Here is a 57,671-nt window from a genome sequence, read left to right as displayed (position 1 = left end):
ATCGTCGTCGGCGCGTCGCAGCCGGTCGGGCAGCGGTGGTTCCATAACGCTGGCGGTATGCCACCGTTCGATCTGACGCCACTTTCGGGGCGCTACCTGTCGTTTCGTGAGCGCGAGGAGATCGCGTTGCTGCGGGTCCAAGGCGCTGGGGTGCGCCAGATCGCTCGGACGATTGGTCGAGATCCCTCCGCGGTCTCGCGTGAGCTGCGCCGCAACGCTGCCACGCGCGGATACACCTCCGAGTACCGCGCGTCGGTTGCGCAGTGGAAGGCCGAGCTGACGGCCAAGCGCCCGAAGCTTGCCAAGCTGGTCACCAATCCGAGGCTGCATTCCTATGTCCAACAACGGTTGTCGGGTCAGATCAGCAGACACGACGGTTCGGTAGCGGCAGGGCCGCAACCGCCTCGGTGGACCGGCAACAACAAGCCGCACCGCAAAGACCGAGCCTGGGTGCAGGCCTGGAGCCCCGAGCAGATCGTCAACCGGATCAAACTCGATTTCCCCGATGATGAGTCCATGCGTATCAGCCACGAGGCGACCTATCAGTCGCTCTACATTGAAGGCCGCGGTGCGCTCAAGCGCGAGCTGCTCTGGTGTCTTCTCACCGGGCGAGCTCTACGCGCGCCACGGGAGTGATCGCGGCGCAAGGCCTGGGCGCACGTCACACCGGAGACGCTGATCAGCGAACGCCCCGCAGAAGTCGAGGATCGCGCGGTTCCTGGGCACTGGGAAGGCGATCTCCTGATCGGACTGGAGTGCTCAGCCATCGGCACCGTCGTCGAACGCACAACGCGATTCATGATGCTCGTCCATCTGCCCCGCGAGCAAGGTTACCGACACAAGCACACGATCAAGAACGGCCCAGCCCTGGCTGGCTACGGCGCGATCACCATGAAAGACGCACTCGCCGAGACGATGTCGACTCTGCCCGATCAGCTGACTCGATCCCTGACCTGGGACCGCGGCAAGGAGATGTCCGCGCACGCCCAGTTCAAAGTCGAGACCGGCATCCCTGTCTTCTTCGCCGACCCACAATCACCATGGCAACGCGGCACCAACGAGAACACCAATGGGCTTTTACGGCAGTACTTCCCGAAGGAAACTGACCTGTCCCGATGGACCACAGAAGACATCGAAGCCGTCGCTCACGCCCTCAACACCAGACCACGCAAGACGCTCGGCTGGAAGACCCCGGCTGAGGCCTTCAACGACCAGCTAGTCTTGCTCCAACAAGCCGGTGTTGCGACAACCGATTGAATCCGCCCTGACTGCCCCTATCGCTGTGCAGCATGGTGTCGGCCACCGACCCGCCTCGGGCGAACACTGCGGCCTCTACGGCCTCCTCGACGAGCTCGGTGCGCATATGGTCGGCCAACGACCATCCGCCCGAGGAGCAGCCTCTACCTTGAACTCCGGTGTGAACGACCGACGCGTCCGCGACATGTCTACATCCTTCCAGCAGGACACCGTCCCGCTATCTCAGATGTCCGCGGAAGCTGGGGAACCTCAGAAGGCCATTGACGTGATCGAACACAAGTAGAAGTGATTCTGGACACGATGAAGAATTCTGGTGATTGTCAACACGATAGATCGCTCAGAGCCTCACGAGTGGGTCGGCCCTGGTGTACTTATGCCGACGGTCGGATCTGAGACAACTACGCGTTTGCTGCAAGGTCCGACTCCGAGTCAGCGCTCGATCACAGTCACCCGGTGGCGTGATCCTCGGGATACTGCAGGGGGAGTCTATGAGGTGCCTTCATTTCGGACGTGCTCGGTTGTCCATGATTGCCGTGGTAGCCGTCACCATCGCTGTTCTGTTCGTGGGTACGGGCACTTCTCACGCAGGTCTGGACAACGAGTTGAGTCTCGTTGACGGCAAGGACCGGACCCTCACCATCCAGCAGTGGGACACGTTCCTCAATGGTGTGTTCCCGTTGGACCGCAACCGGCTGACCCGTGAGTGGTTCCACTCGGGTAAGGCCAAGTACATCGTCTCGGGCCCGGGCGCGGATGACTTCGCCGGCACGTTGGAGCTGGGTTACCAGATCGGCTTCCCGTGGTCGCTCGGTGTGGGTATCAACTTCAGCTACACCACGCCGAACATCCTGCTCGACGACGCAAATCTTAACCCCGTCAACTTGTCTCTGGGCGCCAACGGATTAAGCGTGGCAGCTAATCCGGCCTTCAACCCGGTGCAGGTGGTTACGCCGAACCTGTTCCCGGGTGCGTCGATCAGCGCGGATCTGGGTAACGGCCCGGGTATCCAGGAAGTGGCGACCTTCTCCACCGATGTTTCGGGCGCCAATGGTGCGGTGGCGGTGTCGAATGCGCATGGCACGGTGACCGGTGCTGCCGGTGGTGTGCTGCTGCGTCCGTTCGCTCGGCTGATCGCCAAGGAGGGTGACTCGGTCACCACCTACGGCGAGCCCTGGAACATGAACTGAGGCACAATGATCCGACACCCCCACTACTCACAGATCGGAACCTCCTCGATCCCCCTAGAGATAGGCGATCACCAGATCGGCATGGACGGTTAATCTTTGACCACGCTAGCGTTCGGTGTTGTGGTGACTTATTTGCTTCAGGCAGATCAGCCGGCCTCCTCGCACGCGTCAGATAAAACTCGGGTGTTGCATACCCGATGTGCCCGTTGTTCCACGGCGTGCCCGGTGGGATGTCGCAGATGCCGATTCGATCACCGCAGAACTGTTGCAGCACACGTGAAATGAACTCCGGCCCATCGTCCATCCTGAGCACAAGCGGCGGCCCGGACCATAATGCGAACGCCTTGTCCAACTCCTCGGTCAACTTCTGCGCGGTGATCGAGCGCTCCACGATATTCATCAACGACAGCCGGGGGTGCTCGTCGAGCATCGAGGCCATTTTGATGGCCTTACCGTCGACGGTGGAGCCGAACTGAAACTCAAGCGCCCATACGGCTTTGGGTGCATCGGCTTCCACTTGCGGGATCGTGCTGACGCCGGCACGTTTGCGGGGGTGGTAGATCCGGACCTGCAGACCCTCTTCCTTCCACAGCCGGTGCACCTTCTTCTTGATCACCCGAACGCCCTGGTCGTGCCTCAGGTGCGCCCACGCGCGACGGAACCCGTGCAGTGGGTGTTCGCGTGCGTATGTGCTTAGCGTGGCCCTGAGATCCGCATCCGGATCGGCGGGTGTTTGAGCGATCGGGGTGCGCGCGTAGGCGGAGCGGGACAGCCCAACTGCTCTGCACGCCGAATGTTTCGACAGATGCGACGGCGCCCCCGGCGACTTCATCGGCGAACGCCCCGTCAACTCCTTCGTCCACCCCGCTGGCCTGCCCATCAACACCTCCATCATCGAGGTGTTGCGACGACCAGTTGAATGCGCCCAATTCATTTCTTGGGCCTTCACTGGCTGCGCCAAGCGGTCGGGTCTGGTTCTCTCGATGGGCTCGATCGGAGACTGCTGCGACAATGCCATCATTGAATCCTTTTGGGGCAGAGGGCAAACCGAACTGCTTAATCGCAAGCCGCGGAGGACGCGCATTGAGTTGGCCAACGCAATCTTCGAGTACCTGGAGATCTTCCACAACCGCCGGCGGCGCCACTCCGCCCTTGGCATGCGAACTCCGATAGAGTTCGAACTGCTACACCAATCCACCCAACCGGTGGCCTAAAACCAAGCATGGCGACACCGCCGAACCCGGGGGTACATCACGGTGTGCATCAAACCCGGCGCGGTTCAACGCTTCTCGGTGGCACTGGCCAATACAACCTGATTCCGCCCCGAACGTTTGGCTTCTCTCAGTGCCTTATCAGCGCGATTCACCAATTCATCTGGATCGGGGTGACCATCGTGGACTGCCGCCCCGATCGAGACGGTGATGTCGAGAACCACGTCTCCCAGCCCGAAACGGGCTTCGGTGACCGCCTTACGAATGCGCTCGGCAGCTGTAACGCTGTCCTGGGGTCCTGTTTCCGCCAGCAGAACAAGAAACTCTTCACCACCGTAACGGAATATGAAGTCTGTGGACCGCACATTGTCAGCCAGCACACCGGCCAGGGTCCGGATGACCGCATCGCCAGCTTGATGACCATGCGCCTCGTTAACACTTTTGAAGTGGTCAACATCGACCATCAGAACTGCCAAGCCCAACGACGTGCGGTTCGCAAAGCCGATCTCACGCAGAAGAATCGCCGGGAGGAAACGGCGATTCAGCGTCCGTGTCAACGGATCACGACCGATCTCGAGTTCAGACAGCCCCTGAAACAGATCACCGACCAGGGCCAAGATCCGATCGACCTCAACCCCCAACGCTTGCAATGCTTCGACACGTCGAACGCCATCCTCGAACCGTACCGCCGGCAACAGCGCGCCGTCGACACGGGCAACCGCATCGTTGATCTCCAGAAGCTGAGGAGCGCTACCAAACATCATCTCCGCTCGGTGCCGCATCCAACGCCCGAACGGCGCCGAAGCCAACTCGAGCTCGCTGACACCGTTGGGGCGTTGATCGTGCAAGGCACTGAACAATGTCCCCTGCGACCACTCCAGCAGACTGGCGCGCTGACGCTCACGTTCGAGGCTCATATCCTGATCAAGCGTGAACAGCCGGTAAGCCTCCTCCACCCGAGTCCGCTCAACGATTCCGCCGACGCCAGAACGAGTCATCGCCGCAATTGCTCGGCCGATCCACGCGTCAAACAGACGCATCGCGTCAAAGCGATCGCCCCACGGGACATCGACACCGCGGACCAGGGTCGCTATTTGTGAGCACAACCTCATCGCACCGATATTCACCAGGTGAACCGGAATTCTCATTCGCGCATGAATCGCACCGATCCGTTCCTGGCGCGCTTCGAAGGCAGCGGCGTCTCTAAACGCATCGACAGAGAAGGCCTCGCGGATCCAGTCCACCAATTGAGCCTTCAGTCGATTCTCCACTACCGAATGGTCCAGATACCGTTGCGCCTCTGGCCATTGCAACAACGACGCGTAGAAATCCTCCGCCAAAGCCTCGGCACCGTTGCGAATCAGCGGCAAATACGGCTTTGCCAGCTCGACCTCGTCGTCTGATAAATCAACCATAATGCGCTGGCCAGTCCCCGCCGCCCCCTGAATTATCACGTTCGCTATTTTAAGCTGACCAGACGACGGCCGCTTGACCGCTCCTGTCGGTCCGACGCACGCGACACCCGCCGGTTTGACTAACCTGGACCGTCAGCGGTCACGATCGCTCCGCTGAGGATCGAGCCGCCATTCACAGACTCTGAGCGAGCGCTGTCGCCGCGATCCATTCCGCCGTAACGGCTCACAGGCTCTGGCTGGCCGGCAACGTTGCGTCATCCGGGCCTCGATCATCGCCAGAGCAGCACGGACTCTGCAGTGGATGGTGGTCAGCGCACGGATGTCGACGGTCAAGTCCGGTGACGTGGTGTACGACGTCGTCGTGTGATTCGTCGAGGTGATGGTCCAGGCGGTCGGTGCCGCGGCGGCGGCCTCCTGTTCGGTCGGGTTGTCATTGGTGGTGCGTGATTTGCTCAGGACGTCCAGGCCGAGGTAGCTCCACGTTTCGGCCCATTCGTCGTGTTGTTCGGTCAACCGTGACAAACCCTGCGTCCGCCCCCGGGGCCAGCGCGTCGAGTGCCAGCATGAGGAACCTGCTCGGTGCGCCCGCGTCAGCGCCTACTGCCAACCCAGCTCAGGGGTGGCAGCAGCACTGGCCCCGAACCTGACCCCGGCTACGTCTCAGGCCTCCGTGGAGCAGGCTCAGGCACCCTACTTGGCCAGCGACCGCACAACTGGTGGAAGGTGTGGACCGCCCGGTGTGGTTCGACTCGCCATCGCAGACAGCCACCGAGTACTGGCCAGGCTCCTCAGAAATCCGCCAGATCAGTGACCCTCGCGGGGTTACCACCTTCCTCGGCGGATCAGGTAGCCCGGTGACCGCGTTCCGCGACACCACCAGCGGGACAACCACACTGCGCTTGCGCGTAAACAGTGGACCTGGATCAGCACCCGTCCACGATGCGCAGCGATCGGGCCTGGTTTTGCGGCTCGTCGAGCCGCAAACCGATTAACACCGCTCTGTATGTGGTGTGGATGTGGGCGCCGGTGCGGTGCTGCTGTTTGCGATCGTGCGCACGTGGTCTGTTGGTGCGGGTGTTGACCGGTATCGGCGTATTTGCTGAGTTCCTCGTCGGCGCCGTGTATACGGCGGTGGTCGCTGGTCGTGCAGCCAGGGCCGCTGGCGACGACGACGCTGAGGGCTACGCGTCATGAACTCCGTATCTTGGTCGTCGTGGTCGTGGGGGCCGTCCTGTCCACCATCCTGGTCCGCGGCCACGATGGGCTGCCGACACCAGCAAATCGGGCAGTCCATCATCCCCATACAGCAGTCGATGCTATTGAGTTTCTTGCCTTTTCGGCGGGACCAATCGCCGCTGACCACCAGGAGTTGCGGGCGTCGCCGCTGGCTGGTGCGCGTGTGCCGAGCGCAGTCGACTCTCGCGCGGCGGCCGAAGCTCGAAACCGCGATGACGGTGTGACGATCGAGCAGAACGCCAGCGTTCGCCCAGCGGTCCGCGCACCTCCAGTTAACCGGCGACGAACCTGAGCCCGATTGTCACAGTGGTTGGACGCCAAGCGTGAGTACGAGTGGATCGCGCCGGCTTGTCAATCGGCTTACCATGAGTCGGGATTCCTCACCATAAGTCCGAAACATGAAGTGATCTACGTAGTTTGGATTGAGAGGATGGCTGATTTGCGAGGGACAGGCGGGCGCCGCGTCAGAAGGGCACAGTCGGCAGGTATTTGCCGTCAAGCGTGACGACGGCGCGTTCGCCACCGGCGGGGTCCGCGACTTTCTTCACGTCCAGCCGGAAGTTGATGGCAGAGATGATGCCGTCGCCGAACTGTTCATGGACAAGGGCTTTGAGGGTGGTGCCGTAGACCTGCAGCATCTCGTAGAAGCGGTAGATGGTCGGATCGGTGGGCACGCCGCCGGGGATGGAGCCGCGGGTGGGGATGGTTTGCAGCAGCCCCGCCGCGTCGTCGTCCAGTCCTAGCAGAGCACTCACTGCCTTCGCTGAGGTTTCCGGCAGGGCGTGTTGGCCGAGAACGGCCGCGGTCGTAAAGGCCACGGACAGACCGGCGGCGTCTGCGATCTGTTGCCAAGAAAGATCTTTGAGGATCTTTGCCTCGACGGCTGCGGCGGCGAGGAGTTGACGGGCGGTCGGATCGAACTGGGACTGAATCATCATCGTCTTCTTTCTGTTCGAGGGGTGAAGTGGGGTCAGGCCGACAGTTGCTGTTTGGTGGCGGGCAGTTCCTCAACGCACCCGGTGGGGATGTCGAACACCCAGCCATGAAGGGAGAGCTGGCCCGCGGCCAGAGCGCGAGCGACCGATGGATGGGTGGCCAGGTTTGCTAGCTGTGCGTGGACGTTCTGGCGGACCAGAGCGGAAACGTCACCGACGGTCGCAGTCCGAGCTCGGGAGGCGTCCGCGTGCCGCAGCCAGGCGGCAACTGCGGGCGTGTCGCTGAGATCGTCCCCCTGCGCGAGTGCGGTCATGGCGCCACAGCGGGAATGGCCGCAGACAACGATGTCCTGCACCGCCAGGACGGCGACGGCATACTCGATGCTTGCCGCCACCCCCTCGGCTTCCGGCGTGTACGCGGGCACCAGGTTGCCGGCAGTACGAATAACGAACAGCTCGCCGGGCTCGGTGGCGGTAATCAGTTCGGGAACGACGCGAGCATCGGAACAACCGATGAACAGCGTCGTGGGCACATGGTGGGTGTCCAAGTGGGCGAACAGTCCAGCTTTGGCCGGAAAGACGTCCCGCTGAAAGCGGGTGACCCCCTCCTGAAGTGTGTACATCATGACTCCTGTCCTCGTGGCAGCCAGCTCGTTTGCGCTGACTGTTTCACCATGCGCCACCAGCATCTATAGAGTCCAATAGAAGGTTCTAACTGCAGCTATCGATGTCACCTATAGTTGCTGGATGGCTGACATCGAGCTGCGTCACTTGCGCTACCTGCTGGGCGTTGCCGAACACGGCAGCTTCACTCGGGCCGCCGAGGCGCTCTATATTTCGCAGCCCACACTGTCTCAGCAGATCAAGCAACTGGAACGCGCCCTTGGCGTCCAGCTTCTGGACCGGAGCGGTCGGATCGTGCGGCTCACCGACGCCGGCGTTGCCTACGTGGACCCCGTTCGGCGTGCATTGCGCGACATCGCCGCGGCTGAACGCGCCCTCCACGACGTCCAGGACCTGTCACGCGGTCATCTGCGGTTGGGCGTTACGCCGACATTCACGGCCTACTTGGTCGGGCCGCTCGCCGCAGACCTGCAGGCTCGACATCCCGGCATCTGCTTGACGCTTACCGAGATGACCCAGGACGACATCGAAGCGGCCCTTCTCGCCGACGAACTTGACGTGGGCATCGCCTTTGCCGGCGTGCACGCGCCGGGGATCGCCGCCGCCGCGTTGTTCAGCGAGACACTAGGCCTGGTCACCAGCCGTCCGCACGCCGAGGAGCTGGCGGATCCGCTCCCGGTGCAGGCACTGAGCACGGAACATCTGGCCCTGCTCAGCGCCGACTTCGCCACCCGCAGGTACATCGACGCATTCCTGGCCAAGCACCACGTCGAGCCACGGATAGTTCTGGAGGCCAACTCAATTCAAGCGCTGACCGAGATTGTGCAGCGCACAACACTGGCCACGGTGCTGCCGGATGCCGTCACGCACGACCATCCGCACCTGGACCCGGTGCCGCTGGACCCGCCCATCCCAGCCCGTTCCGTCGCGCTTCTGCGCCGAGAAAGCGGTTACCAGAGTGCGGCGGTCGTCGCCTTCACCCGGGTCGTGCACCACCTCATCGAATCCCGGGGCTATAGCCCGCCGGAAGCGTGAGGCCGATGACCCAAATGGGCCTACAGGCCTGGCGGATACGCGCAGACCCGCGTAGCACAATGAACGACCCGCGCCGCCAACGTCACAACACCTCGCGCGCTGCGTCCCTGGGATCGCGGTAGGACGCTCAGCTCAGCGGTGGCGACCAAGTAGGGCTGTCAGTGATACGTCGGAACGAAAGGCGCTGGTCCGCAACTCGTGCATCTGACCTGGCCTACGGGATGGCGTGCGCACCGTCCGGCGGGTTGGTCCCGCCGGAGGGGCATTGCGCTCTCACCTCAAAGGTGCCTCAGGCGCGCTCGACGTGACGGGCTCCCGAGCGCCACGATCACAAGCCGAGGTCGGACAAGCTGGGGTGATCCTCCGGTCGCGGTGCGTTCCGGTCCCAGAAGAACTTGCGCTCACCTTCGTCGATCTGCACGTCGTTGATGCTCGCGTGGCGGTGGGTCATCAGACCGTGTTCGTTGTACAGCCAGTTCTCGTTGCCGTAGGCGCGAAACCATTGACCCGAATTGTCTTGGTATTCATAGGCAAAGCGGACCGCAATGCGGTTCTCGCTGTGCGCCCACAGCTCTTTGATGAGGCGGTACTCGTGTTCGCGGTCCCACTTGCCGCTCAGGAAGTCGATGATCTGTGCTCGGCCTGTCACGAACACGGAGCGATTGCGCCAGACGCTATCGATCGAGTAGGCCTGCGCTACGACCTGCGGATCACGGCTATTCCAGGCGTTTTCAGCCAGCCGGACCTTCAGGGTGGCCGATTCATCGGTGAACGGTGGGACAGGAGGCTTCGCAGTGACGGCGGTAGTCGTGGTCATGATGGTCCTTCTGTGAGGAGTTGGTCTAGTTGCCTTTGCCATGTAGACGTACCTGTCTACATGGCCGATACTGTACGTCATGTAGACAGAGTTGTCCACCGTAGTCTGGTGACTATGTGGACAGAACTGTCTACTATGTTGGTGTGAGCATCTCCGAGACTCTTGATCCGCATGTTGATGTGCCGACTCTGCCGGCTCGGGAACGGATACTGGCCACCGCGTATCGGCTGTTCTACCGCGAGGGAATTCGAGCTACCGGCATCGACAAGGTGATAGCCGAAGCTGGCGTCACCAAGGTGACCTTCTATCGTCATTTTCCGAGCAAAGACGCACTGGTACTGGCGTTTTTGGAACTGCGGCATCGTCGTTGGATGGACTGGTTTGTCGATGCGCTTGATCGCCACGCTGTTGGTAGTCGTCGCCGGGTTGCGGTGGTCGCCGCGGTCGAGGAATGTCTGACGGCGGACTCCTTCCGGGGGTGCGCCTTCATCAACAGCGTCAATGAGATCGGCGCCGAACTGCCCGAGGTCTATGCCATCGCCGCTCGCCATAAGGCGGATATGGTCGCGGCGATCAAGGCGACACTTCCGCCGGGTCCGAACCGAGCTCGGACGGCGCAGGCGCTCGGCGTGGCGATTGACGGTGCTGTTGTGCAAGCGCAGTGCCAGCGCGACGCCACACCGGCGGTGAAAGCGTTGACGACGATCGCGTCAACGTTGCTGACGAATGTGTGACGCCTGATTATGCCTGTCCACAGGTAGGGGATTCGATAGGCCATGCGATCTGCACCATGCTGTGATGAGCGTGACGGTGACCGGTTTGGGACCTCGCCGAGGCAGGTTCGGCGTCTCGGCCCCCGCTGCGTCAGTACTGAGTTGGCTAGCAGCAGAGGTGATTCACGGGTATGTCGCCGTGCCCAACCGCAGCGCCGGCAATGCTCGGTCATCTCGGTGTCAACGTGCCCGATCTCGCCGCCGCGAAGCGGTACTACACGGCGCTGATGCCCCTTGTTGGCTTCGAACCATTCGTTGATGCCGACGAGGAGTTCGCTTTCCGACCGGACAAGGACAAGCCCGGTACCTACCTGTTCTTCTATCCATCCGCAATAGCGGGCACCTACTCGTGAGACGGAACAGGGCTGCAACACCTAGCTTTTATGATTCGCGGTCGATCGGACGTCGACGCCGTACACCAGTTCGCAGTCGGCCGCGGAAACACCATTGTCCACTCACCCCAGCACTTCCCGCAGTACCCCGGGCATTATTACGCCACCTTTTGGCTGGACCCATTTGGATTCAAGCTAGAGGCAGTCTGTCACCACGATCGTGACTAGATCCGATCAACGAGTCGAAGAGGCATGACGGTCGGGACTGCGTGCGGGCATACCTGAGTAACAACCCGCACACCGCCTGCAACGGGCTATTCCCCGAGCTACGAAATGACCGACACCAGAGCCGATTTGCACTTCACGCCGGGCACCGGCACCTACCGGGCCGCGACCACCCCGCACAACTCGGCCGTCCTCCAACAGCCTGTCGCGGCGGCCATCCCCGCACTGCTGGTGAGGTTTCCAAAGCCGTGCGGTGGGCTGCGACACGATCTACGGATCGCAGTTCAGGCGTGCGGGCACCGCGGCGGGAGAACCGATCAGCGCCGTGGCGACCTGGACCATGGTCAACACAGCAGCCGAACCACTCGGCGCCGGGATCGCCTGGCCACCCAAGGCGCCACCGACGCTAGGCCTCGTCTGGGGTTGACTGGGAGTAATCCCACGACACTGTTCGCACCGGTGTCATGCGGATGTAGACGACACCCGGTCTTGGTGCGGTGGGCCACTCGGACTCCGGCACACCCCGCATCCGGGCACCGTCCCTTGCAAGCTGAAGTGCTTCACGCGGCTCGCGAACGATGCGGGCGCGACCTTGGAGCAGCACTCCACGGATGTCAGCCATGGTGGATCCGTCTTCGAGCATGATGCTCACGTTCGGATTGCTCTCGACGTTGGTAACTTTGCGGGTGCCGTCTCGCACGCCCATGATGATGTCGCGGCCGAGGCGGAAGTATCCCAGTGGTACTGAATGCGGGAAACCATCCTTGTCGATGGTGCTCAGCGTCGCCCAGCCCGGCCGGCTGTCAAGGAAGTCCTCGATTTCTTCATCACTGAGTTTTCCTGGCATGCAGAGAGTTTAATCCCCGCCGTTTCCTCAACCGGAACTCGTCAACCCGCGTCCAGGTCGATATCGAACAGCGACACGGGCCCGATGATCACGCCATTCTCCTCGACGTAGCGGTCCCACAGCTCGAGCAAGTCAGCCAATTTGTCGGGTCGGGCGGCGGCCTGGTCGTCAATCTCGCCGGGATCACGTGAAAGGTCATACAGTTGCCAGGTGCCCGAGCCGTAGGGCGCGGGCAGGTGAAGCGCCTTCCAATCGCCCTGCCGAATAGCCCGGCGGCCGAACAACTCCCACCCGGTGCCGGTGTCCCCGTCGTGCACCGCGTCCGTCTGTCCGGACAGGTAAGGCACCATCGACCGCCCGCGCATCGGCTCCACCTCCCTGCCCTGATACTCGGTGCCGGGATGCGCGGCACCGGCGAGCTCGAGCACGGTCGGTGCAATGTCCATCACGGTGGTGAACGCCGTGCCGATCTCACGCTGGCGGGCGAAGCCCGGCCAGGTGACGAAGCCCACCACCCGGATACCTCCCTCGGTGGTGAAGGCCTTGTGCAGCCGCGACGGCGCGGTGGCGGCCTGCGCCCAGCGCGGGCCGTACCAGGCCCACGAAGTGGGGGCACCGAGGTTGTCCACGCTGTTGTCACAATGCTTCGCGACGAATGCTTCGATTTCGGGGCCGCGTAGCGGCATGGCCTCGACGATCGTCCCCTCCGCGCCGTTGTCCGACAGAAAGATCACGACCGTGTTGTCCAACTCGCCGGTGCCGTCGAGGTAGTCGATCACCCGGCCGATGTTCCAGTCCATCCGGTCCACCATGGCGGCATAGACCTCCATGTTGCGGGCGGAGACGGCACGCTCCTCGTCGGTCATGTCCGCCCATTCCGGGGCGCCGTCGGCGACCACCGGATGGGGCTCGACATCGGGTGGGCACAGGCCCAGCCGGGTGAGCGCGTCCAGCCGCTCCTCGCGCAGTGCGTCCGGTCCGGCGTCATAGCGGCCGTGGTAGGTGGCGATGGTTTCCTGCGGCGCGTGCAGCGGCCAGTGCGGCGCCTGGAAGGGCAGGTAGGCGAAGAAAGGCTGGTCTTCACCGTCTTGGGGACGTTCGTGGAGGTAGCGAAGCAGCGTGTCGGTGTACGCATCCGACGAGTAAAAGTCCTCACCTACGGTGACGAACTGATCGTCTTCGGTGAACATCGTCGGCACCGGAGAGAGCCCGCCACCCCCGCGGGTGCCGTAGTGGCTGGCACCGGCCGGCAACAGGGCGAAGGATCGGTCGAATCCCCTTGCCCACGGCGACCTGTCGATCGTGTCGCCCAGATGCCATTTGCCCGCCATGAGCGTCTGATAGCCGGCGTCGCGGAGCACTTCCGGCAGCGTTACGACCCGGTCGTTCAGATACCCCTCGTAGCCGGGGGCGCCGCGGAATTCGGGGGCGGCCATCTCGAGCATGGTGCCGATTCCGGCGACGTGGTGATCGGTTCCGGTAAGCAACATCGCCCGCGTCGGCGAACAGGCCGGAGCGGAATGGAAATCGGTGAGCCTGGTGCCCGCGTAGGCCAGTCGATCCAGGTTCGGGGTATTGATTTCGCCGCCAAAAGCGCCGATGTCGGAGAATCCGAGGTCATCGGCCACGATGACCAGAAAGTTGGGACGCGTCACGCCGAAGAATCCTGGCACGGGCCACCGCCAGATCCGCCGTGAAGTTTGATTCTCACCAGCGCCAGTACCTGGCCCCGTGCTGCGTCTGGTTTCGTTGGCAACCTGAGAAGTCTGCGAGGTCTAGCGTGGGCAGAATGGGTTTGTTCAGTCATGAGGAGTTCCCGGAGCCGGCCGACACCGTTGGTGGCGGCGGGTTTGTTGAGCGAGCTCGGCGTGCTGAGGTGGGCGAGTACGGGGTGGATGAACCTGTGGTAGTGGGTCCGGGGTCGCCGCCTGAGGATGGTTCGTGCGGTCAGTTCGCCGTGCAGTTTCACGTCTCTACGTCAATGCTGCTCGGGCTCAAACGTATTGCGGATACGCGTGGGGTGAGCGTGCCCGAGGTATGCCGGCAGGTGATCGGCGTGTTTGTCGCCCAGCAGGAGGGCGATCTGGGCGCCTTGCTTGCCGCCGAGGCCGACGCGGCCGATTACCGGCCGAGTTTGGGTGAGGCGTAGTCGGGCTGAAGGGCCGCACAGGTCCAGTTCAGAATCGCGGGATCCGGTGTGACAGCCGCTGCGCTGGTAATGCGGGTCTGGCATTGCTCCTGCCTCGCCTCCAGTGGTGTGGCCGACACTGGCGCGCCAGCGATGGCATCGGCAAACACTCTATGGTGTGATTCCTGGCCGGCGAACAACACCTCACGATTGTCCGGGAAAAGACGGAAGAACGTTGCGCCGGAAAGCTGCGGCCCAGCGCCATCATCTCCCACCAGATGGGCTTGTCGGGCGCCGTGGAGGCATATCGCATGTTCGAGGCCCGCGAGGCAACCAAAGCGGCGTCCAGTCGCGCGAGCACGTCGCCGAGTCCACGCGTCCTGTCCCGGGCACGTGCGAGATCAGCCTCCCGATCGGCGAGCACCGCTCGCGCCTCCCGCGATGGCACCCGCGTTTGACCGGCCTCGATCAGAATCCGCAGCCCATCACGCACAGCGCTCAGCCGGTCAGCATGATGTCCACGTGACCCATCCCGCTTCACGCCATCAGTGTGAGGCACCGCACAAGAATGAACGGCATCTCCGACCGTGCCACTAAGACCGTATCAATGATACGGTTGAGTTTATGTCCGAGGGCTCCCGACTCAGCCACCTCTCCTATGTGGTCCTGGGTGTCATCGCCGTGCGCGGACCCACCACCTCGTATCAGCTCAAGCAATACGTGGCCGAATCCATCGCCTACCTGTGGCCTCTCCAGCACGCCACGCTGTACCGCGAACCGCGCCGACTGGAGGACTGCGGGCTGTTGCAGTCCGAGACCGAGGACGGCGGCCGACGTCGCCAGTTCTTCAGCATCACGCCCGAAGGCCTTGATTGCCTGAGGAATTGGCTGTGTGATCCCGGGACCGCACAGCCCTCCGAGCTCCACGACGAGGCGCTGCTCAAACTCCATTTCGGTGAGCTTGCAGATCCAGCGAGCATCCGGGAGCTGGCCGAGAACCAGATCGTGGAACGCAAGGCCCGCTTGGCCTACTTCACCGATCTTCAGCACCGCTATCAGGATCGTCCCGGCATCGGCTACCCATTGGCGACTTTGCGGGCAGGCCAAATGATCGAAACGGCATCCATTGCCTTCTGGCGCGAAATCGCCGAGACCGCAGACGATCTGGCTCCCCCGCATCCAGAACGCGCTGAACTGCCATCCCACCGCACCGACCGACCCGAGCGAAAGTGACTGCCCAATGGCCCTTCCCGATGTCTTGCGCAACGATCTCGCCCTGCCCGTCGTCGCGGCCCCGCTGTTCCTCTGCTCCGGACCGGAGCTGGTGATCGCGCAGTGCAGCGCCGGCGTCGTGGGGTCCTTCCCTGCGCTCAACGCTCGTCCGGCCGCGGTGGTGCGCGAATGGCTGGAACAGATCACCACGACGTTGGAGGACCGGCGCCGTGAGCATCCCGACGGGGTGACGGCGCCGTTCGCAGTCAATCAGATCGTGCACAAGTCCAATGAGCGACTCGACGAGGATGTGCAGGCGTGCATCGACTTCAAGGTCCCCATCGTGATCACGTCGCTGGGCGCCCGTGCCGACGTCAACGACGCCATCCACTCCTATGGTGGCATCGTGCTGCACGACGTCATCAACGACAGGTTCGCACGCAAAGCCATCGAGAAGGGCGCTGACGGCCTGATCGCCGTGGCTGCGGGAGCGGGCGGGCACGCGGGCACCATCTCGCCGTTCGCGCTTGTTCAGGAGATCCGCGCGTGGTTCGACGGGCCGCTGCTGCTCTCCGGCGCCATCGGCCACGGCCGATCCATCCTGGCCGCCCAGGCCGCCGGCGCCGATCTCGCCTACATCGGATCGGCCTTCCTGGCCACGACCGAAGCCCGCACCGAGGACGCCTACAAGCAAATGGTCACCACCAGCGGCGCCAGCGACATCGTGTACTCGAACCTCTTCACCGGTGTGCACGGCAATTATCTGCGCGGCTCCATCGAGGCAGCGGGGCTGGATCCGGAGAACCTGCCCGAATCCGATCCGTCGACAATGGATTTCGGCTCCGGCGGAAACACCGACGCCAAAGCGTGGAAGGACATCTGGGGTGCCGGACAAGGCATCGGTCCCATCCGAAACGTGGTCTCGACGGCCGAGCTGGTTGCGCGGTTGAGCGAGGAGTACGTGGCTGCGCGTGCCCGGTTGTTCGCCGAGGAGTTGACCTCGGCCGGCGTGTAACGCGGCTGCATATGGCGTAGCGATGGACTGTCTCAGGGGATTCCGCGCGACCGCCGCCCTGATCATGACGAGCCTTGCGCGGTCGCACCGATGAGCCAGGTGGTCAGTCCGGCGCTTTCACCAGTTCAGCCACCGCTACATGCCGTTCACCCTGCGCTTCGTAGCGAGTGTAGACGCACAACAATTCCTCGCCCTGCGTCACCAGGTCGATGGTGCAGCCTTTTCTCCAACATGCGCGAGCTATTCGATCTCACCGTCGACGACGACATGGCCGACTAGAGCCACGCCCAACACGACCCCTTTGTATCGAACTCGGCATCTTGTTTAACAATCCGGCGCAGTTGTGCATCTTCGTTGCGGCAACGAAGATGCATGTCCGCATCTCGATAGACCGACATCACAACAGCTGTCGAGATGCAGCGAAAATTGACAGGACACGCCTGGCTACTTTGACAACACTCGGGCGTGTCGCGGATGCTTGTTAATCTTCGTCGCAAAAGACGAGTTCAGACGGCATGAAGCCGGGCCTGCTGCACGAATAGGTGACATCTTGACCTGACCCACCGTTTGGGTTCCAGATTCGGTGACTAAGTGACGGCCTGTACGAAAGGCTGACAGCCATGCCCCGCCCCTTGAGTTCTGGGGCGATTTGTCTCACGCTGGCTGTATCGGGCTCTGTTCCACGAACGCTGCATTTCCCACAACCACACGGTTGTCTGAATGTTGAGGTGTCCCGTGTGGCGGCTGATCAGACCGCAGCGTGCACTGCCTAGGTCCCGAAAGCCCCCTCGATCGCTTTATTCTCAGCAGAACGCCAGCGTTCGCCCAGCGGTCCGCGCACCTCCAGTTAACCGGCGACGAACCTGAGCCCGATTGTCACAGTGGTCGGACGCCAAGCGTGAGTACGAGTGGATCGCGCCGGCTTGTCAATCGGCTTACCATGAGTCGGGATTCCTCACTATAAGTCCGAAACATGAAGTGATCTACGTAGTTTGGATTGAGAGGATGCCTGATTTGCGAGGGACTGGGGCGCGGCCGACCCAGCCGGAGGACTGGCCGCGATCCGGCGGGCGCCACGTCAGAAGGGCACAGTCGGCAGGTATTTGCCCTCCATCTGATCTTGCAGCAGACCCTGATGGCGTCGAACCTTGGACGGCTTCCCAGAGTACTCTACGAATCCTCTTGGCACTGAGGGCATTCAATGACGAAGGCCCACCGCGAGTTAATGACCAGTGGTGTCCACAACTGCTCAGCAGGATGGCCCACCGGCGGGGCTGTCTGCAGACAGCGCGCACAATGGGTGTCGATCGATGTATGCGGCACACTTTGAGCCTAGAGTCTGCGCGACGCAGAGCGGTTCGCTGTAGGGGTAACGGCTGACACACTTCGCCTCCGCAGTTAACTAGTACACAGTCTGGATGTGCAGACAGGGCTGCCGCGGCCAGCCGGCACCGCCGAATCTGCAGCCGGGTGAAGCACGCCGGTATCAGTGGACCGATTTGGGGGTCTAGGGGCCATCTGGCTGGGGTTGGGGGTCGCGGTCCACTATAGGCGAGCTCTGTTGTTCGCTAGAGCAGACCGAGGGTTGCCGCGCTCTCACCCTGTATGCGTTTTGAGTGATCAGGCCCGACTGACTTTGGGCCAGATCACCCAGCGGTGCCGTTCGGTTTGCCTGTCTAACCCCGACTAACCTTGTCGAGCCTATCTGCCATTGCCGATAGGTCCTAGAACTCTCGCAGTTTAGGTAGGCCATTCTCCTCGGGTGTCGTTTGGACGTGTGACCGGCCGTGGTTCTTGCATCTGCCGCTGGCTACAGTGAAACTTCGCCTTGATCGTTAAGGTAGCAGTCATTTCCGGCGAGATTCACTGGCTTGCTGACCGTGATCGGTTCTGCGTCAATATTTTCCATGTCATCGTGTCAGTGAGTCAAAGCTTGGCCGATGCAATGGTGATCGCACTCCGCCGCTACACCGGCGATCGACTCCATAAAGCGAGAACCGGTTGCCACCGTTACCAAACGCTCCTTGACGAAAGCACCGCCGAGGCCGGCTGATCCGCCCTCAAGCAGATAAGTTGTCTCCACAGCGAACGCTGGCGTGCTCAACGGTCTGCGCGCCCATGTCGATCTGGTGATCGCATATCTCTGGGGGGATCGAGGAGGTTTGATCTGTCAGTAGTGGAGGTGTCGGATCATTGTGCCTCAGTTCATGTTCCAGGGCTCGCCGTAGGTGGTGACCGAGTCACCCTCCTTGGCGATCAGCCGAGCGAACGGACGCAGCAGCACACCACCGGCAGCACCGGTCACCGTGCCATGCGCATTCGACACCGCCACCGCACCATTGGCACCCGAAACATCAGTGGAGAAGGTCGCCACTTCCTGGATACCCGGGCCGTTACCCAGATCCGCGCTGATCGACGCACCCGGGAACAGGTTCGGCGTGACCACCTGTACCGGGTTGAAGGCCGGATTGGCTGCCACGCTTATTCCGTTGGCGCCCAGAGATACGTTGACGGGGTTAAGATTTGCGTCGTCGAGCAGGATGTTCGGCGTGGTGTAGCTGAAGTTGATACCCACACCGAGCGACCACGGGAAGCCGATCTGGTAACCCAGCTCCAACGTGCCGGCGAAGTCATCCGCGCCCGGGCCCGAGACGATGTACTTGGCCTTACCCGAATGGAACCACTCACGGGTCAGCCGGTTGCGGTCCAACGGGAACACACCATTGAGGAACGTGTCCCACTGCTGGACGGTGAGGGTCCGGTCCTTGCCGTCAACGAGACTCAACTCGTTGTCCAGACCTGCGTGAGAAGTGCCCGTACCCACGAACAGAACAGCGATGGTGACGGCTACCACGGCAATCATGGACAACCGAGCACGTCCGAAATGAAGGCACCTCATAGACTCCCCCTGCAGTATCCCGAGGATCACGCCACCGGGTGACTGTGATCGAGCGCTGACTCGGAGTCGGACCTTGCAGCAAACGCGTAGTTGTCTCAGATCCGACCGCCGGCATAAGTACACCAGGGCAGACCCACTCGTGAGGCTCTGAGCGATCTATCGTGTTGACAATCACCAGAATTCTTCATCGTGTCCAGAATCACTTCTACTTGTGTTCGATCACGTCAATGGCCTTCCGCCGATGCGGAGCTGTGACGGCGTGGCTGGCACCCGCGGCGAGCGGCACCATGACGATCAACGCGAAGCCCACCTGCCACCACCGATGCGCACTCCACCCCGACTGGTCACCCGGCAGAAGATCCCCCACGATCATCACTGTTACCTTCTCGTGGCCCATGGAGCAGCGACCACGGTCGCCAGGCCGGTATGACTTCTTCCCCCTGTCTCTCGCATGATCCGGGGTGCCGATTCACTGAAAATCATTCAGCTGCAGCGACAAACGATCGCCGCGGAGATCAAGGCGATACTCGACGACCACCCCCTTGCCAAGGTCATGACCTCGATGCCCGGCGTCGGTGTCAGGACCGGTGCTCGCATCCTGCTCGAAGTCGGCGACGGCTCGGCCTTCGCCTCGGCCGGCCACCTGGCCTCCTACGCCGGGATCGCCCCGTCACCCATCGCTCCGGCAGGTCCATACGCGGCGAGTACCCCGCCCGATCCGGCAACCACAAACTAAAACGCGCGCTGTTCCTGTCCGCCTTCGCCGCCCTTCACGACCCGACAAGCCGCAGCTACTACGACCGCAGAGGGCGGAGGGCGGAGGGCAAGAAACACAACGGCGCCCGCATCTGCCTAGCACGACGCCGCGGCGACGTCCTCTACTCAATGCTGAGAACCAAACATCTCTATAAAGATTTGCAACCCGCGGCCGCCTGAACATCGACCCGAACCAGGTCATACACATACGACCGATCACCCTTGCAACTCACCCACACAATCTCGGGCGGAAGATCACCACACCCGGTATGGCCGAACGGGCGACTCGACACCTCGGCGGCCTCGTTGCAGACCACCCAGCCGAAGTCTAGGAGTCGTCGACACCAAACATCGAGGTCGCTCCGCTTATACGACGGAAAGCCATCCACCTCCCCATCGCGAACGAACTCCTAGGTCAACCCGTCCACACGCCGCACAAACCGCACGCCCACCATCCAGCCATTCTCAACGGCAGACCCCCACCGCCTCAACCGAGTATCAGCCCGTCAACCCTGACGAAGCACATACGGACAACCCCCATCAGATCCCCGGCCCGTCAGCTAAGACGAGCATCTGCAAGGTGCACTCGGGAAGCGAACGCCCCACCCACCGTGACCTCGCTTACAGCAACGCTCTGGAAGATCTCCGCCGGGGGCAGCACCCCCGCCAGGTACGACTTCATCATTTCCACCGAAAACCACTGGAAATACCGAAAAGTAGGCACAGTTACAGATATTGGACTGATTATCAATCACCCACCACGCCACGTCGACGAGCAGCATTTGATGCCGTCGTCATCTGCGCACGCTCACCGCCACACACGCGACCACCAAAAGCGACTGGAGCACCGGGTGTGGATGTGCGGTGACAAACTGGTTGTGGAATCCGATGCGCTTCCGCGAATGAGGGGCTCGGCGGCCGCCGCGCCGTCCCCGATCGGGGGAGATCGTTAGGTGTCTACCCGGGGGGTGGGTAGACAAAGGGACGGGGGAGAAACCGGCCGCCGAGTCGTCCCATTAGCTCACACCTGGCACCGCAATCCCCTCGCCACCCACGTGATTCGCATCACAAATGCCCGGGCCCGGCGCTACCCGCCGATGCAGAGGCCACCACCATCGATCCAAAACCCCCGTCACCGAACATGGCATGGGCACTTACTAATTCGCGCTCCAGGCACGTGAGACACGATCTGATTGTTCTCGGTTCACTACCAAACCAGACACGGCTGCTCAACCGAATTGGCGGCGGGTGCCCAACCATCCATGCCGGCCCCGAGCGTCCACCACGGTGTTGGCCAGGCTTGAGCGAAGCCGTGATCTGCACGCAGCAACACAGTGACTGCGGTGGGACCTCAGACCGGATCGTTCATGCCCGGCGCGTCGGTGAAGTCAATGACTTCGAGGTGGTTGCCGAGAAAGTAACCTGGCCGCACGGTCTTGGGTAACCCGAACGGTAACTGGCGGCCCAGATCCCGGGTATCCCCGATCTCGGGCAAACCACTGGACACCACCAGCTGTTCATCGAGTGCACAACCCCAGACCACGGGCAACTCAACCAGGCAACACCCTAACGCAGGGCAATGCCTGCGGGCGTACCGTGCCGGGATTCTGTACTGGCCGGTCATCGCGATGACCGGCCAGTACGAAAAATCCTCGACGCTGCCTCTACCACGAGAGTACTGCCTGTCACGCTGCACCGAGTCACGGACCACAGAGCGCTGCTGTTCGGTGGGTGTTACTCCCTAGGCTTGCTGGTTGAGACTCCGCTGCGCGGGTGAGCACGGCCGCGTGGGCTCGGGGAGGATGTGCACGTCACGGTGGTGCGCTTAGGCGCTTGCCAGGTCGACGCTGTCAAGGAAGACCAGGACGCCGTCATCGAGGGTGATCGCCCAACGGCGGCTGGGCGCCACGATGAGATCCTCACCGATCGTGACGGCCACCCCGGCGCTGTCACCGAAATCCTCAACAACGGTGCCGCCGCGTTCTTCGCTCGTGCCAGGGTAAACCAGGACCCGCTGCCCGATCATGAAGTCCGAGACACTATCCGTCACGATCAAAATGTACCGCGCGCAGCCACCACACGCATTGGCTGAATGAGACGTCAGTCGTTTGTCCAGGGTCGGGCGTTGGCAACACGTCTGAGATGGCAACCCAGCTGAGAGCCCGTCTCGCTTCTGCGATACCACCGTGATGTGGGGTGGAGCGTTGAGAAGTCCACGTCCCCATGCCACCAAAGTGTGGCAGGTACGGCGATCGGGCGATCGCCTAGCACCTCCACGGCATCCTGCGCGCCAAGTATTCGGCTGCCGCTGCCCACACGGTGAAACCGCAGCACGCAACCGATAACGCGACACAGCGCTAGATCACCGTCGGTGGAACCGGTTGGGCGGCGGGTGCGGGGCCGCCATTAGCGGCCGCCAGCAGTCGGTACGTATATCGACTGGTTGCCGCCGATGCGCTTGGCTTCAAACATCGCCTGATCGGCACGATCGAGCAGGCTTTCCCACATCTGGGCTGCGTTCGCGGTGTCTGAGCAGAGTGTTGCGATCGGCACGCTGGTCGCTCCGATGCTGGCGGTGACTGGTATGGAATCATCCGGTGAGCAGAGCGCCGCACATACCCGCTCGGCGGCCCCCGCGCAGCCGTTGGGGGGTACCACCGCGATGATGATGAACTCTTCGCCCCCCACCCGGGCGACGACGGAGTGCGCGCCCACTGCCGCCGCGATGCGCCGCGCGGTGCGTATCAGCACCTCATCTCCGACGCCGTGTCCGTGCGCGTCGTTGATGTCTTTGAAGCGGTCCAGATCAGCGAGGATGACCACGACGTGGTCAGCGCCGAATGCTCTGCCCGCCAGAAGATTTCGCACATACAGCCGAACGCCGCGGCGGTTTAGCAAGCCGGTGAGCGGATCGCGCAGCGACTCATTGGCCTCGTTTTGCAGTATCCAGATACCGAGTTGGATGGCGAGCGGGGCGAACGCCAGGCTGGCCCCGACGATCAGTTTCACCGCGCCCAGCGCGATATCGCCTCCGGTGTCGTGGACGGTATTGAGAGCCAGCAACAAGACCACGATGGTAATCCAGACAGAATGCAGCAAAAGGACTTTCGCGTCCTCGTAGAAGACAAGGTAGAACGACAGTAGGACCAGGACCGTCGGCCCGAATCCCACGACCGAGGTGTTCGTGTTGATCAGCATGACCAAGACAATCGCGGCGTCCACAGAAGCGATGAACACCCGCGAGGTGCTTCTTGTCGGCCATCCACCCAGCCACCAGCGCAGCGCCCACCCCAGGGCCCCGAAGGCAACGGCGCCCGCGAGCAGGCGCGCGGTCGGCGTGCCCGGACCGGCCGGAGAGAATTGCATGATGGTGGCGATGACCGCGACCATCGCCAAACCAGCACCGAAGAGCAGCTGGTTGGCCCACAAAAGTCCGCGCGTGGCGAAGAATGCGACCTGGGTGCCGTAATCGACCGGGGTGCGCCACCACCGAGCAATCATGTTCGACAGCGCCGACCCCCGTGGATCGTCGAAAGGAATCGACGGCCCCGCACACGAATCAGAACTGCTGAGCACCACCAGCCAAGTGTATAGCTAACACTATCGAGCCGCTTGACGATCACTCAACAATATTTACGCTCGCGCAAAAGTTGCATAACTAGGCTATTTAGCAGGAAAAATACGACTCCCCGCCACACCGCGCGGGCCATGCGTTTATTAATGACGAACACTTCTCAGCAAACATTTACCGATGCGCACACGTAAATTTTCAGGCACACCGCCACGACAGCGCCGACGATAACCGGCGTTTGTTGTCGTCAAGTGACCGCTGAACTGGGGTACAACGTCCCTAGCAATGCTCGCCCGGCAGCCGGAAGATCGGGCGAATGAAAAGTACTGGCGGTACCTCGGAGCCGGCTTATGACGGGGGCTTGGGCCTGGCCCGGCTGCCCGCCGGCGCCCAGGCCCTTGATCGCACCGAGGCACTTGAGCTGTTGGCCAGTACCGACTACGGCCGAGTGGTGTTCACCCTCAACGCCCTGCCCGCGATCCGGCCAGTCAACCATCTCTTCGACCGCGACCGGATCATCATCCGTACCCGCCTGTCCTCAACGATCTCCCAGGCTGTATCGGCAAGCGATTCGCTCATCGTCGCCTACGAAGCGGACTCTGTGGACCACTGCACCCGCACCGGGTGGAGCGTGGTCGTCGTCGGCCGCGCCCACACCGTGACCGACCCTGCTGAGATCGCCCACTACGAACAACGCCTGCACCCGTGGGTCAACCACGCCGACACCGTCATCGCCATCGAACCCGATATCGTCAACGGCTTGCGCATCAACACCGCATCCGACTAGTCAACGCGTCGCAACAAATATGTCCCTGTCGATGTCTTCCCAGAAAGTTCGTGGTGGGCTCCAGCCTGCTTTCAAGACCACTACCAGCCAGCGGCAGGATTGTCACAGTTCGTGATATCCACATCGTAACCGTATGAACTGTCAGTAAACACCCCAATGACCTGGTCGAGGACAAGTTTATCCCGGTTGAAGTCCGGAGTGTCCTGTAGAATTGAAGCCCCCGCATTTGAGCCCTGAGTCATCCTCCGAGCGCACGCACAGTGGTGATATCTGAATGCGCACCACGGTCCTTTCGTCGAAGGGGCAGCGGTGGCCGGGAGCTGCGGTGGAGTTTGCGGCGAATTACCGGCCATCGAAGCCACCACCGCCGGCGCAGGACGGTGTTGCTCACCGCGTGGGTGAAGCCGGGATTGTCCTCGATGAGCACTGTGACATCGGTGGGACCCGAGACCGGGTAGTCCGCCGGCGGATCGCTGAAGTGGATCACCTCATCGGCGGTCTCCACCAGCACCGTGACCCGCAGTGTGGTGGGAATTCCGAACAACAGCTGGCGATCCGGGTTGCGGGCCTCACCGATCGCCAAAACCCCACTGGCAACGGTTAACTCGCCTTGGTACACCGGCCTTCCAAGTCCTCGGGTGTCGGTGCCGACCAGGACCCGCACCCGAACCTGGTGACCGAGAAGCTCACCGTCGAACATGCTCATCGTGCGCACCCAGATCGCGTGCACAGGCCGCGGCGGAGTCACGACACAGCCCATCGCCTCGTGCGCGAAGATGCCCGGCACGCCACGAGCGCCGACATCCTCGATCACCACAACAGCACCATCGGGTGTCACCTGCACATCACAGAGCACCGTATTCGCCATCATCGACAGACCCCCAGCCCTGTTTCCAGCCATCCATCGGCTGTAGAACCCTCACGAGTGTTTCACTCTGACGCACAATCTGTATGACCATCACATATACGGACTGACGCGTTAGTGCGGGGGGAATCGATATTCGCTTACAATCCCGCAGTAACACGGGCCTTGACCCCGTGTGTTGGACACGCTGAATACCGCAAGATTGGCGGGGGAAGCGAGATGATCCATCACGATGGCAAGGAAAAATTACCCGGACGAGTGCAAGCGGGACGCGGTAGCGCTGTACCGGGACACTGCCGGTGCGACGATCACCCAGATCGCCCAGGAACTCGCTGTCAGCGGGGTGACGCTCTCGGCGTGGTGTAAGGCGGCTGGGGTGCCAATCCGGCACCGCAACCCCTCGGCACCAACAGCGCCGGCCCACGGCGGCGAGACCCCGGAACCGGAGTTGGCCCGGCTCCGGGCCGAGAACAAGGCGTTACGCGCAACCGAGGCCGGTTGTCCACCGAGCGCGACATTTTGCGGTCGGCGGCCAAATATTTCGCCGGGAAGACGAACTGATGAGCCGCTTCCAGTTCGTCGCCGACCACCTGCACACCTTTGAGGTGAAGTGGCTGTGCGCAATCGTCGAGGTCGCCGCGTTCGTCGTTCTACGCCTGGCTGTCGGCAGCCGGACGGTCGTGCCGCCCGCAAGGCCTCCGACGAAGCGCTGGAGGCCCGTATCCGCATTGTGCACGACGCGGACAACACTTACGGGGCACCGAAGATCACCGCTGAACTCAACGACGGCGTGCCAGACGGTGAGCGGGTCAACCGCAAGCGGATAGCACGGGTGATGCGCAGCGCCAAGATCACCGGCTACCGCCGCCGACGCCGGGTGAAGACCACCGTGGCCGATCCGGCACACAGAAAGTCCCACACCTGCTGCATCGGGATTTCACCGCAGCGGCACCCAACGACAAGTACGTCGGAGACATCACCTACTTGCCGTTGGAGACCGGGGCGAATCTGTATCTGTTGACGGTGATCGACTGCTTCTCCGAACGGGTGACAGGGTGGGCGATCGCCGAGCATATGCGCACCGAACTGGTCGAAGATGCCCTCAAAGCCGCTGATGCGCTGCGCGGCTCACTGACCGGCGCAGTGCTCCACACCGACCATGGAAGTCATTACAACGCAATGGATTTCGCTACACTCTGCGAGGATCTGGGCGTCATCCAGTCTATGGGTGGGGTGGGGTCGAGCGCTGACAACGCCCTGGCCGAATCGTTCAACGCCTCCCTCAAACGCGAGATCCTGCAGGACCTCAGCCACTGGCCCGACGCTGCCACCTGCCGCCGCGAAGTATTCCGTTGGCTGGTCGGCTACAACATCCGACGACGGCATTCCCGATGCGCCTATTCCAGCCCGGCGACCTACGAACACCACCACACAACCGCTACCCTGCCACAAGCCGCGTAACCACAAATCCCGTGCCCACTACATAGGGGCAAGGCCCCCGCGGTCATGCCCAACCGCTTGGACACCGCGGTGATCGCCGCCCACTCGCTCGGATAGTCCTCACGGTGATCCAGCACCAGACGCACAGCCCTGGCCCGGGTCGTACTTGCTCGCCACGATACCCACCTTCCCAAGAAGAGAAGTGCGCATCAAACGCGGGAGGCTTCATTCAGCAGACCCGTCAGATTCAGCCGACGTTGACATTTCGAAGTCGAGTCGATCAGTCACTTGGGTCATTCGGCAGGCTACTCGCACGTTCGAGCAGACATTTTTCTCACCTTGGTTGTAATCCCTTTGAGCGCCAGAGGAAGCCGACTGTGGGGCAACCCGCTGCAACCGAGGCCTGGCCAATCGTCACGGACGTGGAATCGGTGCCACTGCTACCACCGTGCTTTGGTAGCAAATCCGGGACTGGATCCAGTCGCATGCAATCTTCGGCATTTCCTACTGGAGGCCTGTTGCGATCGCAATGATGTGTCTCGAAGTCCGGGCACTGTTGCCAGCACCCAGCAATCGTCTTGAAGCTTGCTGGCAGGGAAGGACTGCCTTTGAGTGGTGGGCTGGACCGACCTCATGCGGTCGTCGATTGCCGTAGAAAATGGCGGTTCGCAGGAGCCCGCCTTGGGAGTCGGCCAGCGGTGAGCGGGGCGTAAACATCGGATCCGTACCTTTTGTCACGTTGCTAAAGTTGTTCGAATCCGTGGACTTGGCTGCGGACGCAACTTAGGGGGATCGCCAATGAGTGATGTGACCCAACGCGCACACATCGATGAGTCCGCAGTTGGCGCACATGAGGGCAGTGTGCATCGCTCATTGCAGGCGAGGCACCTTGTGATGATCGCGTTAGGCGGGGTGATCGGGTCCGGCTTGTTCATAAGCTCGGGCTACACCATCCATCAAGCAGGTCCGTTAGGAGCGGTCTTGGCTTATCTAGTTGGGGCGTTGGTGGCGTGGCTTGTCGTGGCCTGCTTGGGTGAACTGGCGGTCCAGTATCCGGTGTCCGGCGGCTTTCAGGTGTACGCCCACAAGGCAATTGGTCCTGCGGCAGGATTCATCACCGCATGGTTGTACTGGCTGTGCTGGGTAGCGGCGCTGGGGTCCGAGTTCACAGCGAGCGGTCTGCTTATGCAGCGCTGGTTCCCCAGCGTCCCGGTATGGGTGTGGTGCGCTGTTTTCGCGATCGGACTATTCTTGTTAAACGCGATCTCAGTGCGTGGGTTTGGTGAAGCCGAGTTCTGGCTGTCCGGAATTAAGGTTGCTGCCATCGTCATCGTCATCGTCACCGGGTTCGCGGTGATCCTCGGTTTCCATGCATCTGACGGACATGCGCCTCTGCTGTCGAATTTCCACACCAGTCAGGGCTATTTCCCCAACGGTATATCAGGCGTCTTGTCCGCCATCCTTGCCGTGATCTACGCATTTTCTGGAACGGAGTTGATCGCAATCGCCGCTGGTGAGACCAAGGATCCGCACACAGTCATCCCGAAGGCGCTGCGAGTAACCTTGATCCGGTTGGTGCTCTTCTTCGTCGGCGCAATCTTTGTGATCGCCGCCCTCGTGCCGTGGAACTCAACCTGGGGTGATGATGACTCGGTTGAGGCAAGCCCGTTCGTCAGCGTCTTCCATCTTGTGGGAATCCCATACGCGGCGGATATCATCGCGGTCGTGGTGGTGGTCGCGCTGCTTTCGGCCGGCAACAGCGGGCTCTATGCTTGCTCGCGCTTGCTGTTCTCTCTTGCACAGGCAGGGCAGGTCCACCCCGTTCTCGGCCGTGTCACCCGTCGCGGCGTTCCACTCGTTGCGCTTGCGGTAAGCCTGGCTGCAGGCTTGGTGTCGCTGATATCAAGCGTGGCATCACCGGATGCCGTTTATCTAGCACTAGTCTCAGTCGCTGGATTCGCGGTGGTCGCGGTCTGGGCGGTAATCGCATACGCGCAGATCCTGAACAGGCGCCAGATCGTGCAGGCAGGTGTCGACCTCAATTCGCTGCATTACCGCACTCCCGGACACCCGTGGGTGCCGGCTATTGCGATAGTGGTGCTTGCTATTTCTCTGATCGCCGTGGCTTTCGATTCAAATCAAGTTTCAGCGCTGATATTCGGTGTTCCGTTCGTACTGCTGTGCTACGGCTACTACTACATGTTCCTGCGTACGCGTTCAGATCCATTTGCGTCGGTCGTTGACGAAGCAGTAAAGACTGAGGATAGAAATTGAGCCAACCCCTGTTCTTCGCGCTCTACGAGCAAGCCAGCGTTGGGTGCGGTGGCGCACCAGGCTTGTGGACGCATCCACTTGATGACCGCCTTGGCGTGAATGGGTTGGAGCGTTGGCGCCACACCGCTCTGACCGCCGAGGAGGCAGGTCTAGACGCATTATTCTTCGCTGACGTACTCGGTTTGTATGACGTCTACTGTCATTCCTCGGATGCCGCCGTACGATGGGCAGTCGAAGCGCCAGCCAACGATCCGTTTATATATGTCCCCGCACTTGCCGAGGTGGCCCGCTCCCTGTCATTTGTGATCACGGCCTCCACCACTTACGAGCATCCTTTTTCTCTTGCTAGGCGTTTCGGCACCCTCGACCACATCACCGACGGTCGAATCGGGTGGAACATAGTGACGTCCTATCTGGACAGTGCGGCACGCAACTTCGGGTTTGATCAGCAACATCGACACGGTGATCGCTACGCCCGTGCCGATGAATTCCTGGACGTCACCTACAAGTTGTGGGAGGCCAGCTGGGACGACGACGCGGTGGTCGCGAATAAGTCGTCAGGGGTCTATGCCCGTCCGGGCAGCGTACGGCCAATCAACCATCAGGGAGAACACTTTTCGGTAGCAGGTCCTGGACTGACCTCACCGTCAAGACAACGCACGCCGACGCTGTTCCAGGCCGGATGGTCCCCTCGGGGTAGGCAGTTTGCCGCCGAGCACGCCGAGGTGGTCCTGCTGCCCAAGTCAGATCCCGAAGAGATCCGCACTGGAGTGCGTGATATCCGGGAGCGTGCAGTCCGTGCCGGCCGCCGCGCAGAAGATATCAAGGCGCTTGCTTTGGCTAAAGTTGTGGTCGCCGGCACCACTGGTGAGGCACTCAGTAAATTCGACGATCTTCAGTCCTCTTACCACCTCGAGGCGCAGCTGGTGTCCTACGCCGGGGACACTGGCATCGATCTGAGCGGCTACCGGGACGACGAGCCATTGACCACGGAATCCAATGGCTTGACTTCTTATGTACATTCAGCAGGGCCAGGAAGCCCTCCGTTGACAGCCGGTGACGTCAAGCGCAGGTTCAGCAATCTTGTTCGCGGTAAAGATCTTTTGTTTATTGGCGACGCAGCTACTGTCGCTGACAGCATTGTCGCGCATGCGACGGCCTCCGAACTCGACGGCTACCTGATTAATCCGCTAATCAGCCCCGGAACTCTCGACGATTTCGCGACCCTGGTAGTTCCTGAACTCAAGCAGCGAGGAGCCATGGCGGACCGACAGTCCAAAGGGACTCTGCGCTCGCGAGTACGCGATGATCACTCGGACCGCTTACCTAGTGAACACCGCGCCCGCGTTATCTCTACCTATATCGTGGACTCTGCTGCACCGATACGTGATGGTTTGACCTGACCTTCTCATTTGGATTGCGGCTACTAACCTGAAACCGAGTGGCGTGTTCCCGCTGGATGAGTCCAGCCAGTTCTAGAGTCCTGTAGCCCGATGTCGGGCGTGAAGGGACGATGAACGTATGGCTGGTCGGAAGCGGCATTCTGCTGAGGACATTGTGCGCAAGTTGCGCCGCGCGGACGAGCTGACCGCGGAGGGCAAGACCGGCGAGGAAGTCGCCGCCGAACTCGGGGTCTCTGCTGCGACGTTGTACAACTGGCGCCGCGCCTACGGTGACATGGACACCGATGCCGCCAAGGAACTCAAAGAGTTGCGCGAGCAGAACGCCCGGCTCAAACGACTTCTGGCTGAGGCCGAGCTGGTCAAGGACGCACTGCGGGAGGTCGCCAAGGGAAAATTCTTGGCCCAGCTGCCAAGCGCCGCGCCGTCGACATGCTCAAGGAACCTCTTGGGCATGTCGGAGCGGTTGGCGTGCAAAGCCGTTGGGCTGGCCCGCTCGACCCACCGCCGCCTGCCTCTGTCGCAGACCCCCGCCGATCGAAGCGGATGCCCCGAATGTGGTGTGGGCGATCGACTTCCAGTTCGACTCCACCATCGACGGCAAGGCCATCAAGATCGCGTCAATGCTTGACGAGCACACCCGGGTCTCGATGCTGAACCTCGCGGAACGCTCAATCACCGGCGAGGATCTCGTCGACGAGCTGGAGTAGGTGTTCGTCGCTGCCGGCGGCCCGCCGAAGGTGATGCGGATGGACAATGGCCCGGAGTTCATTTCCCAAGCCCTGCAACAGTTCTGCGATCAAAGAGTAGGAATGTCCTACATCCCGCCCGGGACGCCGTGGAATAACGGGCACATCGAATCGTTCAACTACCGGCACCACGGAAGGAGTGCCTCAACCGCAACCACTGGAACACCCTACTCGAGGCCCGCGTGGTCATCGGCGACTTCAAGGAGGAGCACAACCACCGACACCGCCACTCATCGCTGGGCTACCGAACGCCGGCCGAGTACGCTGCCGTCTGCGGGTGCACCCACACCCCCATGGCCAGCGAGATCAACTGAATCTGGATCAAACAAACCCGACTCTAATTCCGGGTGGACTCGGTATCGGGGACTCGCCACGTCCGTCGTGGTGATGACGGTGGTGAGCGCGCTGGATCACCGGTTCGGCTGGTCGCATGTACCGACGGCGGTCGTCATCCTGGGCAATGTTCTGGTGGTGGTGGGACTGGTGCTGGCCCAGGCGGTCGTGCTGCAGAACAACTTCGCCGGGGCGAGCATCCGGGTCGAGGAGGAGCAGCCACTGGTCTCGACGGGCCTGTACGGGGCGGTGCGCCATCCCATGTACTCGGGAGCACTGATCATGATGTTCGGCACCCCGCTGGCCCTGGACTCCTACTGGGATGTGCTGGTCACGGCCCTGGCGGTGCCGATCCTGGTGGTGCGGATCCTCGATGAGGAATCCCTGCTGCGTGCCAAGTTGGCCGGCTACGACGAGTACACCCGCACGGTTCACTACCGCATCGTGCCCTATCTCTGGTGACATCGAGCCGTGCAACTGCTGACCGGATTCGGAGATTCCCGTCACCGGCGAACGAGGATAACCTCATCCAGATCCACGATGGCCAAATTCCTCGCGGTCAAGGTGATGTCGACACTCCCACTGTCTGTAGAGACCGATCCGAGACCGACACCGACGACTCCAGAAGAACTCGATATGGGCGCTCCGCCGCCAAGAGTTACCTTGAATGCGTCTGAATAGCGTGTCGGCCGCTGACGTAGATACACGTCATATTCCCCGGGCGGGACGGTCACCGTGAACGTCGCCGATCCGCCGGGAGAGAGCAGGATGCGGGTCCCGGTCTGGCCAACCAATGACTTCGAGACCAGGGAGGTCGTGAGAGCGCGCGTGGTGGTGACGTGGAGGCCTTCGATCTGGACAGTCAGGCCCGGATCGCCTGCGGGTGCCACCACCTGGTTGCTGAGCGAGTCAGGGACCCCGAGCACCGGGGTTCCGTCTTGAGCGAATTGGACCTGCTGGATCCTCGCCGTCCGATACTCGCTGGCGGACGCGCCGAACAGGTACTGACCGGCGAGCAGGCCCTGGAACGGCACCGAGTAGGCGTGGTACACGAACCAGGTTTGCGTGCCATCAGGCGAGCTGAAGAAGCTGTTGTGGCCGGGGGCCCAGACACCAGCCGCCAGGTTCGTGGTGAAGAGCGGCTGCGGGCGTTTGGCTCCGACCCATGTCTGTGCGTCGAGAAGATCTGCCGCGAGCGGCACACTCACCAACCCAAGCGAGTAACCGGCGGGGAAAAAGTAAGCACCCGCCGAGTAGACGACATTGAGGCGGTCCCCGTTGACCAGGATCTGGGGTGCCTCATTGATCGCAGATCCACGCTGTTCCCAGCCGTAAGTCGGTGTGGCGACGAGAACCGGGTCTCCCTTGGTGGTCCAAGGGTTCTCCAATTCCTGGACGTAGATGTTCTCCGTTCCGAAGCCACCTTGGGGGGTAGCGCCGAAGAATAGATACTGGCGGCCATCGGGCGCCTGGTAGACAGTGCCATCGATGGTCATTCCCGACGTGTGGGTATCCAGCATGACACCGGCCGGGGCGTAAGGCCCGGTGGGGCTATCGCCCTGACTCTCCAAAACGAACATTCGATGACCGGTGAAGAACACCGAATTCTTCGACTCCGCGCTGTAGTAGAGGTACCACCGTTTTCCGTTCGGCCCGTCGAGAAGATGTAGTTCAGGGGCCCAGACATTGGCAGCCTGCTCCGCCGGAGGTGCCGTGTTGGACGAGGGGAAAACGATGTGAGGTTCGGCGATCGACAGCAGTGCCAACGAGGGCGCCGACCTGATTTCGATGTGATCCCACGATGTGTAGGTGGCGTAGTACATTCCGTCGTTGTAGGTGATGAACGGGTCCGGCCCCCCATACACCTTGCCATCAGGCCCTGTGAAGGTTGGAATCACCGGATTCCCGATCCCGGCGATCGGCGATCTCGACGGCATTGCGATGCCGAGAAGTCCATCAACAAACCGGCCTGCCGCCTCTGTCAGCGCTTGGACAAGGGTCAGCGCGACGGTGATGACACGATGCACTGCTAAAGCAAGCGTCTTACGTGGCGCTGGCGCCGCAACGGTGATCACGGTATCCGGCGTAGGTGTTGTCGTGGCTGCGGCAACATCGGCGATGTCTGGAGCCGATGCCTGCGCGGTGCCAAGAACAATCAGAGTCGACGGTGCTGCCAAACGACTTTCGACAGATGAGACCGGCTCGGCTGCCGTGAGCCTGGCCCGTGCATGCCCGTCGCTCACTGTCGATGAAGCAACGTCTACAGCCCCATCCAGCTCGACTCGCGGTCGGCGTGTCGACTCAAAACCGCGGCCGGAAGACGCACGTGTACGCGGGGCGGGCTCCTCCGCCGGTACCTCTTCCGGCACATCCGGAGAGTTGCCGAGGACTTCGGAACCTTCGTTGGGGTGCGTCATTCGATCGATAGTCACGCCAGGCACATCGCCCGGGTGGATGTCGGTTGCGAGTGTCTTCCGTGGCAGCGCCGTGACCTTCCCCCATACCCCTGCGTCTCCCCCGCCGGCTCGCCCTCGGTCACCGTCGGCGGCAGTTCTGCGGTCACGTCGACGAGGGGTCGCCTCGCTCCTTGACGGCGAGGACGCCGACGACCCGCCCTCGGGCGGCGCGTCTGCGCTGGCCGATTCGCCCCGGCCGTTTACCCGCACCGTGGACCGGCCAGATGACGTCGATCGTTTGGATGTGGTGTCACTCGCGCTAGTCGAGGTGCCACCTCCGGGGGCAGCGTCAGACGAGGTTGCCGACGACGGCGATCCCGGGTCGCGGCTGTCGGCCGCGCAAGGACCGCACGTCAGCAAACCAACCGAGAGCGCACAGGGCGTCAAGGCCGAGGCGATGCCCAGACGAGTGACCGCAGACCTGCGTGTAGCTCGCATAGATAATCATTATCGTTATCAAAATTGCACCGTCAAGCTCGCGACGGCAGGACGACCGCGAGCGGCCGCTTAAAGTCGTGTCACTATGTCCGAGAGTCGAAAGGCCGGCCGTCCGCCCAAGATCGACCGCGACGTCATTGCCGCGGTGGTGATCGCGCAGGGACCCGACCGCGCCACCATGCGTTCAGTTGCCGATGCGCTGGGGATGAGTGTGCCCGGCCTCTATCACCATGTCCGCGGCCAGCAAGAGTTACGAACCCTCGCGGCCGAGTACATTCTGGCCGAAGCTGCGCCGCCGGTTCACGTTGAGGGCGAGCACTGGGCGCACTATCTACGTCGCTGTGCCTGGTTCATCCGGAGAATGTGCGCGCGCCATCCGTCGCTACTGGAGCACATGCTGGTCGGCGCGCTCGATGACGACACCCGACTGGCGTGGATATCCGACGGTGTCGAGGTACTGCTCGGACAGGATTTCGATCCAGCGCAAGCACAGACTGCCTGGTCCACCGTAACCATGTTGGCGGTGGGCAATGCGGTTGATTCGCAGCGCGAGAAGCGAGCCTCAGCTGCGGGCGGTGGATGGTCCGCGCGCGCACGCGCTTTCCTGACTGCTTCCACGGCACAGAGAAATGATGGCCTTCGAGCGCTCGTCTCCTCGGCCGTGGACCCTTTCACCGACGACGCCTTTGAACGGCAGTTGGACATCGCCATTGCCGGAATCTCGGCGAGGTTCGGTTTTTCCGCAACTCCAGCAAGCACCGGGCCCGCAGATGGCGGCGTAGTCGACGAGGTGTGACATCTACGCGGAGAATCGGCACTCCGTGATCGGAATGGATGGTCCCGCCCGATTGCGGGTCGCGGTTGGCGATGGCCGTTGCAAGGGCGTTGTTGAACAGCACCGCAGTCTGACTGGTGTCGATCGACCACCCGCCTTAAGAACGTGTCCAGCACGACCGCGCAGTACACCTTGCTTCCCGTCCGGCAGGCCACTGATGGCCGCACGCGCCGAGTCAAGCAAACCGACCCTGAGTAACCCGGGCACATCACTCCGGACATACCGGGGCGGTTCCGCCGGCGCCGCCGAACCGGGTTGGCGCCACCCATACTATAAAGCGAAGGGGCGGTTATCGTCCGACGACCGCACGTACTCCCTACAGGCCGATGAACGATCCGGTGCCAACGACCGCGCCACAAAGGAAAGGCAATCATGCGGTATGAGATAAGCCAGGCAGACCGGGAGCCCTTCCCCGACGCCTACGGCAAAGAACCGCGCTATCTAGGATTTCGATCATCCGACGAGGCAAAGCCTTACGCGAAGTACTTCCGCCCGGTCGCGCGCCCCATTCAGGAACACGTCGTACACGCCTTGGTGGCCGGGAAGTACCCGAGCGAGTTCGGCTACGGAGTGAACGAGGTCGCCGACCGACTGACGCGGCCCGGATACGAGAACATGGAGACCGGATGGACCAGACTCGGCAACGGTGTGGTCCAGATCAATGTTCACACCCATATGCCGAATATCACTGCCGCGATGTGGGATTGGTGGTTCGGTTGGCACGGCCGCGAGACGCAACGCTACAAACTTTGGCACCCTGAGGCGCACCAGTTCAGCGCTCTCGGCCAGGATCGCAGTGCGGACCCCACGCTGACGGACAGGCAACGCTACGTCGGCAACGTGTCCTACGTCGATGAGTACATCGGAGGCCGGCGGCAGACATTGGCAATCCGATTCCTCGACCCGGAGCGTCTGGGTTTCTCGTCGGCGGCCGGGACTACGCACATCTGCGCGCGCGTCGGTCTCAGTAGCCTGCCCTTGGCAGTCGGGTGGCTCGTGCATCAAGTCCGGCCAACCGACGGCGGTGCGGAAATGCGCTCACGCTTCTTCCTGAACGATCCCGCGGTGCTGGATCTCCCGGCTCGGGCACTACCCTCCGGAATCAGCGCCAAAGCGCTGAATTCGGGCCTCGGTCGGACCTTGGCCCGCCGGGTCGCACCAATCGCAGCAGGCAAACTCATTGGCGACAACCTCGCGACGGACATGATCAGCCACTGCGCCACTGAGATGAACCATCTCGCCGAATTTCTCCCACAACTCCACATCGAATTCAAGGACTCGATATAGCACCGAAGCGCCACTTCGTACCGCCATCGGGGCAGCCCGACTCGACTGCCGCCGGCTGCGTCGCGGCCTGGCGTGGGTGGATCGTCGTGCACAGCTTTGGGCGGGCCCCTGAGCAGCCGACGGCTCCGGAACCGTCGTAACGCCGCCCCAAGTGGTCCTGGTGCGTTCCCGCTGAATGAGTCCAGGGTGTACTGCTGCGCGATCCTGGACTGCCTCTCCCGGATCATCGTGGCCCGCAACTTCTCAACTACCGCGGACACAGCATTGGTCAACAATGCGGTCAACATGGACATCGAAAGCCGAAACCGAAGTGGTTGAACGATTCAACACGCCGATCACGGCACGCAGGGCGGATTCAATCTGTTGTCGCAACACCGGTTTGTTGGAGTAAGAGTAGCTGGTCGTTGAAGGCCTCCGCGGGAGTTCTCAAGCCGAGTGTCTTGCGGGGTTTGGTGTTGAGGGTGTGAGCCACGGCTTCAATGTCCTCTGCGGTCCATCGAGATAGGTCGGTGCCCTTCGGAAAGTACTGCTGTAAAAGCCCATTGGTGTTCTCGTTGGTGCCGCGTTGATAGCGTTCCGGGGAGTGGTGGACTTCGAATCTGGCGTGGTTCACGCGTAGCGATCTACGAGTCATGTTGAACGCTAGGTGATTTGGTGTTGTCTAGCAAGCGCTGTCGCGGCGTTCTTCTTCTCGATGACCGCCCGTAGTTCGTCCATGGAGACGTCGGAGAGGTAGCGGCGGGTGACCTGCCATTCGTCGTGGGATTTGATGACCACGGCGGTGGGCAGTCGCAGGAACGCTGCCGGGTTCGGGAAGATCTCCACGACATCAGCGCGGCGCTTGATCTCCTTATTCAACCGTTCGATGGGGTTGTTCGACCAGATCTTCTGCCAATGCGCCTTCGGGAACACGGTGAACGCCAGAACATCGGTCTTGGCCTCAGCCATCATTGCCACGACTTTCGGGAAGCTGGCAGCCAAGGTGTCGGCGACCCGATCCCACTGCGCGGCGACCTCGCCCGCGTCGGTGTGAGCGAAGATCGTCTTGACCGCCGCGGTGACCGCCGGGGCGTGCTTGGCCGCCACCGCGGCGTGCAGGTTACGCATGAAATGTACCCGGCAGCGTTGCCAGGACGACCCGGCGAATTGCTGTGCCACCGCAGCTTTCAAACCTGCGCGGACATCAGAGATCACCAGATGCACACCCGAGAGGCCGCGGTCCTTCACCGAGGCGAGGAACTCCCGCCAGAACTCGTAGGACTCGCTGTCCCCGACCGCGGTGCCCAACACTTCGCGGGTCCCGTCGATCGAGACACCGGCGGCGACCACGAGGGCCTGAGAGACGACGTGCGCCTCAATGCGGACCTTGCCAGAGGGTCGCATCGCAGAACACGTCCGGAAACTGCGTGTGGGCCAGGCTGCGGGTGCGAAAAGCGTCGATCTCCTTATCCAGACCGGCGCAGATCCGAGAGACCTCGGACTTGGACACCCCGCTCTGCACGCCCATCGCGGCCACCAGGTCATCAAGGCTGCGGGTCGACACACCATGGACGTAGGCCTCCATGATCACCGCGTGCAGGGCCTTGTCGATGCGGCCGCGGCACTCCAGCAGCGACGGCAAGAACGACCCGGCCCGCAGCTTGGAGATCTGGACCTCGATGTCACCGGAGGTGGTCGACACCGCTTTCGGTCGGCGCCCGTTACGGTGCACGGCACGCCCTTCGGTGCGCTGATAGCGGCCGGCACCGATCGCCTCGGTAGCTTCGGCCTCGATGAGCTGCTGAAGCCCGGCACGGATCAACTCGGCGAATACCGCCCCGACATCAGCGGACTTGAGCGCGTCGAGCTGGGCGAGCAGGGCAGAATGATCGTGGGCCATCGCGTACGTGTTCCTTTGCGTGTGTCACTTTGGTCGGGAACTCACTGACCACTACGCGATGGCCCACCCCAACACCGGCAACGACACACCCGGCACCACCACAGCCGGGTCCTCAGCCCCGAAACCCCACCACACCAGGGGACTTACCCTGCCGCTTGCCATGGCGATTGTGGATCGGCGAAGAACACGGGGATACCGGTCTCAATCCTGAGCTGGGCGTGCGCGGACATCTCCTTGCCGCGGTCCCAGGTCAGAGACCGAGTCAGCTGACCAGGCAGAGTCGACATCGTCTCGGCCAGTGTGTTTTTCATAGCGATCGCGCCGTAGCCGGCCAAGGCCGGCCCGTTCTTGATCGTACGCTTGTGCCGGTACCCCTGCTCGCGGGGTAGGTGGACGAGCATGGTGAACCGTGTGGTGCGTTCAACTATGGTGCCGATGGCGGAGCGCTCCAGCCCGATCAGTAGATCGCCTTCCCAGTGCCCGGGAACCGCACGGTCAGCCACTTCTGCGGCGCGTTCGCTGATCAGCGTCTCGGGTATGACGTGGGCCCAGGCCTTGCGGCGGGAACGCTCTCGTGGCACGCGCAACGCGCGTCCGGTGCGAAGACACCAGACCAGCTCGCGCTTGAGCGCGCCGCGGCCTTCGATGTAGAGCGATTGATAGATCGCCTCGTGGCTGATGCGCATGGATCATCATCAGGGAAGTCGAGTTTGATCCGGTTGGCAGTCTGCTCTGGCCTCCAGGCCTGCACCCATGCCCGGTCTTTGCGGTGTGCCTTGTTGTTGCCGGTCCACCGCGGCAGCTGCGGCCCGACCACGATCGAACCGTCGGGTCTGCTATCTGCCCCGACAACCGTTCCTCGACATAGTCATGCAGCCTCGCGTTGGTGACCAGTTTGGCGGTCTTCGGGCGCTTGGCGCTCAGCTCGGCCTCCCACTGCGCAAACCGACGCGCGGTATTCGGGCTTGGATCCACGAGTGGCAGCGTTGTGGCGCAGCTCGCGAGAGATCGCGGATGGATCCCGACCGATCGCCCGAGCGCTCTGGCGCACTCCGGCACCTTGGGCCTTCAGCAGCGCGATCTCCTCGCGCTCAGGGAAAGACGGATAGCGACCCGCCAGTGGTGTGAGATCGAACGGTGGCATACCGCCAGCGTTGTGGAACCACCGCTGGCCGACCGGCTGCGACGCGCCGACAGCGAGGGCAGCGACCGCCGGCAATGGCCCCTTGGCAATCTCGATCCAAAACAACCGTTCAGTCTCGCGCTGAAGCCGCGGCGCCCCCGGAGACCTCATCGCACGAGGAACCGCACGATCCGCTGTTTGCTGCCGACGAACCATCGAGCACCCTGAGGGGGACCCAGTTGGTGGTCCAGTCGCTGTGCGGCTTGGGGTTATGGGTCGTTGTTTACCTTAGTTCGGAGTCGGTCGGCTGACTCGCGGTATTTCGAGGGTTTCAGGCTGTGTTTTGTTGGACGTCGGTGATCAGGTGCGTTAGTCGCGATGAGGCGAGCTTCCATCCGTCTGCTTGGCGGACCCAGCATTCGGTGTAGTGCCCGTAGCCGGTGACTGATACTCCGCTGTCGAACACGGCCCGTTCTTGCGCGGCCCAGATCACCTGCGCTTCGTCGTCGTCGAGGTCGATTTCGGGGGTGTGGACCTGATGAACGGTCTTCGCCCCGGCCACCAACGATTGCAGCAGTGCCAGCGTCTCGTCGCGGCCCACGGTCATATGTGGTTCGGAGACGCCGTCACTCATCCCGAACTCTACGTTTGGGGTCATCAACGCCGCCAAGGCGTTCCAGTCCCGGGTGTCGAGGGTGCGGCAGTACGCGGCCTTGGCCCGAGTGAGTTCGTAGTAGGCGATCAACTCCGCCTGCCCAGTCACGTGACTGCCAGTTCGAGATGGTCGAGTCGACGCACGAGCAGGCTGGGCAACCAGAGCCCGGTCTGGGCAGCTTCGATGAGTGTCGTGCGTGCCAGCAGGTGGCGGATCACGACGGTCGCTTCTAACCGGGCCAAAGCGGCACCTACGCAGAAGTGTGCTCCCTTGCCGAACGTGAGGTGACTTTTTCCGGCGGATCGGTCGACCCGGAACTGGTCAGGGTCCTCGAAATGCGAGGGATCGCGATTGGCGGCACCCCACATCAGCAGCAGGCGTGAACCAGCCTGCAGGGCAACGCCACTTAGTTCGGTGTCGTTGACGACGTGACGGTAGTGCCCTCTGAACGGCGGCTCAAAGCGCAGCACCTCTTCCAGGAACGCGCCCAGCAACTCTGGTTGCTCCCGGACCTGATGTTGGATCGTGGGGTGGGTCGCCAAGATCCAAGCGGCCGAGCCGATGAGCGAGGCTGTCGACTCGCCTCCGGCGCTGAACAGGGTGATCATCATGGCCAGCGCGGTGAATTGGTCTAGTTCGCCGGTGGCGCAGGCTGTGGCGAGGTCGCCGAGTAGGTTGTCTTGTGAGTGGGCGGTGGCGTCCTGAAACTGATCGTTGATGTATCCGCTGAGTTCCATGACTGCGATGCCGGCGGCGGTGAGCTGGTCTTGGGTGACCAGTCCTTCGACGAATTGGGTGGCGGCATATCCCCATCGGATGAGCTTGTCGGTGTCCTCGTCGGGGACCCCGATGATGCGCCCGACGATCATCATCGGCAATCGGTTGGCCATGGCGCCCATCCATTCGATGCGGCCGCCCTGTACCCGGGTGTCCCAGATGTGGGTCGAGGTGTCGGCGACGAAGGACTCGATGGCGCGTATGCGCTTGGCCGCCAATTGCGGTATCAGGGCTTTGCGGTGCACGGCATGGGCGGGATCATCGGCGGTGGCCAGGGCTTGGGTGGCGCCGCCGAGTTCACCCATAGGGAAGGTCCCCACCGTCCCATCGGCGTTCCGCATCATGGTGGCGGTGAGGTTGGAGGAAAAGTCATCACACCGCACTACGGCGTCATTGACGGCCTCCCAACCGGTCACCGCATAGAAGTCCGAATCACCGATTCGGTGAACCGGCCCCTCGGCGTGCATGCGTTCATAGAGCGGATAGGGATCTTGGATGAATTGATCATCGAAGAGCGCCAGCCCCAGTGGCCCGGCCAGTTGTGTCATTGCTTCACGCTGAGGGTCTCAGTCGTAGAGGTCAACAGATCGCTCCGAAGTCGATACCGCCGGTCACCATTGCCAGTGGTCAGCGTCTCACCCGGGCCCACTGAACTGGCCAAATCGGCAACATTGGGCATATTCATGTCTCAGATCTGAGAATATGATTTCGAGGCGGCGTCAGGAGTGCGGCGGGTGGCGCGACAGGATTGGGTGGTCGGTGGGGATCGCCGGGCGGTGGCGACCGAACGGATCTACCGCGCCGCTACCGAGCTGATGCTCCGAAACGGACTAGACGCCTTCGATATCGACTCGTTGGCCGAGCAGGTGCACTGTTCGAGAGCGACCATCTACCGCTACGCCGGCGGCAAGGCGCACATTCGGGACGCCGTCCTGCTGCGCATCGCCGCAAGCATCACCGACACCGTTCGCGCCGAGGTCAAAGGACTGACCGGCGCGCAGCGGGTCGTCACCGCGATCCGCGTGGCGCTGCAGCAGATCAGGTCCGACCCAATACGACGACTGATGATGACCTCGACCAAGGCGCCCGCACTGAGCGACCTGCATTCCTCGCCGGTGCTTGGCGCCCTAGCCGCTGAACTCACCGGAATCACCGATGACGACCCAGCAGCAGCCTTGTGGATCGTTCACGTGGTGCTGTCGATGGCCTACCTGCCGCTCGGGGACGAACAGATCGAGGCCGAGATCCTGCACCGGTTCATATCCCCAGCGTTCGACCGCTGACCTGTCCGCACACTGACCAGTCGGGGCACACCCGACCCGTTTGGTGGTCCAGTCGCTATGCGGCCTGGGGTTGGTGGATCGTGGTCCACTGCAGAGCGAACTCGGTCGGGGTGAGTGCGCCATGGGCGGAGTGAGGCCTGTTGGCGTTGTAGTCGGCCCACCAGTCCTCGATGATGACGCGGGCTTCCAGTAGAGAGTCGAAGCGCCACGAGTTGAGTAGTTCATCACGGATCCTGCCGTTGAATGACTCGATCCAGGCGTTTTGCCACGGCGAGCCAGGGTCAATGAAAAGTGAACCGGCACTGTTGAATCGGCACCAATCACTCACCGCGTGGGCCACGAACTCGGGACCGTTGTCAAAGCGCACGTAGTGCGGCGCTCCATGGGTGAGGGCCAGGCGTTCCAAGACATCGACAACGCCGTCAGCGTCGATGCCACGATCGACTTCAATCGCAATGGCTTCGCGGGTGAACTCGTCGATGACGTTCAACATCTTGAGGGTGCGACCATCGGCGGTCGTGTCGAACTGGAAGTCCATCGCCCAGATCACGTTCGGGCGAATCGGTGACATCGCACCCACGGCGACACCGATCCCGATCAACCGCTTCTTCCTGCGACGTTGCGGGACCCGCAGGCCCTCCTCGCGCCACAACCGGCGGATGCGTTTGTTGTTGACGCACCAGCCCACCCTACGGGCCATCTTGGCCGCCCGTCGCCACCCCCAGCGAGGCCGGTCGGTGGAGAACCGGCGCAGCCAGGCACGAAGCTCGGCCTCCTCGGTAGTGATCGGCGATGGCGTCAGACGCATCGTGGACCGGTTCAGACCCACGACTGTGCAGGCGCGGCGCTCAGACACCCCGAACCGCTCACGCAGCACCACAACGGCGCTGCGCTTGCGGTTCGGGGTCAGAAGTTTCCCGCCGAAATCTCCTTGAGCATGTCGATGTCAAGGGCCTGGTTGGCGACCAACTTCTTGAGCCGGGCGTTCTCAGCTTCGAGCTCTTTGAGCCGTTTGGCCTCGTTGGCCTTCATCCCGCCGTACTGGGCAAGCCAGCGATGCCATGTCGACTCGGCGATCTCCAGGTGGCGGCACACCTCGGCCAGTTCCTGGCCGGCTCCGAGGAGTTTGTTGCCCTCGGCGAGCTTGCGGATGATCTGGTCCGGCGTATGGCGCCGGCGCTTGTTCGATGCCATGTCGTTGTCGATTCTTCCTGCCCGAGCACTCGGGCAACAGAGTCCCACAACGACTGGACCACCACAGGGGGCTCACCTCAACCCTCCCAACGTCAGGGTGTTGCTTCGACCGGTTGAATTTGGTCAGTTCACGTCCTGGAGCTTCGGGGAGAACATGCGCCGATGGGGCTTGCTCGGCTTGTTCGGGACTGCGGGCGACTGCTTCGATAACGCCGCCATGGAGTCATTCTGGGCGCGGATGCAGGTCGAGTTGCTCAACACCCGCAGATGGGCAACCACTATCGAGTTAGCTGCCGGGATGGCCGATTACATCGACAATGTCTACAACGTCGAACGCCGCCACAGCTTCCTCGGTGACAGCAGCCCGACAGAGTTCGAAACGCTCTGGACGTCTGCCTCTTCGATCCCTCAACTCGCATGACCGCGGCTCGAAATGGCGGGTACAGATTAGATGGACTCAGAAACGGGGACTTGCCAGTACGTTTGCGTACTCGCTGGAGAAGCCCCACATCGAAGTCATCAAGGACGACCCGGTATCCCCTGGACAGCGGCTCCCACCGCTGTAGTACAACATCTGGGATTCTTCACCGACGACTTCGACTCCACCTTGTCGGCGTTGCTGGTAAAAGTTTCGCGGTGGACCTCGCCCCCGAGTCGCAATCCAGCAGGAATTCAAGATGGCAGTTGCCAATCAAACAACGTGCCCCGATCCCGGGTATATGCGCGATGGGATTGGCAGTCCATCAAATATTGAGCCGCGATGTGACCCCTACGTAAGCGCGAACAAGCGAGTAGCGTTCCCTGCCAGGATCAGCGCCTTGTCGGCCTCCGATATCGGCAGGCCCCGGATATAGTCTGCTCCATCCTGGAACCAGTCCATACGGATCGGGTAAGACCCTCCGTACAGAATATGTTCAGCGCCAAGAACTGTGACTGCGCACTGGAGCTGCGGTGCTCCCCACTGCGGGGCGCCGGAGAGGTCAAAAAAGAGGTTCTCCGCCAAGCGGCGGCGGATTCTGGCCGTCTCGTCCTCGAAGCGATCGACCGTGTCCTTACCGGTGCTGGGCGGAGCTAGCATATTGACGAAGGCGAAGAAGGCCCCGCCCAGCATCGAATGTACCAACCGGAGATTAGGGAAATCGTCGAACAATGTGCTGAATAGCTCCCGCCCGACTGCGGTACTTTGCGCAACGACACGGCCGTACTGGCGGCGTAGGTTGGGGTATTCAAGGATCGAGCCATAGTCCACCGGGAGGGGGGTGTGATGAACGACGACGGGTACACCCAAATCGTTCAAGAAGCCGAAATAGGGTCGGAACTCATCGTCGTCAAGGTACAGGTCACCGTAGTGCGCGGCCATCTGGACACCACAGAACCCGAGTTCGCGGATGCAGCGCTCCACCTCTTTCAAGGAGTTCTTCGAGCCCCAGGGTGGGGCTACCGCCAGGGCCTGGAACCGGCCCGGATAACGTTGCAGGTGCTGTGCCAATCCGTCGTTGACCTTCTGGCACGTCGCCAGGTCAAGCCACTCCTGCCAACACGGCATGCGTAGGATCGCGGTCGCGACGCCGGCGCGATCCATGTCGGCAATCTGCTGTTCGGCGCTGTACTGATTCTCGGCGTAATTGAGGACTTCGTAGCCGGCCGGCTGCTCGATGACGATCTGGCGCAACGGCTTTCCCGGGACAGCGGCCACATTCGCCTTGATCCGATGCTCTCGTGGTACCGAGTCGATGAAGGCCGACAATAGTTCTGCGTTGTCAAAAAGATCCGCTGGCAGCCAATGCATATTCGCATCGACCAAGTTTGCCTCGGCAGGCATAGCGTCCTTGTCTGTCATAGCCTAACCCTATCCTCGTGATTCTAGTTGGTCGGTAAAACATTTCGCGATTCCGTGCGTCGAGTGCCGGCAGCGTCTTCCTGCGAGCCCCGACGTGGGTTACATAGTCCGGCCAGGAGAACGTGGCCGTGTCGGACCGCCAACGAATGAAGGCGTTCTGAGCGCAGATCGCGCGGTCGGCATCGGGCGGCGCCTTGAGGAACCGAGTCGCCGACGGCTGCAGGTAGGTGGTGAGGAGATAGTCGGCATAACGGGATGCGGTCAGCGGACAGAATTCGTTGCGCCCGTTGACCTTCAACGAAGCCCGATACTCCACGAACATCTCTTTCAACTGTCCTGACAGGCCCTGGTCCACCAATTGCCCTGCGTGGTGGTTGCGGTGCCGTAGTGGACACCGCCGGCGTCGATGAGAGTCCGCCCACGACAACCGGTTCGACGACAACGTAATCAGCTACCACGGCCAGCTGGGCACGGTTGATTTGCTTCCCGCCAGCGCCGAGCATGCCGTTACCACCGGCGGCAACTTCGCCACCCGGTGGTACCGAACCGAAGGGAACACCTCCGACATCCATCGCGGCCTCCCCCACCCCCGCTACGTCCTTCACTGAGACAGGCATGTAACCGCCGACCGAATTGGCGAACACGATCGGCGCGTTGCTCGCGTCGATGGCCTTGCCGTCGATGTTGATCGGCACGCTGATCACCAGACTCTGGTAGTCGGCATTCACAGGCTTGGTGACATAGGAACAGGGACCGTAGAAGCGATATGTCACCGTCCGTCCTCCCACGGCGGTCAATACCGTCACGGTATTTTCGGTGTAGGCCTTCGGGTCGAAGGCCAGGGCCCCAGCCCTGGTCGGCGGTGTGGACCCAGTGGTTAGCGGCGGCGTCGACACGGCCCAACCGTCGTCAGTCCTGCCATCACCACCGACGTTCCGCCCAGACCGCGCGTCGGGTGACACGCATCGTGACTCACTCCCTCCCTATGTCTACCGTAGGCACACGCGAGCCCGCCCACAGCACGGCCACCACCAACACGACAAGAATCGCGCCCGTTCCGAAGACCGTAAAGTCGAAACCCCTGGCGGCGGGTGAACCGGCCTCCGTGCGTGCGGATCCGGCAAGAAACGGGACAACGCCCAATACCGCCACCGCGAGAACCACTTCCACCGCAACGAGCTTCGGGAAGTGTCGGATCGTGATGCTCAGCGCGCTTAATCCGTCCTGCGCTGAGCGCAGTGCGCGGATCCGCGGCAGGAGCACTCGGGCGTTGTAGCCTCCCGCGGCGAGCATGCCCAGAACTAGCACCAGCTTGATCGCCAGGAACCGGCCGTAGGTGGTCGTCAACAGCTGCGACGGTGAACCCACGTGTACCCAGGCCAACCACGCCCCACTCACCACGAGCAGCCCCACCGCATACAACGCGAACATACCGAACCGCTCCCAGATCCGGCTCCAGTCTTCGACGATGCGGCGGGAATCGTCTGCCGCGGACAGCGACGAACCGTGAACGCGACCGATGAGACCCAAGACGGCCAAGATCGTGAGCCCGCCAACCCAGATCAGGACACCGATGATGTGCATGGCAGTCAAGATGGCGTGCGCGGCGCTGTCGACGGTGACGGCACCAAACGGCAGCGTCGGAACCACCGCAGTGAGCACTGCCAGCCCGAAGACCAGGCATGCGGTTAACCGGTCAGCACGCCTCCGCAACGCAAGCAGCGCCAACAGCAGCAGCAGGTACGTGAACAGCTGAATCAACGCCACTGTCCCCTTGCCCAAGGCGCTCCCGCGTACCGGCGGTGCCTCGATGAAGCTTACGAGCGCATCAGTGCTGAGTACTGTACCCATGCCGGTATGCGCGTACCGAGCTACGGCCGCAAGAAACTGCACCAACGCCGATACCGCAACAAACACTGCGACCGGCATCACCAGGACCCGTACCCGCCGGATGACAAGACCGCCAACGCTTTCTGCGGGAGCAAGCGCAGCGGCAGTCATACCTACACCCGCCGCGGCCGTCAGTGCCAGGTAATAAACGACCTCGGTGACCACCGAGCCAACCGAGGGTAGCGGAGGAGCGGCAAGCAGGGTTGTTGCACCAGACATGAACCGAACCTAACGCCGGAGACTATGCGACAGCTGTGCACCGCCTAAGGAGGGGCTAGCTTTCGCGCTGGTGGCTTGTTCCCGGTGATTGAGTCCAACCGGTTCTAGAGTCTCCTAGCCCGATCTCGGGCGAGAAGGGGAGATGAACGTATGGCTGGTCGGAAGCGGAACTCCGCTGAAGATATCGTGCGCAAACTGCGCCGAGGCCCGCTTCGTCATCGGCGACTTCAAGGACGACCACAGCCACCGACACCCCGTAGCGCTTGGCGACCGTGGCCATCCGGTCGAAGCGCCACACCCGCGTCAGCCCACCGAGCCGCGGACGACGCGATCCAGGCCGACGACCAGATGCGGCTGGTCCTCCGACGGCGCCACGAAGCCGCGCCACTTACCCGAATGCGCGAGCGAGCCGATCAACAGGTGTGCGGTCCTACCCCATCCCGAGGATTCGGGCGGATCGGGCAATTCCAGCCAATGCCATGAGGTTTCATCGAGGGCAGCGTGTGGGATCACCGCGTTAGGGCGCTCAGTCGCGGTGCGGCACGCCTCGCGGACCGGGCGCACCTTGCGGCCGCGGATGTTGCGAGTCAAGCTCTGATACGACAACCCTAACCCCAGGCGTTCGAGCTCGTCGTAGAGAGTGCGGGCTCACAAGTGCGGGGCCTCGGTCAGCCTCGCGGTGACGTAGTCGACGAACGGATCGAACGGATCCGGGTCAGGCCGGTGCGCCAGTGCTACTACTCGGTGCCCGCCCGTTACGCGGGCCGGTGGTTGACGGTGCGGCTCAGCGCCACCGCGGTGGAGGCCTATGACGGCGCGAGGCTGGTGGCTGCCCATGAACGGGCCGCGGGCCGCCATGTCGAGGTGCTGGCCTTGGATCACTACCTGGAAGTGTTGGCCGCTAACACCGGGGGCGCTTCCCGGGGGCGACGGCGCTGGCTCAGGCCAAGACCAGCGGGGCGTTCACCGTGGCGCACCAACGCTTCTGCGATGCCGCCCGCCGGGCCCGCGGTGACGCCGCGGGAACGCGGGCGCTGATCGAGGTTCTGTTGGCCCATCGCAGTCTGTCCGCCGATGCCCTGCAGGCCGCGATGAGCACCGCGGTCGCCACCGGGATGTGCGATCCGCAGGTGGTGATCATCGAAGCCCGCCGCCATAGCCACGGCGAGGACCGCGGCGGCGGCGCGGCGCTGATCGGGGTGTGGGCCCGCTATGACCGTCGGCCCCGACCCTGGCCGGCTACGACGTCCTGCTCACCGGAAGCGAAGGGTGAACCCTGATGAGTACCCGCAGTGATGAGGCCGCGCTGGCCGCGATCGGCGCTGCCGCCAAAGAGTTGCATCTGCCGACCCTGCATAGCGAGGTCGCCCGGGTGGCCGAGATCGCCACTCGCGAACATCAGTCCTATCTGCTGTTCCTGTCCGAACTACTGGCCGCCGAGGTCGATGACCGGGCCGAGCGTCGCCGCGCCCGCCGCATCGCCGACGCCAGATTCCCGCGCTTGAAGCGGCTGTCGGAGTTCAACGTCGACGCGGTCAAGACCATCCAGCCCGCGCAGCTGGCCTCCCTGGCCCGCGGCCACTACCTGTCGGCCGGGGAACCGGTGGTCCTGCTGGGTGATAGCGGTACCGGCAAGACCCACCTGCTCATCGGGCTCGGTTTGGCCGCCTGTGAACAGGGTCGGCGGGTGTGCTACACGACCTGCGCTCAACTGGTCAACGAGCTCGTCGAGGCCGCCGACGAACGGATTCTGTCCCGGGTGGTCGCCCGCTACGGCCGGCTGGATCTGCTGCTCCTCGATAAGGTCGGCTACGTCCAAATCGACCACCGCGGAGCCGAATTGCTCTTCCCGATCATCACCGAACGCGAGGAACGAGCCAGCATCGCCCTGGCCAGCAACCTACCGTTCAGCGAATGGGGGGGCAGTGTTCCCCGACCCTCGCCTGGTGGCCGCCATCGTCGATCGCATCACCTTCAACGCCCACATCCTCGAAACCGGCACCGACTCCTACCGGCTACGCACCTCCACCTCCACAGCCCGCCGCAAGCGGGCCGGTAACACTGTCGGCTGACGGTGTCGGTGAAGCTGTCGATCCATCTGCCTACCAGGGGCCGGCGCAGGGTTCGCGATGCAGTCCACGCCCGCACGCAGCCCGCGACAAGAACAGGGGGACTGACCGCGACCGAACCGCCTTTGACCCTTGACTCGGGCCCCGTGTGGTGGTGGTCAATGATTACCGGTGGTGATGCTGACGGCCATTTGCCGCCGTCCGTTCAGTCCGCAAGTCACTCTGGCTGGCCGCCCATGACGCGAGCAGTTTCAGGGCGTCAGCCGACGGTGTGCCCGCTGCGGCGGTGTAGATGTTGAGCTGCAGTGCGGGTTCGGCGGGCAGTTCCATGGCTTCGAAGTCGAGGTCGAGTCGGCCGACGATGGGGTGGTGCAGTCGTTTTCGGCCGGAGCGGTGGAAACGCACATCCTGGGATGCCCAGCGTTGCCGGAAAAGTTCACTGCGGGTGGATAGTTCACCGATCAGCGTGACGAGGACGTCGTCATGCGGGTTGTGTCCAGCTTCGAGGCGAAGCATCGCAGCGGCGTCGCGGGTGATCTGGTCGTAGTCGACGAAGAACTCCCGCGCGGCATCGGGGTTGAGGTAGACGAAGCGCGCGGTGTTGGCGGGCCGGCGCGGTTCGGCGAGCACGGGCGAGTGAAGAGCGCGGGCGAGTTGGTTCATCGCGAGGATGTCGTGGCGGCCGTTGCGGATCCAGGCCGGGGCGTCGGTGATCGCGTCGAGCACTTGGTGCAGGACCGGCCGTACCGTTGTGATCGGCTTGGTTCGGCGCCGTGCGCCCTGCGGCGCCGATTCGCGGGCCAGGGCGAAGAGGTGATCACGCTCAGCCTCATCGAGTTGGAGGGCTGAGGCCAGCGAGTCCAGGACGCTCTCGGAGGCGCCGGCCAGGGTGCCGCGTTCCATCCGGACGTAGTAGTCGACCGAGACCCCGGCCAGCAGCGCGACCTCCTCACGGCGCAGGCCTTTGACGCGGCGATTGCCGCCGTAGGCCGGCAGCCCGGCTTGCTCCGGGGTGATGCGGGCGCGCCGGGATGTCAGGAATTCGCGGATCTCGGCACGCAGGTCGATGCCCATGCCTTCCACCGTAAGCGGCGGCAATCGGTGGTGGGGGGTACTACCGATACCCCGATCGGCGGTCACTCCCGCGGCCCCCGCACCCGGCCTAGCGTCGAGGCCATGAAGGTTCGCCACCACGGTGAACTCTCGACCGAGGAGGACATCAGCGATGCGAGCCACTGTCATGTACCAGGCCGGCGACGTACGTGTGGAGACCGTGCCTGACCCGGTCCTGAAGGAACCGACGGACGCCATCGTGCGGGTAACCCATTCCTGCATCTGCGGCAGTGACCTGTGGCCCTACGGATCCATGGAGTTCACTGAGCACGGCCGGCGGATGGGCCACGAGTTCATCGGTGTCATCGAGGACGTCGGCTCCGACGTGGTAGGTCTCAAGCGTGGGGACCTGGTGATCGCCCCGTTCGTATGGGCGGACAACACCTGCGACTTCTGCCGGGAAGGCCTGCAGATCTCCTGCCGCCACGGCGGCGGCTGGGGTTCCCCCGGGGTGGATGCCGGCCAGGGCGAAGCGGTCCGCGTCCCGCAGGCTCAGGGCACCCTGGTGACGTTGCCGGTCGCCGCAGACTCCGCGCTGATGCCCTCGCTTCTGACCCTCTCGGATGTGTTCTGCACCGGCCACCACGGCGCGCTCACCGCCAAAGTCGCGCCCGGCCGCTCGGTCACCATCATCGCAGACGGGGCGGTCGGCTTGTGCGCGGTCCTCGCCGCCAAACGTCTTGGTGCCGAGCGCATCATTCTCATGGGCCGCCACCGCTCCCGCACGGATCTGGGCCGTGACTTCGGCGCCACCGACATCGTCGCCGAACGAGGCGAGGAAGCGGTGGCGACGGTCCGCGAACTCACCGGCGACGATGGCACCCACGCGGTCATCGAATGCGTCGGCACCTAAGAGTCGCTGGCGACCGCGATCGGCGCGGTCCGTGACGGTGGTGTGGTCAGCCGCCTGGGTGTCTCGCAGTACACCCAGGTTCCGATGGGATTCGACACCATGATGCGCAACCTCACCCTGACCGGCGGCGCCGCACCGGCCCGGGCCTACATCGAAGAGTTGATGCCCGACATCCTCGACGGCACCGTCGAACCCGGCCGGGTCTTCGACCGCACCATCGGCCTCGACGGCGTGCCCGACGGGTACCGAGCCATGGCCGACCGTGACGCACTCAAAGTGCTGATCAAGCCCTGACCGCAGGAGGTGCACGACGTGACTCATTGGACAGCAGACGAACTCGCCCGCCTCGACGGCGCTGACGAGATGCACATCGCGGGACGGCGAGCCGACGGATCCCACGCCAGGGCGGTGATCGTGTGGATGGTCCGCCTCGGCGACGAGGTCTACACCCGCTCGGTCAACGGCGCCGACGCCGCCTGGTTCCGCGCCACCCGTGCCCTCCGCGAAGGACACATCAACGCCGAAACCGTCGCTAACTGGGGCCAAAATCCGCGCAGAACCCGGAGCCAAGCCACTTGACGAAACTCAGGCATGCCTTCCCAACCAGCGCGCCAACGCCGGTCCTGATCGGATACCTGATTCCGTGAAGATCATCCTCGGGAAGGCGCGCCCACTTTCACGCCGCCTCGCCGAGACTCATCCACAGGTATTGATCATTGCTCTCATTCAGCGGGAACAAGCCACTGGCATCAAACCCGGAGCGGTTCAGATCTCAGTCGAACCTGCTCTAGCTGCGTCTACCCGGTAAGGACGTAACCGAACGATCGTTCAGGCGAGGGAGGCAGCCCGTTCGAGCCAGTCCGGATCTGAACGTAACTTCACCACATATTCTTCAGGCGCTTGCGGATTGGCAACACAACCAAAGTCGGTTCACGCACCGAACGTCACCACCGATCCACAGGTATTGACGATATCTCGCCAGACTCCCGCTGGCTCGTTAGACGGAGATAGTCGATCTGTGTTGTCGGGTAATCGATTCCCGTCTGACATTCTGACTGGGCCACGACGGGTTTACGACAGTGTGCATCTGACAGTGGTAGCTTGCCGGCTCCTGCACTCGCACGCTGAGGCACGATCGGCAAGAATGGTTGCCGATGATCGTGACCGTCGAAGAGGTAGCCAGGACAGTGGTTGAGTGATCGGGCGGAGCAACAGGCCTGACTTGTCTAACTGTCCTCGCCGCCTCGCGAGTGGGTCCACTGCGTCAATGGCGGTTTCGTTATGAGGGGGTCTCATTTTGAGTAGGTCGGATTATGCTTCCCGGCAGGCGGATTCGCCGCCGTGGTTGTCTATTCTCATGGATCCATTTCGCCGTGGCCAGTGCCGGGATCGAAATCGGCCATCTGCCTCTACCGTCGGCGGCATTCTTATCGCCCTGGCATTGACCTCTACGGGGTGCTCATCCACCTCCGTCACAACGGCAACTGAGAGCACGCCTGCCAACAGGGGACAGTTTATCGCGCACTACGAAGAGGCGTCCTCGGACGCAACCCGAGAAGAGGAGAAGCAGTTACGGGATAGCCACGTCCTCGAGGACTTCGTCGAGACAGTGAACTCGTATGTGGCGATTCCACGCAACGTGGTTGTCGTGGCCCGAAACTGCGGCGAGGAGAATGCGTATTACAGCTACGATGCCCACGAGATCGAATTGTGTTACGAGCTATCCGCATCCGAGCGCGCGCTCTTGCTCGACAGCGGAGACGATCCCGAACACGTCAGTGATCGCGTGCGTGAAAGCACCATCGGTACCTTGTATCACGAGGTGGGGCATGCGCTGATTGCCGAGCTGGGGCTGAAGGTGACCGGCCGCGAGGAGGACGTCGCCGACCAACTGACCGCCTACATGCTCACCGCTGACGAGGACGCAGCCGCGTATCTGCTGACGGTAGCGAATGTCTACGCCTTGTCTGCAGCTAAAGTGAATGCCTTGGAAGACCTTCCGTTTTATGACACTCACTCATTTGACGGTCAACGTGCAGTGACGTTCCTCTGCTACGCCTACGGCGCGTTTCCCAAGAGATTCGGATATCTGGTCGAGGACGGCACGCTCCCTGAGGATCGGGCCGTCGGATGTGAGGCCGAGTACAAGCAGCTCGACGATGCTTGGGCAGCGCTGCTGGCTCCATATTTGAAAGGCTGACACGTGACCTAAGCTGCCCCATCGCCGGCTATGCACCCCGAGCTTGGCCGCGCAGATCGACCCATGGCTGTATGCCGTCATGATGGCTGCTCATCAGGTGAGGCGCAGCATCTGCTCGGCGCACTGATGGTGCAGCACCGAAGGTGACCCGGGCGCAGGTTGCACACCTCTGGATGAATGAACGTCAGGCTGGTGGTTCGGTGCCTGATTGTGTGCGTACCAGTTCGATGAGTATCCGGCGGAGCTCACGTGTGTCGTCTCCGATCGCCGCGATCAAGACGGGGTCATTGCGCTCCCTTTCGACCAAACTCTTGTACACCTGGTGACCCGACGATGTGCTGGTCACCGATTTGCGGCGTTCATCGCCTGGATCGACGTGGCGGCTGACGTATCCCAGGCGTTCGAGTCGTTCGATGGTGCGGCTGGCGGTCTGATCTGTCACTCGGCACGCTTGGGCGATCTCGCGCTGGGTCGCAGGCCCGGATGCCACCACGTGAAGCACCACCAGACCTGCACTGGTCAAGTGGTAATCGCGCAGCACGTGTTCCCAGGACTGTTCGATAAGCCGGGCTGCCATCGAGAGCAGCCGTCCCGTGGGCCAACTTTCCAAGGTGTCCATCACGGATTTGACCTCTCGACTTCAGCTCGTGTGTCACACAACTTGCAATTAATCAGCATGCTGAACATTATGGTGGGGTATCACTGTCGGATTGTGTCAGCATCTGACCCGCACCTAGTCAGCCCGAGAGATGGATATCTATGACCTTCGAGAGGTCCACCAAGCGTGAGTCCCAACACCTTCCTGCACTTGTTACGTCGCTTGTAACCGTAGCCTTGGTCGCCGCCCTCGGAGGGCTCGCATCTGCCGGCGCCGCAAGCGAATACGGAAAGCTGACACAACCCGATTGGGCGCCACCACCCGGTGTTTTCGGGCCGGTATGGGCGCTCTTGTACGTGCTGATGGCCGTCGCCGCCTGGCTCATATGGCGAGCCGACCCCCGATTCGGCAACCCGGCAATCATCGTATATGCAGGGCAGCTGCTGCTGAATCTGATCTGGTCACCGTTGTTCTTCGGTCTCGGCTGGCGCGGTGCAGCGCTCGTCGACATCCTGCTGCTCGACCTTGCCGTGGCTGCCACCATCACGTTGTTCTGGAAGGTCAACCGCATCGCTGCCGCGATGCTCCTTCCGTACTTCGCGTGGGCTCTCTTCGCGACAGCCCTAAACTTCTCGGTGTGGTCGCTGAACAGCTGAGCAGTTCGGACACGCGCCCAGAGCCAAGGGCCAACATGCGCACGCGATGCACGACACGGGACCATCTGTATCCGTGATGCGCGCACAGGCGAGATCTCTATTCGGTCAAGCCTGACAGTGATGACGGCGACATCTCAGATTGTTTTCGCTTCTCGGCGATACTTTCGGCGCTGAACGCCGTCCCGGGTCACCACAATGATGATGCCGCGAGCGAAGCCCCCGAGTAGCCGGCCGAAAAGCGACCCGCGTCGATCACCGGGCGCGGCAAAGGCCACTACACGTTGCACTGGTGCGCAATGTACTTGGACGGCGGTCTGCATATCCCATCGCGCACTTACACGCCAGAGCCGTCAGCGGTCCAGCCATCCACGGTGAGCCTGCAGAGTGGTGTGCCGCAGATCACCGTTCGGTTTCTGCCGGCTGCAACGACTACTCCATGACGTGTGTCGCCGTGTGCTCCAGCATTCGGCTCGCGAGGCGGAGGAACGAAGAAGTGGCGTGTATTCAGAAGCAACCATTGCCTGCACGAAAAGTGCGCGGCCCTAGGGTCCGCCGTGGTGGATCGCTGTGATGGCCATGGCGAATCGATCGTTGTGCGATACCGAGATCACACCAGACGGGTACGTCGTCGTCATCGGCGACGCCAGTGCCCATACAACGCCCGGCATCTACGTCCATCAGGACATACCGTCCGAGGTGGACCGACCTGCGCACGCACTCTGGATCCGCACAATGAGCGACCACGAATGCGTCACTGCGGGGCGCCGCGTGCGAGTTCAGGTGAGCGCCGGTTCAGTCACCGACGGGCTAGGTACCCCGGCTTTTGACGGAGAGCTGACGATCAGCAGTGGTGTCCTCGCTGTCGGCGACGTGATGAATCCCGACCGGCACGTGTTGGTCGGGTCGCCAGGAGCTCTTCGCGTGCGCGTCTTTGTCACCGAAACCGTTGACACCATTCGATTCGACGGGTCTGATGCCGAGTACCCGGTGTCGGGTCCCAGCGATATCACGGTGCTCGTCCCCGATGAGCCGTCGTTCAGCCACGCCGTACGGCTTGCACCGACGCCGCCATGGTGGTCGCCGCAACGATCCTGGTCACGAGAGGCCTAAATGCGCATGGGAGAGAACGCAATCGACAGCTTTTGGGGTTGGTGGCGTGCGAACGGTGCGGCGGCGGTCAATGCCGCGATTGAGGCCGGCACTCCTGAGGCGGCGGTGCCTCTGCTCAGTCCGCGCGTTGCATCTATCGACGAGCGTTTGTCGTGGGAGCTTGGTCCCGGCCAGCGATCGGCTCATCAACTGATTGTCACCGCAGCCGACCCTGCTGAGCGCGCAGTGGCGCGCCGCTGGCTCAACGCTGCCCCGCCGGCCGATACGGTGTGGTCCTACAGCGATTACCGTCAACGCCGCACGCTAGGGATGTTCACCATCACGGTCGGCTCGTCGCGGATTCACTACTGCGATGTGATCGTCGGGGTGCAGCGTATGCATGCCCATCTCGACGTGCAGGTCTACCATCCGTCATTCGCCGACGCGCCGCAACGCCAACGGCTTGAGGTCGCGTTTATCGTGCTCGATCACGCACTCGGTGAACTCGACGTGGAGAAGTGGATCGGTGGGGTCGATGTGGTCACGCACCGTCCGGTCGACGGCTACCCGCTGGCCGAGCTGGTCGGCGTGGTCGACGCATTGGCCGCGGAGAACACCCTCCACGATGGCTCACCGGCATGGGCGGCAATGCAATGGGACGGCGAGGACGGGCCGGTCGTGGCCAACGCCCAAGTACCTCTGTGCGCCGCGGCGGCACCGAACCTGGACACCCACTGCGCACTGCAGGTCCCCTACAGCGTCGTTGATGAGACGGGATTCCCGACCGACCACACCTGGGATGCCCTAGCCGATCTGCATGAGGTGCTCGATTCAACGCTGGGCTCATCCGGTCGCGTTGTGGCCAGGGAGACGATCGCCGGCACGACCACGATGCACGTCTACCTCGATTCATCGGCCGTGGACGCCGATGTGCTGACCGCGATCGCGTCGACCTGGACACAGGCCCCGGCAAGCGCGACTTGCGAGCATGATCCGGGCTGGGTTGCCGTGGCGCACCTGCGTGCCTGAACGCGGCATACGACACGTGCCGTTTCGATGCGCGCACCCGCAAAAGTCAGCGCTCGTGGACGGCGCTGCACCTTATGGACTCCCAGGCCGGTCCGCTAGGCGGGGTGCCGTGGTCCCAGTTGTCGGCAGGGCTGGTTGGCGTGCTGGCTGGTGTGCCAGGTGAACTTGTGCTGCTGCGGCGTCGGGATGCCGCGACCGCAGTAGCACCGATCACCAGGGCTGTCGCCGGGCCCACGGGGTTGCTCGGATTGCTCGGCGTAGTCGCGGGTGTGGCAGCCGCCGTTTAGGTGCTCTGCGCCGCCGGCGGTGTCGAGGTCTGCGCCGGCGGCGTAGCAGGAGCGGTGTCCCGTGGCGGCGGTGTCACTGCCTGTTGCGGGGTGCTCTGCGGAGAGTTCTGTTGTCCCTGGCCGGGATTGGCGTTGATCACTGCTGGCCGGTCTGGTGATGCTCGTCATCGGGTCGGCCACGATCACCGCCCTGCCTGACTGGGTCACCCAATGGGGCACGGTCACGGGGCCCAAGCCAATGTTTCACGACCAACAATGGTTTGACGCATACTCGCCAATAAGCGATTCGACCACTGCGGCCACATCATCGTCGGTAACGCAGCAGCAATATCACGTGTTCGATTCACAGAGCGGCCCGGCGGTCGTGGCATAGCAGTCACTGCGCGGTAACGGAGTTCGAGCTCGGGACCGATCCACGGCGTGCTGGCCTTTATCGCGATTGCGGCCGGGATCATGCCGTCGCGTGGGCACGAACGAAGCTCCGCGGCACCTGTATCGGCATTCTGCCCTTGCAGATATGGCCGGGCCCGACCGCCCGCATCATGAATGGTCGCCGCATCGAGAATTCTCAGAGCCGC

47 protein-coding genes and 12 pseudogenes (2 of these 59 cut by a window edge) are annotated in these 57,671 nt (G+C 62.6%); 30 read left to right on the top strand and 29 right to left on the bottom strand.

Going from position 1 to position 57,671, the window contains the following annotated elements:
* Together QN239_RS02770 and mspA (QN239_RS02765) are read left to right on the top strand one after the other, a co-directional pair.
* Positions 1-1,257, top strand: a pseudogene (locus tag QN239_RS02770) (IS30 family transposase) (it extends 93 nt beyond the left edge of the window).
* Positions 1,258-1,781: 524 nt separating this feature from the next.
* A complete protein-coding gene (gene mspA / locus QN239_RS02765; RefSeq protein WP_499008078.1) occupies positions 1,782-2,444 on the top strand; it encodes a porin MspA in 663 nt (220 codons plus the stop codon).
* Here the strand turns inward: mspA (QN239_RS02765) and QN239_RS02760 are convergent.
* Positions 2,410-3,462: an IS3 family transposase gene (locus QN239_RS02760; protein ID WP_499008077.1), complete on the bottom strand. Its 1,053-nt coding sequence runs from the start codon at positions 3,460-3,462 to the stop codon at positions 2,410-2,412. The genes mspA (QN239_RS02765) and QN239_RS02760 overlap by 35 nt on opposite strands.
* Here QN239_RS02760 and QN239_RS02755 point away from each other — a divergent pair.
* Entirely contained in the window at positions 3,428-3,658 is a 231-nt protein-coding gene (locus QN239_RS02755) for an integrase core domain-containing protein (protein WP_499008076.1), read from the top strand. The genes QN239_RS02760 and QN239_RS02755 overlap by 35 nt on opposite strands.
* A gap of 65 nt (positions 3,659-3,723) precedes the next feature.
* Here the strand turns inward: QN239_RS02755 and QN239_RS02750 are convergent, their stop codons facing one another.
* From QN239_RS02750 to QN239_RS02735, 4 genes and pseudogenes are all read right to left on the bottom strand, one after another.
* On the bottom strand, positions 3,724-5,109 hold the full coding sequence (locus QN239_RS02750; RefSeq protein ID WP_499008075.1) for a GGDEF domain-containing protein: 1,386 nt from the start codon (positions 5,107-5,109) through the stop codon (positions 3,724-3,726).
* Positions 5,110-5,457: 348 nt separating this feature from the next.
* Positions 5,458-5,583 (bottom strand): annotated as a pseudogene (locus QN239_RS02745) (IS256 family transposase); the annotation flags it as partial.
* Positions 5,584-6,770: 1,187 nt separating this feature from the next.
* Positions 6,771-7,241, bottom strand: coding sequence for a cyanase (gene cynS / locus QN239_RS02740; protein ID WP_499016518.1), 471 nt, complete (start codon positions 7,239-7,241; stop codon positions 6,771-6,773).
* A gap of 35 nt (positions 7,242-7,276) precedes the next feature.
* On the bottom strand, positions 7,277-7,867 hold the full coding sequence (locus tag QN239_RS02735) for a carbonic anhydrase (RefSeq protein WP_499008074.1): 591 nt from the start codon (positions 7,865-7,867) through the stop codon (positions 7,277-7,279).
* 130 nt (positions 7,868-7,997) lie between these two features.
* Between QN239_RS02735 and cynR the strand changes: the two genes are divergently transcribed.
* Positions 7,998-8,900 carry a transcriptional regulator CynR gene (gene cynR, locus QN239_RS02730; protein ID WP_499016516.1) on the top strand — a complete coding sequence of 301 codons (903 nt, stop codon included), beginning with the start codon at positions 7,998-8,000 and terminating at the stop codon, positions 8,898-8,900.
* A 328-nt stretch (positions 8,901-9,228) separates the two neighbouring features.
* On the opposite strand, the gene QN239_RS02725 is transcribed toward cynR, so the two are convergent.
* Positions 9,229-9,717, bottom strand: coding sequence for a nuclear transport factor 2 family protein (locus QN239_RS02725; RefSeq protein ID WP_499008073.1), 489 nt, complete (start codon positions 9,715-9,717; stop codon positions 9,229-9,231).
* 143 nt (positions 9,718-9,860) lie between these two features.
* On the opposite strand from QN239_RS02725, the gene QN239_RS02720 reads away from it, so the two are divergent.
* Both QN239_RS02720 and QN239_RS02715 read left to right on the top strand, forming a co-directional pair.
* Entirely contained in the window at positions 9,861-10,451 is a 591-nt protein-coding gene (locus QN239_RS02720; protein WP_499008072.1) for a TetR/AcrR family transcriptional regulator, read from the top strand.
* 200 nt (positions 10,452-10,651) lie between these two features.
* A pseudogene (locus tag QN239_RS02715) lies at positions 10,652-11,050 on the top strand (VOC family protein).
* Positions 11,051-11,453: 403 nt separating this feature from the next.
* On the opposite strand, the gene QN239_RS02710 reads toward QN239_RS02715, so the two are convergent.
* Both QN239_RS02710 and QN239_RS02705 read right to left on the bottom strand, forming a co-directional pair.
* On the bottom strand, positions 11,454-11,894 hold the full coding sequence (locus tag QN239_RS02710) for a pyridoxamine 5'-phosphate oxidase family protein (protein ID WP_499008071.1): 441 nt from the start codon (positions 11,892-11,894) through the stop codon (positions 11,454-11,456).
* Positions 11,895-11,935: 41 nt separating this feature from the next.
* Positions 11,936-13,549: an arylsulfatase gene (locus tag QN239_RS02705; protein WP_499008070.1), complete on the bottom strand. Its 1,614-nt coding sequence runs from the start codon at positions 13,547-13,549 to the stop codon at positions 11,936-11,938.
* 134 nt (positions 13,550-13,683) lie between these two features.
* On the opposite strand from QN239_RS02705, the gene QN239_RS02700 reads away from it, so the two are divergent.
* From QN239_RS02700 to QN239_RS02685, 4 genes are all read left to right on the top strand, one after another.
* The gene (locus QN239_RS02700; RefSeq protein WP_499008069.1) at positions 13,684-14,043 is read left to right on the top strand and encodes a hypothetical protein; all 360 of its coding nucleotides are present in this window, start codon (positions 13,684-13,686) and stop codon (positions 14,041-14,043) included.
* Positions 14,044-14,646: 603 nt separating this feature from the next.
* Positions 14,647-15,255, top strand: a complete 609-nt coding sequence (locus QN239_RS02695) for a PadR family transcriptional regulator (RefSeq protein WP_499008068.1) — start codon at positions 14,647-14,649, stop codon at positions 15,253-15,255.
* 7 nt (positions 15,256-15,262) lie between these two features.
* Positions 15,263-16,249 carry an NAD(P)H-dependent flavin oxidoreductase gene (locus tag QN239_RS02690; protein WP_499008067.1) on the top strand — a complete coding sequence of 329 codons (987 nt, stop codon included), beginning with the start codon at positions 15,263-15,265 and terminating at the stop codon, positions 16,247-16,249.
* 1,828 nt (positions 16,250-18,077) lie between these two features.
* Entirely contained in the window at positions 18,078-18,302 is a 225-nt protein-coding gene (locus tag QN239_RS02685) for a hypothetical protein (protein WP_499008066.1), read from the top strand.
* A 147-nt stretch (positions 18,303-18,449) separates the two neighbouring features.
* Here the strand turns inward: QN239_RS02685 and mspA (QN239_RS02680) are convergent, their stop codons facing one another.
* Together mspA (QN239_RS02680) and QN239_RS02675 are read right to left on the bottom strand one after the other, a co-directional pair.
* Entirely contained in the window at positions 18,450-19,112 is a 663-nt protein-coding gene (mspA, locus tag QN239_RS02680) for a porin MspA (RefSeq protein WP_499008065.1), read from the bottom strand.
* Positions 19,113-19,353: 241 nt separating this feature from the next.
* Entirely contained in the window at positions 19,354-19,521 is a 168-nt protein-coding gene (locus QN239_RS02675; RefSeq protein WP_499008064.1) for a hypothetical protein, read from the bottom strand.
* A 90-nt stretch (positions 19,522-19,611) separates the two neighbouring features.
* Between QN239_RS02675 and QN239_RS02670 the strand changes: the two are divergent.
* Positions 19,612-20,084: pseudogene (locus tag QN239_RS02670) on the top strand (transposase); the annotation flags it as partial.
* Between the two features lie 1,171 nt (positions 20,085-21,255).
* Here the strand turns inward: QN239_RS02670 and QN239_RS02665 are convergent.
* The 3 genes from QN239_RS02665 to QN239_RS02655 all read right to left on the bottom strand — a co-directional run bounded on the left by QN239_RS02665 (position 21,256) and on the right by QN239_RS02655 (position 23,483).
* Complete coding sequence (locus tag QN239_RS02665) at positions 21,256-21,615, bottom strand: hypothetical protein (protein WP_499008063.1); 360 nt, start codon at positions 21,613-21,615, stop codon at positions 21,256-21,258.
* A gap of 114 nt (positions 21,616-21,729) precedes the next feature.
* The gene (locus tag QN239_RS02660; RefSeq protein WP_499008062.1) at positions 21,730-21,954 is read right to left on the bottom strand and encodes a hypothetical protein; all 225 of its coding nucleotides are present in this window, start codon (positions 21,952-21,954) and stop codon (positions 21,730-21,732) included.
* A gap of 356 nt (positions 21,955-22,310) precedes the next feature.
* Positions 22,311-23,483 carry a GGDEF domain-containing protein gene (locus tag QN239_RS02655; RefSeq protein WP_499008061.1) on the bottom strand — a complete coding sequence of 391 codons (1,173 nt, stop codon included), beginning with the start codon at positions 23,481-23,483 and terminating at the stop codon, positions 22,311-22,313.
* A gap of 308 nt (positions 23,484-23,791) precedes the next feature.
* Between QN239_RS02655 and QN239_RS02650 the strand changes: the two genes are divergently transcribed.
* Positions 23,792-24,262 (top strand): pyridoxamine 5'-phosphate oxidase family protein, encoded by a 471-nt coding sequence (locus tag QN239_RS02650; RefSeq protein ID WP_499008060.1) that lies wholly within the window; start codon positions 23,792-23,794, stop codon positions 24,260-24,262.
* Positions 24,263-24,500: 238 nt separating this feature from the next.
* On the opposite strand, the gene QN239_RS02645 is transcribed toward QN239_RS02650, so the two are convergent.
* The gene (locus QN239_RS02645) at positions 24,501-25,163 is read right to left on the bottom strand and encodes a hypothetical protein (RefSeq protein ID WP_499008059.1); all 663 of its coding nucleotides are present in this window, start codon (positions 25,161-25,163) and stop codon (positions 24,501-24,503) included.
* Positions 25,164-25,359: 196 nt separating this feature from the next.
* Here QN239_RS02645 and QN239_RS02640 point away from each other — a divergent pair.
* From QN239_RS02640 to QN239_RS02620, 5 genes and pseudogenes are all read left to right on the top strand, one after another.
* A pseudogene (locus tag QN239_RS02640) lies at positions 25,360-26,588 on the top strand (IS3 family transposase).
* A 777-nt stretch (positions 26,589-27,365) separates the two neighbouring features.
* Positions 27,366-28,841 (top strand): amino acid permease, encoded by a 1,476-nt coding sequence (locus QN239_RS02635; protein ID WP_499008058.1) that lies wholly within the window; start codon positions 27,366-27,368, stop codon positions 28,839-28,841.
* Positions 28,838-30,244, top strand: coding sequence for an NtaA/DmoA family FMN-dependent monooxygenase (locus QN239_RS02630; RefSeq protein ID WP_499008057.1), 1,407 nt, complete (start codon positions 28,838-28,840; stop codon positions 30,242-30,244). Before QN239_RS02635 ends, QN239_RS02630 begins: the two co-directional genes overlap by 4 nt.
* Before the next feature lie 118 nt (positions 30,245-30,362).
* Positions 30,363-31,304 (top strand): annotated as a pseudogene (locus tag QN239_RS02625) (integrase core domain-containing protein).
* Positions 31,305-31,377: 73 nt separating this feature from the next.
* The gene (locus QN239_RS02620) at positions 31,378-31,785 is read left to right on the top strand and encodes a methyltransferase family protein (protein WP_499008056.1); all 408 of its coding nucleotides are present in this window, start codon (positions 31,378-31,380) and stop codon (positions 31,783-31,785) included.
* Between the two features lie 41 nt (positions 31,786-31,826).
* Here QN239_RS02620 and QN239_RS02615 read toward each other — a convergent pair whose 3' ends face one another.
* Entirely contained in the window at positions 31,827-33,740 is a 1,914-nt protein-coding gene (locus tag QN239_RS02615; protein WP_499008055.1) for a glycoside hydrolase family 43 protein, read from the bottom strand.
* Positions 33,741-34,302: 562 nt separating this feature from the next.
* Here QN239_RS02615 and QN239_RS02610 point away from each other — a divergent pair.
* Together QN239_RS02610 and QN239_RS02605 are read left to right on the top strand one after the other, a co-directional pair.
* Positions 34,303-35,013 carry a TetR/AcrR family transcriptional regulator gene (locus QN239_RS02610; protein WP_499008054.1) on the top strand — a complete coding sequence of 237 codons (711 nt, stop codon included), beginning with the start codon at positions 34,303-34,305 and terminating at the stop codon, positions 35,011-35,013.
* Positions 35,014-35,424: 411 nt separating this feature from the next.
* Complete coding sequence (locus QN239_RS02605; RefSeq protein WP_499008053.1) at positions 35,425-36,339, top strand: DAPG hydrolase family protein; 915 nt, start codon at positions 35,425-35,427, stop codon at positions 36,337-36,339.
* Between the two features lie 355 nt (positions 36,340-36,694).
* Here QN239_RS02605 and QN239_RS02600 read toward each other — a convergent pair.
* The 5 genes and pseudogenes from QN239_RS02600 to QN239_RS02580 form a co-directional block, all read right to left on the bottom strand.
* Positions 36,695-36,910 (bottom strand): annotated as a pseudogene (locus QN239_RS02600) (transposase); the annotation flags it as partial.
* A 71-nt stretch (positions 36,911-36,981) separates the two neighbouring features.
* A pseudogene (locus tag QN239_RS02595) lies at positions 36,982-38,218 on the bottom strand (IS256 family transposase).
* Between the two features lie 155 nt (positions 38,219-38,373).
* Positions 38,374-39,557: pseudogene (locus QN239_RS02590) on the bottom strand (IS30 family transposase); the annotation flags it as partial.
* Positions 39,558-39,672: 115 nt separating this feature from the next.
* Complete coding sequence (locus QN239_RS02585; protein ID WP_499008052.1) at positions 39,673-40,104, bottom strand: nuclear transport factor 2 family protein; 432 nt, start codon at positions 40,102-40,104, stop codon at positions 39,673-39,675.
* Complete coding sequence (locus tag QN239_RS02580; protein WP_499008051.1) at positions 40,101-41,321, bottom strand: cytochrome P450; 1,221 nt, start codon at positions 41,319-41,321, stop codon at positions 40,101-40,103. Before QN239_RS02580 ends, QN239_RS02585 begins: the two co-directional genes overlap by 4 nt.
* A 186-nt stretch (positions 41,322-41,507) precedes the next feature.
* Between QN239_RS02580 and QN239_RS02575 the strand changes: the two genes are divergently transcribed.
* Positions 41,508-42,056, top strand: coding sequence for a TetR/AcrR family transcriptional regulator (locus tag QN239_RS02575; RefSeq protein ID WP_499008050.1), 549 nt, complete (start codon positions 41,508-41,510; stop codon positions 42,054-42,056).
* Between the two features lie 55 nt (positions 42,057-42,111).
* On the opposite strand, the gene QN239_RS02570 is transcribed toward QN239_RS02575, so the two are convergent.
* A protein-coding gene (locus QN239_RS02570) for an IS3 family transposase (protein ID WP_499008049.1) occupies positions 42,112-43,250 on the bottom strand; the annotation gives its coding sequence in 2 pieces (ribosomal slippage) (positions 42,112-42,980 and positions 42,980-43,250; 1,140 coding nt in all).
* Between the two features lie 97 nt (positions 43,251-43,347).
* On the opposite strand from QN239_RS02570, the gene QN239_RS02565 reads away from it, so the two are divergent.
* Positions 43,348-43,671 (top strand): integrase core domain-containing protein, encoded by a 324-nt coding sequence (locus QN239_RS02565; RefSeq protein WP_499008048.1) that lies wholly within the window; start codon positions 43,348-43,350, stop codon positions 43,669-43,671.
* 348 nt (positions 43,672-44,019) lie between these two features.
* Here the strand turns inward: QN239_RS02565 and QN239_RS02560 are convergent, their stop codons facing one another.
* From QN239_RS02560 to QN239_RS02545, 4 genes and pseudogenes are all read right to left on the bottom strand, one after another.
* Entirely contained in the window at positions 44,020-45,090 is a 1,071-nt protein-coding gene (locus QN239_RS02560) for an amidohydrolase family protein (protein ID WP_499008047.1), read from the bottom strand.
* Positions 45,091-45,113: 23 nt separating this feature from the next.
* Positions 45,114-45,986, bottom strand: a complete 873-nt coding sequence (locus tag QN239_RS02555) for a hypothetical protein (protein ID WP_499008046.1) — start codon at positions 45,984-45,986, stop codon at positions 45,114-45,116.
* A 76-nt stretch (positions 45,987-46,062) separates the two neighbouring features.
* Positions 46,063-47,199, bottom strand: coding sequence for a CopD family protein (locus QN239_RS02550; RefSeq protein WP_499008045.1), 1,137 nt, complete (start codon positions 47,197-47,199; stop codon positions 46,063-46,065).
* Positions 47,200-47,437: 238 nt separating this feature from the next.
* Positions 47,438-47,922, bottom strand: a pseudogene (locus tag QN239_RS02545) (IS21 family transposase); the annotation flags it as partial.
* On the opposite strand from QN239_RS02545, the gene QN239_RS02540 reads away from it, so the two are divergent.
* The 3 genes and pseudogenes from QN239_RS02540 (at position 47,854) to istB (ending at position 49,271) form a co-directional block, all read left to right on the top strand.
* Entirely contained in the window at positions 47,854-48,237 is a 384-nt protein-coding gene (locus QN239_RS02540; protein ID WP_499016514.1) for a Mu transposase domain-containing protein, read from the top strand. The pseudogene QN239_RS02545 and the gene QN239_RS02540 overlap by 69 nt on opposite strands.
* Positions 48,168-48,479: a hypothetical protein gene (locus QN239_RS02535; protein ID WP_499008044.1), complete on the top strand. Its 312-nt coding sequence runs from the start codon at positions 48,168-48,170 to the stop codon at positions 48,477-48,479. The genes QN239_RS02540 and QN239_RS02535 overlap by 70 nt, the downstream gene beginning before the upstream one ends.
* Positions 48,479-49,271, top strand: a pseudogene (gene istB, locus QN239_RS02530) (IS21-like element helper ATPase IstB). Before QN239_RS02535 ends, istB begins: the two are co-directional and overlap by 1 nt.
* Before the next feature lie 162 nt (positions 49,272-49,433).
* Here the strand turns inward: istB and QN239_RS02525 are convergent.
* A complete protein-coding gene (locus QN239_RS02525; RefSeq protein ID WP_499008043.1) occupies positions 49,434-50,342 on the bottom strand; it encodes a helix-turn-helix transcriptional regulator in 909 nt (302 codons plus the stop codon).
* A gap of 151 nt (positions 50,343-50,493) precedes the next feature.
* Here QN239_RS02525 and QN239_RS02520 point away from each other — a divergent pair.
* From QN239_RS02520 to QN239_RS02510, 3 genes and pseudogenes are all read left to right on the top strand, one after another.
* A pseudogene (locus QN239_RS02520) lies at positions 50,494-51,528 on the top strand (zinc-binding dehydrogenase).
* Positions 51,529-51,546: 18 nt separating this feature from the next.
* Positions 51,547-51,813, top strand: coding sequence for a DUF2255 family protein (locus tag QN239_RS02515; protein WP_499008042.1), 267 nt, complete (start codon positions 51,547-51,549; stop codon positions 51,811-51,813).
* A gap of 778 nt (positions 51,814-52,591) precedes the next feature.
* The gene (locus QN239_RS02510) at positions 52,592-53,434 is read left to right on the top strand and encodes a DUF4344 domain-containing metallopeptidase (RefSeq protein ID WP_499008041.1); all 843 of its coding nucleotides are present in this window, start codon (positions 52,592-52,594) and stop codon (positions 53,432-53,434) included.
* Positions 53,435-53,618: 184 nt separating this feature from the next.
* Here QN239_RS02510 and QN239_RS02505 read toward each other — a convergent pair whose 3' ends face one another.
* Positions 53,619-54,053: a MarR family winged helix-turn-helix transcriptional regulator gene (locus tag QN239_RS02505; protein ID WP_499008040.1), complete on the bottom strand. Its 435-nt coding sequence runs from the start codon at positions 54,051-54,053 to the stop codon at positions 53,619-53,621.
* A 140-nt stretch (positions 54,054-54,193) separates the two neighbouring features.
* Here QN239_RS02505 and QN239_RS02500 point away from each other — a divergent pair, with 140 nt between their 5' ends.
* From QN239_RS02500 to QN239_RS02490, 3 genes are all read left to right on the top strand, one after another.
* Entirely contained in the window at positions 54,194-54,688 is a 495-nt protein-coding gene (locus tag QN239_RS02500; protein ID WP_499008039.1) for a TspO/MBR family protein, read from the top strand.
* Between the two features lie 570 nt (positions 54,689-55,258).
* Positions 55,259-55,798: a hypothetical protein gene (locus tag QN239_RS02495; RefSeq protein WP_499008038.1), complete on the top strand. Its 540-nt coding sequence runs from the start codon at positions 55,259-55,261 to the stop codon at positions 55,796-55,798.
* Positions 55,799-55,804: 6 nt separating this feature from the next.
* On the top strand, positions 55,805-56,806 hold the full coding sequence (locus QN239_RS02490; RefSeq protein WP_499008037.1) for a DUF695 domain-containing protein: 1,002 nt from the start codon (positions 55,805-55,807) through the stop codon (positions 56,804-56,806).
* Positions 56,807-56,901: 95 nt separating this feature from the next.
* Here the strand turns inward: QN239_RS02490 and QN239_RS02485 are convergent, their stop codons facing one another.
* Both QN239_RS02485 and QN239_RS02480 read right to left on the bottom strand, forming a co-directional pair.
* Positions 56,902-57,318, bottom strand: coding sequence for a hypothetical protein (locus QN239_RS02485; protein ID WP_499008036.1), 417 nt, complete (start codon positions 57,316-57,318; stop codon positions 56,902-56,904).
* On the bottom strand, positions 57,315-57,671 hold the 3' end of the coding sequence (locus tag QN239_RS02480; RefSeq protein ID WP_499008035.1) for a TniQ family protein. The gene runs 699 nt beyond the window's last position; 357 of the gene's 1,056 nt are visible here — the last part of the coding sequence; its start codon lies off the right edge, out of view — the gene reads right to left on this strand; its stop codon occupies positions 57,315-57,317. The genes QN239_RS02485 and QN239_RS02480 overlap by 4 nt, the downstream gene beginning before the upstream one ends.

Source organism: Mycolicibacterium sp. Y3, assembly GCF_051188035.1.
In the GTDB taxonomy this organism is placed as follows: domain Bacteria; phylum Actinomycetota; class Actinomycetes; order Mycobacteriales; family Mycobacteriaceae; genus Mycobacterium; species Mycobacterium fluoranthenivorans.
The sequence above is the reverse complement of the archived record's forward strand: the minus strand, read 5'-3'. Positions and strand labels throughout refer to the sequence as shown.

What these genes read in the sequence shown, in the direction of transcription:
- mspA (WP_499008078.1), top strand. Translation starts at nt 1,782, where the DNA reads ATGATTGCCGTGGTAGCCGTCACCATCGCTGTTCTGTTCGTGGGTACG.
- QN239_RS02755 (WP_499008076.1), top strand. Translation starts at nt 3,428, where the DNA reads ATGGGCTCGATCGGAGACTGCTGCGACAATGCCATCATTGAATCCTTT.
- QN239_RS02760 (WP_499008077.1), bottom strand. Translation starts at nt 3,462, where the DNA reads ATGGCATTGTCGCAGCAGTCTCCGATCGAGCCCATCGAGAGAACCAGA.
- cynS (WP_499016518.1), bottom strand. Translation starts at nt 7,241, where the DNA reads ATGATTCAGTCCCAGTTCGATCCGACCGCCCGTCAACTCCTCGCCGCC.
- QN239_RS02735 (WP_499008074.1), bottom strand. Translation starts at nt 7,867, where the DNA reads ATGATGTACACACTTCAGGAGGGGGTCACCCGCTTTCAGCGGGACGTC.
- QN239_RS02725 (WP_499008073.1), bottom strand. Translation starts at nt 9,717, where the DNA reads ATGACCACGACTACCGCCGTCACTGCGAAGCCTCCTGTCCCACCGTTC.
- QN239_RS02710 (WP_499008071.1), bottom strand. Translation starts at nt 11,894, where the DNA reads ATGCCAGGAAAACTCAGTGATGAAGAAATCGAGGACTTCCTTGACAGC.
- QN239_RS02700 (WP_499008069.1), top strand. Translation starts at nt 13,684, where the DNA reads ATGGGTTTGTTCAGTCATGAGGAGTTCCCGGAGCCGGCCGACACCGTT.
- QN239_RS02695 (WP_499008068.1), top strand. Translation starts at nt 14,647, where the DNA reads ATGTCCGAGGGCTCCCGACTCAGCCACCTCTCCTATGTGGTCCTGGGT.
- QN239_RS02690 (WP_499008067.1), top strand. Translation starts at nt 15,263, where the DNA reads ATGGCCCTTCCCGATGTCTTGCGCAACGATCTCGCCCTGCCCGTCGTC.
- mspA (WP_499008065.1), bottom strand. Translation starts at nt 19,112, where the DNA reads ATGATTGCCGTGGTAGCCGTCACCATCGCTGTTCTGTTCGTGGGTACG.
- QN239_RS02675 (WP_499008064.1), bottom strand. Translation starts at nt 19,521, where the DNA reads ATGATCGTGGGGGATCTTCTGCCGGGTGACCAGTCGGGGTGGAGTGCG.
- QN239_RS02650 (WP_499008060.1), top strand. Translation starts at nt 23,792, where the DNA reads ATGAAAAGTACTGGCGGTACCTCGGAGCCGGCTTATGACGGGGGCTTG.
- QN239_RS02645 (WP_499008059.1), bottom strand. Translation starts at nt 25,163, where the DNA reads ATGGCTGGAAACAGGGCTGGGGGTCTGTCGATGATGGCGAATACGGTG.
- QN239_RS02635 (WP_499008058.1), top strand. Translation starts at nt 27,366, where the DNA reads ATGAGTGATGTGACCCAACGCGCACACATCGATGAGTCCGCAGTTGGC.
- QN239_RS02620 (WP_499008056.1), top strand. Translation starts at nt 31,378, where the DNA reads ATGACGGTGGTGAGCGCGCTGGATCACCGGTTCGGCTGGTCGCATGTA.
- QN239_RS02615 (WP_499008055.1), bottom strand. Translation starts at nt 33,740, where the DNA reads ATGACGCACCCCAACGAAGGTTCCGAAGTCCTCGGCAACTCTCCGGAT.
- QN239_RS02610 (WP_499008054.1), top strand. Translation starts at nt 34,303, where the DNA reads ATGTCCGAGAGTCGAAAGGCCGGCCGTCCGCCCAAGATCGACCGCGAC.
- QN239_RS02605 (WP_499008053.1), top strand. Translation starts at nt 35,425, where the DNA reads ATGCGGTATGAGATAAGCCAGGCAGACCGGGAGCCCTTCCCCGACGCC.
- QN239_RS02580 (WP_499008051.1), bottom strand. Translation starts at nt 41,321, where the DNA reads ATGACACAACTGGCCGGGCCACTGGGGCTGGCGCTCTTCGATGATCAA.
- QN239_RS02560 (WP_499008047.1), bottom strand. Translation starts at nt 45,090, where the DNA reads ATGACAGACAAGGACGCTATGCCTGCCGAGGCAAACTTGGTCGATGCG.
- QN239_RS02550 (WP_499008045.1), bottom strand. Translation starts at nt 47,199, where the DNA reads ATGTCTGGTGCAACAACCCTGCTTGCCGCTCCTCCGCTACCCTCGGTT.
- QN239_RS02525 (WP_499008043.1), bottom strand. Translation starts at nt 50,342, where the DNA reads ATGGGCATCGACCTGCGTGCCGAGATCCGCGAATTCCTGACATCCCGG.
- QN239_RS02510 (WP_499008041.1), top strand. Translation starts at nt 52,592, where the DNA reads ATGGATCCATTTCGCCGTGGCCAGTGCCGGGATCGAAATCGGCCATCT.
- QN239_RS02505 (WP_499008040.1), bottom strand. Translation starts at nt 54,053, where the DNA reads ATGGACACCTTGGAAAGTTGGCCCACGGGACGGCTGCTCTCGATGGCA.
- QN239_RS02500 (WP_499008039.1), top strand. Translation starts at nt 54,194, where the DNA reads ATGACCTTCGAGAGGTCCACCAAGCGTGAGTCCCAACACCTTCCTGCA.
- QN239_RS02495 (WP_499008038.1), top strand. Translation starts at nt 55,259, where the DNA reads ATGGCCATGGCGAATCGATCGTTGTGCGATACCGAGATCACACCAGAC.
- QN239_RS02490 (WP_499008037.1), top strand. Translation starts at nt 55,805, where the DNA reads ATGGGAGAGAACGCAATCGACAGCTTTTGGGGTTGGTGGCGTGCGAAC.